The 57,671-nt window shown below is 37.0% G+C and carries 50 protein-coding genes, 2 pseudogenes and 1 other annotated feature (1 of these 53 running past the window's edge); of the genes and pseudogenes, 27 read left to right on the top strand and 25 right to left on the bottom strand.

What is annotated here, in order from left to right:
• The 11 genes from AMD01_RS05020 to AMD01_RS04970 form a co-directional block, all read right to left on the bottom strand.
• Nucleotides 1-1,091, bottom strand: partial view of a hypothetical protein gene (locus AMD01_RS05020; protein ID WP_053400321.1) — the 5' portion only. Its footprint begins 175 nt before the window's first position; the window shows 1,091 of its 1,266 coding nt (coding positions 1-1,091); the start codon lies at nucleotides 1,089-1,091; the stop codon falls past the left edge of the window.
• Between the two features lie 40 nt (nucleotides 1,092-1,131).
• Nucleotides 1,132-1,443: a DUF4258 domain-containing protein gene (locus AMD01_RS05015; RefSeq protein ID WP_053400320.1), complete on the bottom strand. Its 312-nt coding sequence runs from the start codon at nucleotides 1,441-1,443 to the stop codon at nucleotides 1,132-1,134.
• 186 nt (nucleotides 1,444-1,629) lie between these two features.
• Nucleotides 1,630-3,213, bottom strand: coding sequence for a CpaE/TadZ family protein (locus AMD01_RS05010; RefSeq protein WP_053400319.1), 1,584 nt, complete (start codon nucleotides 3,211-3,213; stop codon nucleotides 1,630-1,632).
• Between the two features lie 6 nt (nucleotides 3,214-3,219).
• Nucleotides 3,220-3,444 (bottom strand): helix-turn-helix domain-containing protein, encoded by a 225-nt coding sequence (locus tag AMD01_RS05005; RefSeq protein WP_083446425.1) that lies wholly within the window; start codon nucleotides 3,442-3,444, stop codon nucleotides 3,220-3,222.
• Nucleotides 3,445-3,712: 268 nt separating this feature from the next.
• The gene (locus tag AMD01_RS05000; RefSeq protein WP_053400317.1) at nucleotides 3,713-4,129 is read right to left on the bottom strand and encodes an SMI1/KNR4 family protein; all 417 of its coding nucleotides are present in this window, start codon (nucleotides 4,127-4,129) and stop codon (nucleotides 3,713-3,715) included.
• A gap of 17 nt (nucleotides 4,130-4,146) precedes the next feature.
• Entirely contained in the window at nucleotides 4,147-4,710 is a 564-nt protein-coding gene (locus tag AMD01_RS04995; RefSeq protein WP_053400316.1) for an HNH endonuclease, read from the bottom strand.
• On the bottom strand, nucleotides 4,710-7,796 hold the full coding sequence (locus tag AMD01_RS04990) for an ATP-binding protein (protein WP_053400315.1): 3,087 nt from the start codon (nucleotides 7,794-7,796) through the stop codon (nucleotides 4,710-4,712). The genes AMD01_RS04995 and AMD01_RS04990 overlap by 1 nt, the downstream gene beginning before the upstream one ends.
• An 18-nt stretch (nucleotides 7,797-7,814) precedes the next feature.
• On the bottom strand, nucleotides 7,815-8,105 hold the full coding sequence (locus AMD01_RS04985) for a hypothetical protein (RefSeq protein ID WP_053400314.1): 291 nt from the start codon (nucleotides 8,103-8,105) through the stop codon (nucleotides 7,815-7,817).
• Between the two features lie 71 nt (nucleotides 8,106-8,176).
• The gene (locus tag AMD01_RS04980; RefSeq protein ID WP_053400313.1) at nucleotides 8,177-8,653 is read right to left on the bottom strand and encodes a hypothetical protein; all 477 of its coding nucleotides are present in this window, start codon (nucleotides 8,651-8,653) and stop codon (nucleotides 8,177-8,179) included.
• The gene (locus AMD01_RS04975; protein ID WP_053400312.1) at nucleotides 8,650-10,905 is read right to left on the bottom strand and encodes a dynamin family protein; all 2,256 of its coding nucleotides are present in this window, start codon (nucleotides 10,903-10,905) and stop codon (nucleotides 8,650-8,652) included. The genes AMD01_RS04980 and AMD01_RS04975 overlap by 4 nt, the downstream gene beginning before the upstream one ends.
• 9 nt (nucleotides 10,906-10,914) lie before the next feature.
• Nucleotides 10,915-11,793, bottom strand: a complete 879-nt coding sequence (locus tag AMD01_RS04970; protein WP_053400311.1) for a dynamin family protein — start codon at nucleotides 11,791-11,793, stop codon at nucleotides 10,915-10,917.
• Nucleotides 11,794-12,317: 524 nt separating this feature from the next.
• Between AMD01_RS04970 and AMD01_RS04965 the strand changes: the two genes are divergently transcribed.
• On the top strand, nucleotides 12,318-12,794 hold the full coding sequence (locus AMD01_RS04965) for a hypothetical protein (protein ID WP_053400310.1): 477 nt from the start codon (nucleotides 12,318-12,320) through the stop codon (nucleotides 12,792-12,794).
• A 61-nt stretch (nucleotides 12,795-12,855) separates the two neighbouring features.
• Here the strand turns inward: AMD01_RS04965 and AMD01_RS04960 are convergent, their stop codons facing one another.
• From AMD01_RS04960 to AMD01_RS04940, 5 genes are all read right to left on the bottom strand, one after another.
• On the bottom strand, nucleotides 12,856-13,740 hold the full coding sequence (locus AMD01_RS04960; RefSeq protein ID WP_053400309.1) for a hypothetical protein: 885 nt from the start codon (nucleotides 13,738-13,740) through the stop codon (nucleotides 12,856-12,858).
• The gene (locus AMD01_RS04955; protein ID WP_053400308.1) at nucleotides 13,740-14,405 is read right to left on the bottom strand and encodes a hypothetical protein; all 666 of its coding nucleotides are present in this window, start codon (nucleotides 14,403-14,405) and stop codon (nucleotides 13,740-13,742) included. The genes AMD01_RS04960 and AMD01_RS04955 overlap by 1 nt, the downstream gene beginning before the upstream one ends.
• A 16-nt stretch (nucleotides 14,406-14,421) precedes the next feature.
• Complete coding sequence (locus AMD01_RS04950; protein ID WP_157052621.1) at nucleotides 14,422-14,991, bottom strand: hypothetical protein; 570 nt, start codon at nucleotides 14,989-14,991, stop codon at nucleotides 14,422-14,424.
• A 271-nt stretch (nucleotides 14,992-15,262) separates the two neighbouring features.
• Nucleotides 15,263-16,009 (bottom strand): type I methionyl aminopeptidase, encoded by a 747-nt coding sequence (gene map / locus AMD01_RS04945; RefSeq protein ID WP_053400306.1) that lies wholly within the window; start codon nucleotides 16,007-16,009, stop codon nucleotides 15,263-15,265.
• A gap of 80 nt (nucleotides 16,010-16,089) precedes the next feature.
• The gene (locus tag AMD01_RS04940; RefSeq protein ID WP_053400305.1) at nucleotides 16,090-16,329 is read right to left on the bottom strand and encodes a hypothetical protein; all 240 of its coding nucleotides are present in this window, start codon (nucleotides 16,327-16,329) and stop codon (nucleotides 16,090-16,092) included.
• A gap of 445 nt (nucleotides 16,330-16,774) precedes the next feature.
• On the opposite strand from AMD01_RS04940, the gene AMD01_RS04935 reads away from it, so the two are divergent.
• Both AMD01_RS04935 and AMD01_RS04930 read left to right on the top strand, forming a co-directional pair.
• Nucleotides 16,775-18,211 carry a hypothetical protein gene (locus AMD01_RS04935; protein ID WP_053400304.1) on the top strand — a complete coding sequence of 479 codons (1,437 nt, stop codon included), beginning with the start codon at nucleotides 16,775-16,777 and terminating at the stop codon, nucleotides 18,209-18,211.
• An 819-nt stretch (nucleotides 18,212-19,030) separates the two neighbouring features.
• On the top strand, nucleotides 19,031-20,158 hold the full coding sequence (locus AMD01_RS04930) for a hypothetical protein (protein WP_053400303.1): 1,128 nt from the start codon (nucleotides 19,031-19,033) through the stop codon (nucleotides 20,156-20,158).
• 740 nt (nucleotides 20,159-20,898) lie between these two features.
• Here the strand turns inward: AMD01_RS04930 and AMD01_RS04925 are convergent.
• The 3 genes from AMD01_RS04925 to AMD01_RS04915 form a co-directional block, all read right to left on the bottom strand.
• The gene (locus AMD01_RS04925; RefSeq protein ID WP_053400302.1) at nucleotides 20,899-22,155 is read right to left on the bottom strand and encodes an MFS transporter; all 1,257 of its coding nucleotides are present in this window, start codon (nucleotides 22,153-22,155) and stop codon (nucleotides 20,899-20,901) included.
• A 78-nt stretch (nucleotides 22,156-22,233) separates the two neighbouring features.
• Nucleotides 22,234-22,482 (bottom strand) — a binding site (T-box leader).
• Nucleotides 22,483-22,554: 72 nt separating this feature from the next.
• Entirely contained in the window at nucleotides 22,555-22,878 is a 324-nt protein-coding gene (locus tag AMD01_RS04920; protein WP_053400301.1) for a helix-turn-helix domain-containing protein, read from the bottom strand.
• A 527-nt stretch (nucleotides 22,879-23,405) separates the two neighbouring features.
• Complete coding sequence (locus AMD01_RS04915) at nucleotides 23,406-24,152, bottom strand: MerR family transcriptional regulator (RefSeq protein WP_053400300.1); 747 nt, start codon at nucleotides 24,150-24,152, stop codon at nucleotides 23,406-23,408.
• Nucleotides 24,153-24,713: 561 nt separating this feature from the next.
• Here AMD01_RS04915 and AMD01_RS04910 point away from each other — a divergent pair.
• Both AMD01_RS04910 and AMD01_RS04905 read left to right on the top strand, forming a co-directional pair.
• Nucleotides 24,714-25,922 carry a ParM/StbA family protein gene (locus AMD01_RS04910; RefSeq protein WP_053400299.1) on the top strand — a complete coding sequence of 403 codons (1,209 nt, stop codon included), beginning with the start codon at nucleotides 24,714-24,716 and terminating at the stop codon, nucleotides 25,920-25,922.
• A gap of 66 nt (nucleotides 25,923-25,988) precedes the next feature.
• Nucleotides 25,989-26,636 (top strand): hypothetical protein, encoded by a 648-nt coding sequence (locus tag AMD01_RS04905; RefSeq protein WP_053400298.1) that lies wholly within the window; start codon nucleotides 25,989-25,991, stop codon nucleotides 26,634-26,636.
• Between the two features lie 284 nt (nucleotides 26,637-26,920).
• On the opposite strand, the pseudogene AMD01_RS23365 reads toward AMD01_RS04905, so the two are convergent.
• Nucleotides 26,921-27,088, bottom strand: a pseudogene (locus AMD01_RS23365) (zinc ribbon domain-containing protein); the annotation flags it as partial.
• A 127-nt stretch (nucleotides 27,089-27,215) separates the two neighbouring features.
• On the opposite strand from AMD01_RS23365, the gene AMD01_RS04900 reads away from it, so the two are divergent.
• The 3 genes and pseudogenes from AMD01_RS04900 to AMD01_RS24645 form a co-directional block, all read left to right on the top strand.
• The gene (locus tag AMD01_RS04900; protein ID WP_053400297.1) at nucleotides 27,216-27,779 is read left to right on the top strand and encodes a MarR family winged helix-turn-helix transcriptional regulator; all 564 of its coding nucleotides are present in this window, start codon (nucleotides 27,216-27,218) and stop codon (nucleotides 27,777-27,779) included.
• A gap of 60 nt (nucleotides 27,780-27,839) precedes the next feature.
• Complete coding sequence (locus tag AMD01_RS04895; protein WP_245638887.1) at nucleotides 27,840-28,817, top strand: acyl-CoA thioesterase/bile acid-CoA:amino acid N-acyltransferase family protein; 978 nt, start codon at nucleotides 27,840-27,842, stop codon at nucleotides 28,815-28,817.
• Between the two features lie 15 nt (nucleotides 28,818-28,832).
• A pseudogene (locus AMD01_RS24645) lies at nucleotides 28,833-29,114 on the top strand (acyl-CoA thioester hydrolase/BAAT C-terminal domain-containing protein); the annotation flags it as partial.
• Between the two features lie 293 nt (nucleotides 29,115-29,407).
• On the opposite strand, the gene AMD01_RS04890 reads toward AMD01_RS24645, so the two are convergent.
• The gene (locus tag AMD01_RS04890) at nucleotides 29,408-30,031 is read right to left on the bottom strand and encodes a hypothetical protein (RefSeq protein ID WP_053400296.1); all 624 of its coding nucleotides are present in this window, start codon (nucleotides 30,029-30,031) and stop codon (nucleotides 29,408-29,410) included.
• Nucleotide 30,032: 1 nt separating this feature from the next.
• Complete coding sequence (locus tag AMD01_RS04885) at nucleotides 30,033-30,428, bottom strand: hypothetical protein (RefSeq protein WP_157052620.1); 396 nt, start codon at nucleotides 30,426-30,428, stop codon at nucleotides 30,033-30,035.
• A 981-nt stretch (nucleotides 30,429-31,409) separates the two neighbouring features.
• On the opposite strand from AMD01_RS04885, the gene AMD01_RS04880 reads away from it, so the two are divergent.
• From AMD01_RS04880 to AMD01_RS04860, 5 genes are all read left to right on the top strand, one after another.
• Nucleotides 31,410-32,714, top strand: coding sequence for a replication-relaxation family protein (locus AMD01_RS04880; protein WP_053400294.1), 1,305 nt, complete (start codon nucleotides 31,410-31,412; stop codon nucleotides 32,712-32,714).
• Nucleotides 32,698-35,511 (top strand): type IV secretory system conjugative DNA transfer family protein, encoded by a 2,814-nt coding sequence (locus AMD01_RS04875; RefSeq protein ID WP_053400293.1) that lies wholly within the window; start codon nucleotides 32,698-32,700, stop codon nucleotides 35,509-35,511. The genes AMD01_RS04880 and AMD01_RS04875 overlap by 17 nt, the downstream gene beginning before the upstream one ends.
• Nucleotides 35,512-35,729: 218 nt before the next feature.
• A complete protein-coding gene (locus tag AMD01_RS04870) occupies nucleotides 35,730-36,614 on the top strand; it encodes a hypothetical protein (RefSeq protein WP_053400292.1) in 885 nt (294 codons plus the stop codon).
• Nucleotides 36,614-37,570: a hypothetical protein gene (locus AMD01_RS04865; RefSeq protein WP_053400291.1), complete on the top strand. Its 957-nt coding sequence runs from the start codon at nucleotides 36,614-36,616 to the stop codon at nucleotides 37,568-37,570. The genes AMD01_RS04870 and AMD01_RS04865 overlap by 1 nt, the downstream gene beginning before the upstream one ends.
• Before the next feature lie 18 nt (nucleotides 37,571-37,588).
• Nucleotides 37,589-38,191, top strand: a complete 603-nt coding sequence (locus AMD01_RS04860) for an HD-GYP domain-containing protein (protein WP_053400290.1) — start codon at nucleotides 37,589-37,591, stop codon at nucleotides 38,189-38,191.
• Nucleotides 38,192-38,551: 360 nt separating this feature from the next.
• Here the strand turns inward: AMD01_RS04860 and AMD01_RS04855 are convergent, their stop codons facing one another.
• Together AMD01_RS04855 and AMD01_RS04850 are read right to left on the bottom strand one after the other, a co-directional pair.
• Entirely contained in the window at nucleotides 38,552-39,625 is a 1,074-nt protein-coding gene (locus AMD01_RS04855; protein ID WP_053400289.1) for a helix-turn-helix domain-containing protein, read from the bottom strand.
• A 15-nt stretch (nucleotides 39,626-39,640) separates the two neighbouring features.
• On the bottom strand, nucleotides 39,641-39,955 hold the full coding sequence (locus AMD01_RS04850) for a type II toxin-antitoxin system RelE/ParE family toxin (protein WP_053400288.1): 315 nt from the start codon (nucleotides 39,953-39,955) through the stop codon (nucleotides 39,641-39,643).
• Between the two features lie 119 nt (nucleotides 39,956-40,074).
• Here AMD01_RS04850 and AMD01_RS04845 point away from each other — a divergent pair, with 119 nt between their 5' ends.
• Nucleotides 40,075-40,884 carry a sce7726 family protein gene (locus AMD01_RS04845; protein WP_053400287.1) on the top strand — a complete coding sequence of 270 codons (810 nt, stop codon included), beginning with the start codon at nucleotides 40,075-40,077 and terminating at the stop codon, nucleotides 40,882-40,884.
• A gap of 10 nt (nucleotides 40,885-40,894) precedes the next feature.
• Here AMD01_RS04845 and AMD01_RS04840 read toward each other — a convergent pair whose 3' ends face one another.
• On the bottom strand, nucleotides 40,895-41,977 hold the full coding sequence (locus AMD01_RS04840; protein WP_157052619.1) for a beta family protein: 1,083 nt from the start codon (nucleotides 41,975-41,977) through the stop codon (nucleotides 40,895-40,897).
• A gap of 641 nt (nucleotides 41,978-42,618) precedes the next feature.
• Here AMD01_RS04840 and AMD01_RS04835 point away from each other — a divergent pair.
• The 13 genes from AMD01_RS04835 to AMD01_RS04775 all read left to right on the top strand — a co-directional run bounded on the left by AMD01_RS04835 (nucleotide 42,619) and on the right by AMD01_RS04775 (nucleotide 57,426).
• A complete protein-coding gene (locus AMD01_RS04835; protein ID WP_053400285.1) occupies nucleotides 42,619-44,097 on the top strand; it encodes a hypothetical protein in 1,479 nt (492 codons plus the stop codon).
• Nucleotides 44,098-44,180: 83 nt separating this feature from the next.
• The gene (locus AMD01_RS04830) at nucleotides 44,181-44,699 is read left to right on the top strand and encodes a hypothetical protein (protein WP_053400284.1); all 519 of its coding nucleotides are present in this window, start codon (nucleotides 44,181-44,183) and stop codon (nucleotides 44,697-44,699) included.
• Between the two features lie 16 nt (nucleotides 44,700-44,715).
• On the top strand, nucleotides 44,716-46,164 hold the full coding sequence (locus AMD01_RS04825) for an S-layer homology domain-containing protein (RefSeq protein ID WP_053400283.1): 1,449 nt from the start codon (nucleotides 44,716-44,718) through the stop codon (nucleotides 46,162-46,164).
• A gap of 16 nt (nucleotides 46,165-46,180) precedes the next feature.
• Nucleotides 46,181-49,162, top strand: a complete 2,982-nt coding sequence (locus AMD01_RS04820; RefSeq protein ID WP_053400282.1) for an Ig-like domain-containing protein — start codon at nucleotides 46,181-46,183, stop codon at nucleotides 49,160-49,162.
• A 74-nt stretch (nucleotides 49,163-49,236) separates the two neighbouring features.
• Complete coding sequence (locus AMD01_RS04815) at nucleotides 49,237-49,683, top strand: hypothetical protein (RefSeq protein ID WP_157052618.1); 447 nt, start codon at nucleotides 49,237-49,239, stop codon at nucleotides 49,681-49,683.
• A gap of 33 nt (nucleotides 49,684-49,716) precedes the next feature.
• Nucleotides 49,717-50,559, top strand: a complete 843-nt coding sequence (locus AMD01_RS04810) for an SAF domain-containing protein (protein ID WP_053400280.1) — start codon at nucleotides 49,717-49,719, stop codon at nucleotides 50,557-50,559.
• Nucleotides 50,556-51,380, top strand: a complete 825-nt coding sequence (locus tag AMD01_RS04805) for a P-loop NTPase family protein (protein WP_053400279.1) — start codon at nucleotides 50,556-50,558, stop codon at nucleotides 51,378-51,380. The genes AMD01_RS04810 and AMD01_RS04805 overlap by 4 nt, the downstream gene beginning before the upstream one ends.
• A gap of 13 nt (nucleotides 51,381-51,393) precedes the next feature.
• The gene (locus tag AMD01_RS04800) at nucleotides 51,394-52,851 is read left to right on the top strand and encodes an ATPase, T2SS/T4P/T4SS family (protein ID WP_053400278.1); all 1,458 of its coding nucleotides are present in this window, start codon (nucleotides 51,394-51,396) and stop codon (nucleotides 52,849-52,851) included.
• 17 nt (nucleotides 52,852-52,868) lie between these two features.
• Nucleotides 52,869-53,786, top strand: a complete 918-nt coding sequence (locus tag AMD01_RS04795; protein WP_053400277.1) for a type II secretion system F family protein — start codon at nucleotides 52,869-52,871, stop codon at nucleotides 53,784-53,786.
• The gene (locus tag AMD01_RS04790) at nucleotides 53,787-54,626 is read left to right on the top strand and encodes a hypothetical protein (RefSeq protein WP_053400276.1); all 840 of its coding nucleotides are present in this window, start codon (nucleotides 53,787-53,789) and stop codon (nucleotides 54,624-54,626) included.
• Nucleotides 54,627-54,649: 23 nt separating this feature from the next.
• A complete protein-coding gene (locus AMD01_RS04785) occupies nucleotides 54,650-55,036 on the top strand; it encodes a hypothetical protein (protein ID WP_053400275.1) in 387 nt (128 codons plus the stop codon).
• 352 nt (nucleotides 55,037-55,388) lie between these two features.
• Complete coding sequence (locus tag AMD01_RS04780; RefSeq protein ID WP_053400274.1) at nucleotides 55,389-56,135, top strand: hypothetical protein; 747 nt, start codon at nucleotides 55,389-55,391, stop codon at nucleotides 56,133-56,135.
• Between the two features lie 904 nt (nucleotides 56,136-57,039).
• Nucleotides 57,040-57,426, top strand: a complete 387-nt coding sequence (locus tag AMD01_RS04775) for a hypothetical protein (protein ID WP_053400273.1) — start codon at nucleotides 57,040-57,042, stop codon at nucleotides 57,424-57,426.
• Nucleotides 57,427-57,671 lie beyond the last annotated feature (245 nt).

The following is a 57,671-nucleotide window of genomic DNA, read 5'->3' as shown; positions in this document are numbered from 1 at the left end:
AGCGCTAGGTTGACATGCTCCACACCCATTTCTTTTAAGGTTGGAAGCATAATGCGCCATGAATTTGCACCAGGAACACTTAAAAACGTATCGCCTAATTCGTTTAGTTCTTCAGGTGTATATAATGTACCTAACAAATCTGACGAAATATCACCTTTAGTGGGCCCTTCGGTCACCCAAATCCTTTTCGTTTGCAGAGGGGTACCTGTATGCCATGTTTTTAAGCGCTCACTCGGAACAGAAATGTGTACAGGGGTTGGTTCTCCTGCTCCTGTCCCTTTATTCTTATTGGCAGAAGAAAGCCAATAATACCTCATGCCTTTGACCAGTGTAATCATGCCAAGAGAGACTTTTCCATTAATGGACATGACTTTTCCTTGTCCTAGCGTCAGTTCATACTCACCAATGATTTTCCCTTCATACGATACTTCGACTTTATTAGGTTGTTGAATAACCTTTGCGCTTAGTCCCTGTTGGTAAGCGTCTACTTTCACTTCATTAGGTGGTTGATCGATACGGTACTGACAGCCGACAATCTCATTTTTATGATTACGGAACGGAATGAGGATTCCTTTTCTCCCATTTAGGGTGAAATACGATCCACGCTCTGTTTGTTGTTCGTAAAAACCTGGGACACCTGTGAAATCTTCCATGTACAAGCTATCTCCTATTTCTTTTACGACATTCCATGGCTTTTCTGGAAAGCTTTTATATCCTCTTACGGCTATTTGCTCATCCGTTAATTGACGACTATCCGATGTTAAATGTTGATAATGACCTTCTTCTAGTGGTAATGCATGCAACAACGTTCGATAGACCTTGTTTAATTCGGCATCCGCTGCTTTCTTTTCACTTTGATACGATGGCCCATCATATTGAATTTTCGGTTTACGCTTATCCCCATTTAAGTAATGGAGATAAGAGGGTAAAGCCGAATTTTTACTAAAGATCGTCTCACTCTCGACCCGAATACACGCCACACGGTCGCCATCTTCATGAATCATGCAGCCACCATGATGGTTACAGATCGGGCAATTTTGGCGCATAAATTCAAACCAGCCTGTTAATTTCGTTTTTCGTAATGTTCTCATGTTTTCTACACCCTTTCAATTTACGTTCTCTTCTCTTGTGCTAAATACACCGATCAAAGCGATTCTTATCCAGTGGAGGCATGACGGTTACTACCTTAAATACATGTTGAGGTAGCCGTGCGACTACAATGACCATCGGATGACCATCTAAATCACTTCCAGCGATGACATATTTAAGCGTTTTGAATGTTTGATCGTATTGAACTTCCACGACGTTTCCATTGTAAATAACCCCTATAATGTCTCCTTTGACGTACCCACGATCGAGCAATCGTTTTTTTACATGGTGACCGATCACAAAATAACCGTTTCCACCCATTAACACCTTTTTAATCTCCTGTAAAATCTTCATTTCTTCCCTCACATCCTTTGATCAAAATAAAAAAAAGCGCTCTAAGGACGACAGATAGTCACACCTATGGTGTGAAGACGTCGATCCAAAGACCGCTTTTTTGATAAGAAACCGCTAACCAAAAATGGTTGCAAATAATAAGTACAAAAATAGATAGCTTTATCTTAGCATGGTCCTTCCTCTTAATCAACGTTTTTTAAACAATCTTTTCCATTTCCCTAACAATGAATATTTAGAACAGTGTTTCGTTAAATCTGCTGATCCCAATACGTGCGCGGCTAATTGCATGTACGGTTTTTCCAGCTTTTCAAAGACCGAATGATTGGCGAGGATCGGTGCATTTTCATACTGATTTTTTGCCCATTCTTGATACAAGGGTGGAAGTGCAGCCAGCAGTGGCAGTTCCAAATCCTCAGATAATGCCTCTTGTTGGCTAAAGGGCTCTACTTTATTGAAGATGAGGTAGCTAGGTAGATTGTATTCTTTGACCATTTGATCAATATATTGCTTCCATCCTTTAATTTGTAAATACGAATCATCCACTATAATCCATAATTCATCTAACTGTCCTAGAAGAGGACGATATATCTCTCCGATTTCGCCCGTTGGTAAATCAATCAGCACGAAGTCAAAGACACGCGTACTATTCACGTAGTGATAAAGGGCATCGGTGTTCCACTCTAACTCATGATCTCCTTCATCTAGTGGAATCCACTGTACGCCTTTGTAGATATAGTTGATGCTTGTGGCTGGAATGCTAGGATCAAATATAGCACGAGCAAAACTATTCCAGCCGTCAGGGATTGATTTATAGCGCTCCAATAGCTGTTTCAGATAATAGGCTTTGCTAGGCGCTTCTAAAACGCCTACTTGTGAGCGTTCATTCGCTAGAAACATCGCAAACGTCGCGATAAAAGAGGTGACTCCGATACGATGTAAAGGTGACCATACTCCAATCACTTTGTTTTCATCCCACGTTGCTTTTGTGAAGGCCTCTTTGCGAATTTCACTGGTTCGTTTAATTAACGTGTTAAGCTGATGATCTTGTGGCTTCTCTTCGGCTGTGTGAGTAAGAACCTCATTGTTTTGCAAGTCTCCCCTTTCATCTGTTGAAGAAGTTGGCTCGACAGAAGGACTCGTTCGGTTTTTTACAGCAGAGTTGAAACGAATGACTCTCTGTTCTTTTGGCACTTCATTCACGAGTGTCTGTGCTTCTTCTTCTTTTCGTTCTTCTGTAGGATCTACTTCTATTGATTGATCATCATCTGTTTTCATCTTTTCTTCCGTTTGTAATGGTTCATCGGCATTGTCCTTCTTCTCTACTGCTTCTATTTTTTCATGATTGGGTTCGGTTGTTTCAGTCGGTTCAATCGTTCTCATGACTTTACTTGAATCATGCTCAGAAATTTGTGCAGGAGGACTAGGTTCAAGTATTTCTTCTTCCTCTCCTTCATAAGGTGTGGATGCCGCTTCTTCCGTATAGATATAGGTTTTTACCGCAGCCAGTGTCGAATGAAAAACAACTTGATTCCTACTTTGTATATCTAATGTTTCACCTATAATGATGAGTGTTCCATGAACATCCACTTTATTTAAATCAAGCGACTTGGCAATATGGCTTGAAATGATGAAATAGCGAGGGTTTTTTTCTTCTAGTAATACTAAATAAGATTTTGGAGATCCAATTTCACATTTGTATAACGGGTGAAATGCAGACACAAGCTCCTCTTCTTGTTTGGGATCATTAAGCCAAATCAGCATATAGTCCATCAAGACTTACCTCCATAACATTTCTTCAAGGTACGTATCGAGTTTACGAATCATTTTTTTCGTTAGCGGATTGACGCGGTTTTCAATAGCGCCTAAGTAGTTTTCACTTACACCTATTGCATTTGCGAGCTCATATTGTCTTAAGTTATATCGTTTTCGTAATACCATGAGACGTTCAACATCATCATCAATTGTAATGTCACGAAATCTGATGTTTTGCTCTTGCATCATTTTTTCATCCTTTCTTCACAAAAAAACCGCTAATAGACCTCTTCTAAAAGAGGCTTATTAGCGGTTTTCGCTTTTATTTTCTATTTAATTCGTCGATTATTTGTTTATTATACCACGGATTTTTTTAAAAAATCCATATACGGAAAAATATCTTGCCTAATTGATATCTTGATCAAAGAAGGAGGTGCTACAAGTTTGTATTTATTGTTGAAATGATAGCTTACTATTATCAACTTGCCTTTCGGACATCTTTTGTACTAAAAGTTAATTACAACTCATAAAACACTGTTAAAAATTGTTCAAAAGTATCTGCTACCTTTTCGACTTTTTGGCTTTCAAGATCAAAGAGGATTATCGATGGACTATCTAATAATGGATCATAGTAAAAGCAAACATAATTTCCAAATTGATCAATCATAAACGGATAAGCATCTGCAGGTAATTGTTTTAATACAGCATCATATGTATGCCAAATATTTTCTAAATGATTTTTATTGAAGGATAAAAGAGCTTTTGCAATACGTTCTTTTGTTTGATCTGTATCAAATGTATTAGGTCTTGGACGCCCATAGTTGTAATTCGCTACAACTTCAATATAACTTTTTGGAAATTGGATGCTATTTTTTTCTTCAAATTCTTTCAGTAATTTCATGTTTTCTAATGGTTTGGCTAAAACCCACATCATTATGATTACCTCCTAGTTTAACGACTATCATTACCCCCACCCCAAATACTACGACCACCAGTATGACCAGTTTGAGCATGTATAGTTGAATCAACTAGTTGGAGAGTTCCCGCTTCCTCTGAGTGATGCCATACATAGCCTTCAGGTGTATCACCAGCTTCAATTTGCTCGATTTGCTCATCTGTAAATTGCCCTCTGATTCCGAGGTCATTTTCAATGGCATTTTTCAATTGACTATTTGCCCCCTTAAATTGTTTCGCGTCAGTTTCCTCATATTGTGATTCATCTAATTTTGCATCAAATAATGAGTCGAACTTAGGAAACACTCCTTCTATACGTGTTCCATCAGGTAATGCAACTTCTTTTTTTTCAAACTCAATACCTGTTATGGGATGTCGATCTCCTTCTAAAGATTCATTCCTACAAATAACATACCTCGTTTCACTTGAATCCGCTTGTATTTTAACTTCTTCAATATTTGAAGTAGGTAAATCATTCTGAGTTTCTACTTTAGGTACTTCTTTAATGACTTCAGTGTTTGCCTTAATAACTTCTACAAATGAACTGCCAATTATCGACATTAAATAATCACACCTCCCTGTTTATGCTCAAACCATTGCAAGTAATATTCTCTAAATGACGGATTTAACTTGCAATAATAAATCATTAAACATTCTTGAATGTGCTCTTTGAACTCATGATGACCAATATAAGTTGCGATTGCTTTGTTAAATTTATAATCAAAATCTTCAAATGTGTAACTTGTACTTGCAAATGCAATAATTTCTTCGGCAGAGATATAACTATTAAAAACCTCTCCTAACATTGCTTCATTACCCTTTTTTAATACACTCAATTGTGAGAAATTATTCGCTACTTCTTCTAATAATTGCATTTTCAACATTGTATTTAGCTTTGAATTTTCATTCAATGCCTCTATTAAAAGTTTTGAATTGTATTTTTTAGATAATAACGATGTTAATACAAATGAAGCCACTTCTCTACGCTCTCTTAATTGAGCTTTTATATCAGATGAGTAACTATAAGGCTTTGGGGATTTAAATTCATGAACATTACATAAAACTGAATCTAACCAGTTATTTTGGTATACTACCGAAACACCTGTTTGCAACTTTGCAATTTCATTTAACTGTTGTTCATTTAAGCCTGCAGCTCCTCCCACTAAAATACGATCAGTAGCATCTGGGAGACGTAGTATTATCTTCGTATTTGTATTACGAATAGCTGATGAATCTAAAAGGCTTGGAGATTGATCTACAATAATAAATCCTTCTCCATACGTACGCATTTCTGCAATACTATTCGTAATCATTTCTACCGATTTACCTTGCAAATTAGCACTTTCATTTGATTGTACATCCAATGTTCTTCGTAACAGATGATGTGCCTCTTCTAAGACTGTGACATGCTTCAATGGTACATTCATTGCTTCAGCAAAAGCCATTCGATGCTCTTGTAATCGCATAAAAATAATACCCATTACAAGTGATTTTGTTTCAGCAGAGCCAATTAAACTTAAATCAATAACACAATTTTCATCAAATAGCAGTCTATTATCTACTTCATCTCCTACAAATACATTACTTAATAAGCCCGTAGTTAAAGATTTTACACGTGTTACTAAAGCCCCAATGTAATTACTCTTTACTTCCTCAGAGTAACCTGATTTTTCAATTACCCTTGGAAGGACTTCAACCAATTGCTTCATAGTAGGATAATGTGCAACTCTATTAAAGTTCATCGAGGTTTCAAGTTGCCATCCACAACTGCGATACACTTCTTCAACTGCTTCTTTTAACACGGCAGGCATAGCAGCATACATCGGCCAACAAGCATTAAAAATTTCAATTAATCTTTCAATATGCTCTAATACATGAATTTTTTCAGGAAAATAGAATGGATTAATTTTTAGTAGCTTCGTATGCCTAATGTTAGTACCAAATACATTTACATTTTGATAACCACCAAATACATTTTTGTATTCGCCTTTTGCTGGTTCAATTACAAGGAATTTAATATTTACTTTCATTAATTCATCTAACATTCTATAAATTGTATTAGATTTTCCCGAACCTGTTGATCCGGTTACAAAGGTATGCATAGCTAGGCTATTAATATCAAGTTGAACAGGTGATTGTTCAGTTTCCCCCATATGATATATATATCCAAGATCCATTACGTGCATCTGTTTTTGTTCTGATAAGAGTGAAACACCTCGACCGAACTCAGCCATTTCTACAACAGGTAAACCTTTTATCGATTTTCTTGGTAAGCTACAGGCAATGGTAAGTTCATGCGTATTAACAAGTGTACTACCTGTCACTAAATCTAAACCAGCTTGATTAATGTGAAACTTTGGATGCTGTAATTGTTTTAAGGATTCACGAACAGGTAAGTTATTGATATGCTCAGAATTCCATACGTTTATTGCAGAACCCTCAATTGATGATTCTGTTCCTCTAATGATTGCTTGGTAATTTGTAGCAGCTACAGTAGCCGTTTGTTCATCATCTGCTAGGAAGTATGCAGCATAATGCCATAATCCTAAATCAGAAGCACTATTTAAGCGATCTAAATGTAAATCGATTTTTTCTAATAATTCAGTAATTCTCTTATCTTCGATATGAACTTGAAAGCTTTGGCTAGATCCCTCTGTCGTTGTAGAACTATTTGTAACGTTTTGTGCCGTTGTTTTGGAAGTGCCTGTTGTCTTAGTAGTACCCCCTGTATCTGAAAAGGTTTTAGAATGGTTTAAACCAAACGTTTCACTTTTATTATTTCCTGCATTACCACCAATACCTAATGGTGTAAATGACGCTCCTTTTGAAGAACCTTTAGTACTCGAATTATTTGTACCATCAGTCTGAGACTTTGTATAGCTTTGCGTTAAACCAATGCTATCATTTATTGAATCGGTAACTCCTTCACTAATTCCCTCAGCTAATGCGAGACTTTCGTTTTTGCCAGCAGTATACTCTACTTTTTGAAATTTTGATAAAGTGGAATACATATTTTCATACCCTTGCTTAATTTCAGAAACTTGATCTACTGAGACTGCATCAGCTATTAAAATTGCGGAAAACTTTTCACCATACATCGCATTGATTAACTTTTCAAGCCCCTGTACAAACGTTGTTTTTTCAGTATCTTTCATAGCAGGTATTCCCGATACACTTACAACTGTTCTTCTTAAACGTTCTTTATTTCCAGAAATAACATTATTTATGAGACTTGTATAATTACTATTTTTTAGTTTATTCAACTTTGTACCAGGAAAATTTCCTTTCATGCTTTTCTGCATGATTTCTTGTGCAATAGACACCTGACTTGAACGTGTACCTAAATAAAAATTCACTTCGCTACCATTACTATCAATAATTACAATTAATGAATTATTTAAATTTCCTAGAGCATTATATACATTTACTAATTTCTCATTAATATCTTCATTTTTATCATAGACAATTTTTTCTATTTGGAAGAGTCGAATATAGCGCCCTACATTCGACTCATTATAAATCATATCTTTTGCTACACTAACTATTTTATGATTACTCAATTCGTGTAAGTAAGATTTCCCCATGAACTTAGTGGCATTATTTAAAGCAGGTTCTACTTGCTGTTCAAGCGTCATTAAATTGTTCATTACATTTTTTCCTCCAAATTAATCGAACTCTACTATTCCACCAATGTCATTTTTAGTTCTATTTGCACTTTCATCAAATTTATTTTTAATATTATCGAATGACTCAGTAAATAATTGACGATTAGTTCTAACTTGTTCAAAATTCTCTTTTAAAAGCTCTAACTCTTTTTGGAGCGCTTCTTTCTGTGAACGTTCATGCTCTAACTCTGAAATTGTTTGATTCAATAATTTACTCTCAAGTTCAAACTTTTTAAGATCCTCATGACGAACAAATTCACCATCAGCCAGTTTACATATAAAACCAACCAATTTCTGCGATGGTTGCTTACCTATTGCTCTAAGTTCATCAAGATATTCAAAAAATTTATTTGCTGTGTATTTTAATTGTTCGAATTGATCATTTTGATAACTACGGCCATTAGAATAACGGCCCCCACTGCTACTGTTCCCCACAGGAGGGCTGATTTCTTTTTTCCACTGTCCGCCAGTTTAATGTAAGTTTTTTGAGCAGTTGGACGAGAAGCATGGTGTGTGACTGTGGCTAATTGTTTTGCTGGATTTGCGTATACTTTTTTTCCTACCTCTAGTATGTGTAAGAAACGCTCCTTTGAAAAATTCATTCGTAAATCCACTTGTAAATCCACAAAATAATCTTCATCCCAAGATTCTTTAGAGGATGTATGCAATATTTTCCCGTCATGATGTTGCCATATATCAATCCCGTTTACTTGGATTTTTTGAAGACTCTCTTTGACCGTTTCGTTAGAGTCTGTAGGATCACCAGTTAAATAGGCCTTTAATAAATTTTGTAATCGGACTATGTTCTTTTCTGTAATTGCTTGATCTAATTTACTCATAATTTTATAACTTCCCTTTCTTTGAGTTCTAAAATATTATTTAGTTTTTCCATAAATTGATCTAACCATTTTTGTTTCTCTCGATTTTCTTCTAATTGTTCTTCTAGTTGTTCACGCTGATTTGCTAGTCTACTAATTTCATCAACTCGTTCTTTTAAAATTCCCTCTAAACGATCAATTTCAGCAATAAAGAATTGTTGTAATCGTTTTAACTCTGCCTGCGTAAATTTAATTGCATTATGGATATTATTTGTTACTTGTTCTTCAATTGGTAATAAAAATTCTTCAGATAAATTTTTCATACTCACATATTCGACATTTTCATAAACATTGCGCTCTACATATTTCGGTCTCCAGAACGTATACCACTTTTTTTCTGGGTTAAGTACAGTTTTCGTACCAACAACTACTTCCTCTTTGTAACTGAAGCGCCCCATTAAGTCATCAACGTCTACACTATCGGCTGTTAATGCCTTATCCCAACTATTTAATTTAATTTTATTTGATTCAAATCTCGTGATTCCTTGAATATATGTACGATACTCATTCACATAGCGTTCAGCAGTTGAATGTAGAACATTGCTGATTGTTTTTTCTAAATCCGTCACTAAATCATCTTGCAACATCAAGACTTCTTTTTGTGCTTTAGCTAAAAGAATTTCAGCTTCGTATTTTTTTATTTTGTCATTGCTTCGAAGCTTTTTACTAATATCAGACAATAGTTTAAACACCTTTTTATTTGTAGGTGCAAAAAATTCATCAGCTTTTAACTCCACATTTTGAATTTTCGTTTTAAACTCTTGCGCTTTACTACCACTATTTAATTCTTTTTTTATTGTTTTCATAATACGTGCAATTTCTTCACGTTGTTCTGAGTCTTCTAGAATAGCTTGTTTAAGTTTGTTATTCATATCTTCTTGTTCAACAATGCGTTGGAATGTATTAACGGCGTTCGTAATTTTAGATGTAACAGCATACTTCTCTAAATATTCATTAACAGACGCTTCAATACTTGTAATTCCTGAATAATGAACAACCATATCATCTTTATCATTTGATCTCAAAATTTGATTCTCAATACTATTTTTCAAGGACGGGCTTAGTGGTGCATATTGATTTAAATGCATCGTTGGTTCTTCGAGGAATAGATCTTTCGCAAAGTAATCTCCATTTTCAGATCGAGTTAAATTTAAACCGTTCTTTTTCTTACGAATTACTTTCGCAATTTGAGCCGAAACTGGATATATGTTTGGGTTTTCAATACCTTGTTGTTCTAAGTATTCTTTTACACCAATCATAGCGCCACTAATGCTTTCTCCTTTTTCTGGATCAAACTCATCAGATTTATTCATTGCAAAAATAAATCTGTCCTTAGATTGCTTACCACCAACCGCCATTGCATCTGCTACTGTTCGCAGTAATGCCAGATCATCATCTGTCCGTAACTGCGTAGCATTTAATACATATAGCACCATTGGTTTGTCATCACTTTTAATAACTGATAATGTATGTTGCCTATGTGATCCGTCCATTGAGTTATTTGGCCCTGGTGTATCTACTAATATCAAATTCATTTTTCCAGATTTTACAGAAGGAATATTTCCTTCAATTTCTATTAATTGAATTGCAGGGTCATCATTAAATAGAGTGAAATCTTCGACTGTTGCATTTGTAATAGTTTTTAGTATCTTACCATTTTCGCTATAAGCCACTGCTGAATAATTTTCTATATTAGGATTATTTTTTATACGCGAAACTTTTGCCGTACATGCCTCATTTTTAGATGGCATTAGTTCTTGACCTAGAATGGCATTTATTAATGTCGACTTACCTGAACTCATCGTTGCGATAACAGCAATTTCAAATTCACTATTTAAGGCTTTTTGAAAATTCAATTCAATTTTTTCATCTTTCAATTGTTCAAATGGACCTTCTTTCATCATTTGAACAAGCGCTTCTAGTTGTGTAAATTTGTCATTAACTTCTTCAACTGGGATATGCTCTAATTCAATATTTGGATAAAAGACTTTCACTTGCCGTATATCTTCAAAATCCGGCAGTGTACCGATAAACTCCATTATAAATGTATCATCATTTAACTCATCTACTAGCATCGGGAATAGTCTCTCTACCCAAACTTGTAGTCGATCATGCTTAAAAGCACCCAATTTAGTTGTTTCCATTAAGTTTTCGTTATTAAACCAAAGCTGTGTTTCAACTTTATAGGGATTATATTTCATTAAAATATTCATTTTTTCACCTCAAAGTATATTCAATATCTCAGGAATTCCTGAACGTATCCATAAAAGGTCTTCAAAACTTGCTGCTTTTGTTTTAGAGGAACTTCTGTTAGTAACATTTAAGTTATATTCTGAAAGTTTTTTATCTAACAGCATTATTAATCGCTGATAATCCCTAGATTCTTTTCTAGTAATCTCTATATTATTAGTTACCTTCATGGCTAGTAACCCAGCTAATGAGGAAACAAAGTAAATCTTCGGCACTTTAAAGCCATTTTGAGTTAAATATTTCTCCACACTTTTGGATATAAGTGTAAGATTTTCCTCCTGCGTATCATCAATTACATCTGACTTATTAACAACAAACAATACCTTTTTTTCACCACAATTTTCTTTGATAAAATGTAACAATCGTTGATCATCTTCTGTCCCTAGCTGACTAGCATTCAAAATGTAGAAAACCTTTTTATAGTTACTTTTTTGAATTGCTCTTTCCATTGCTACTTCATGATTTTTATCCATCGAATTATTTGGTCCCGGTGTATCTATCACACAAAAATGTGTTCCCTGATTTGTGTTTATTGGACCTTCAATTATAACTTCTTTTATCTTTTCATCTTTATTCCACTTATCTAGATGAGAAGTATCTAACTTTTTTCTAAGCGATGGTTTTTTAGCATTATTTTTTAAATATAGAAAACTTTTCATATCAGGGTTAGCAAAATATGAAATAACTTTTGAGGTGCATGCCTCATTTTTAGATGGAAAAATTTCAAGACCTATTAGACTATTTAAAAAAGTCGACTTTCCAGCGCTCATTGTACCCACGACTAAATAACTATAAACATTAGCTTTATTCAGAATATTAGGTTTCCATTTAACTAAATCTTCTTCAGGCATTTAATCACATCCTAATTAAAATTCACCAATACTATTGTATCAAATTTCCCAATTAATAGTTCTAAAGACGCAAAAAAAATCCTAAAACACCCTTCTTTTTTCATAACCCAAGAATATTCTCTTTAATCTTTCAACAGTTACTTTTGGTTTTTTGCAATGAATATTTCTTGAATATTTCCAAAAACCATAAATCACTATTTATCCCACTATCATTTATGGTGAAAGTACCTACATAGTTATCTGGACAGTTTTTCAAAGCCCCCAAGTTACCCACCAGATCTTTTGTATGCAAAAAGTGGGAAAGTACGTCCTTAATGACCCTAATGTTGTCGGGAAAAACCTAAACAATCAATTGTTTCTTCCGAAAGACGTGGCCTTGAAGAAAGCAGATGTATTAGCTAGAAACTTGAAGCGCTTATAAGCTTCAAGTTTCTAGCTATTCATTTGAACATGTAGAAAGTGTTGATACCCTTGAAACACTCTTTTATAAGGAATACTTAGAAGCAGCTTCAGGACGATTCTACTTGCCTATTCTCATTTCAAACGTTGAAAACAATTATAGCCGAGCGATCTTTCATCAATTTTTTGAAGAGCATGAAGGAGACTTATTATATATTGATGTAGGGAATGAAGCGGTTGCGATACCAGAAGGAAACCCTATAAAGGAAACATGGAGTAAAGAAGAAAAAGAGACATATGACAAAAGCAGTTATACAGGTCAATTAGTTTGTGGATTGAAAATTGGCCAAAAAGTCATCTGTGAACCCATTGCATCCGTTTATCCGAATATCTTGGAGGACAACGATGAAATTGCCCCTTCTCAACTGTCTTGTTCCGCTTTACTAGCGTCTGAACCACAGCGCTTAATCACCAATCGATATGCAGCCATGTGCGTAAGTACGGTTTTGAATGAGGTTTTGCTTACAGGCAAACTTTCCACTCACAAAATGGTATTCCATGCGTTACGTGGTCATATGCGAAGTGAAGGGATTTACTTATGACCAAAAAAGAGGTTACATGCTCATGGCACGTAACCTCTTTTCTATTTGTCTTTTATCATCTTTATTCTGTTACGCTTACGGCATTACTAGTTAGCAAATAGAAATCCTCAATGATGGCAATGTCCACCATAAAGTGCTCCTGCCCAAGATTCAAACGTTGTGACAGCTGGTATAAAACATGTTCGACGATCTTCATTCGTTCATTGTCATGGATGGTGCTCTTTAAATAGAGACGGATATTTACCGCACTGTCTGCATCAATGATACGACGGTTAATGATCATGAGTTCCCCAACCTTACTGACGAGTGCTTCAATCGCAGACCATGTGTGTAAGCTCCATATTTCCATTTCAGCGCTTTTTTGATCGGGCGCAAAGTATTTCTGTGGATCAACAAAATAAAAGTCATCTAGGCGATGTAACGCCCCTCTTACGATCTCTTGTTCTTCCATCACTTCGACTTGTCTCTCAAACATTTCATCTCGAAACGCTTGCTCCGCTCCTAAGCAGACAATTTCCCAATAGGCTTGATTGATGATGGGACGAATGTCCTCAAATTCCTGAATCGCCCATGACAAAATACGTTGAGAAAGAGTCGTTTTCATTTGTTCATCAAATTCCCCGCCAAGCGCTCGTTTGATAAACCCTGGAATCTGTTCTTTAATCGTCCCGCTTGGTTGTTGGAACCATTCATTTGGCATCACGGTTTCCTCATGGTGAAGAATTTCAGTGGCAATAAAATAGCCATTAAAGAATTGGGAATCAAAGGCTTCAAGGAATCGTTCTACAAATCGATTACGATCATGTTCCGATGTAATAAGATCCCAGAACTTTGCGATATAAAAGCCCTTGTATTGATCTAACTGTTGGCGAAAGCTCTCATCATGACGATAAAGGGCTTCTAAACGGTTCGTCGTATGGGTAAATGCATCAAATTTTTGTTTCATTATTTCGTCTCCTCTTTTTCAACGAATGCTGGACTTGGTTCGTCCATATCAAATGTCCAATACCTATCCTCTTTTCGGATAGTGGTGACATTGTAAATTTCTTTTCGATCCTCTGTGATTTGCTTGCGGTAGAAGTAAGCTTCATTCCCGGTATCATCGAACTCTAAATCGGTTAATACATAGCTCTCAACGATCTGTTTAGCTTTCTTTCGTTCCTTCACGATGGTATGAAAGATTTTCTTCGAATTGGCTTCGTTGGAGAAAATAAACTCTTTTCGATCCTTTGAGCCGTAATTTTGGTAGAACTTTAGCATGTCTTTATCCGATATGGTTCCGTTATAGAAATTTTGGAGGTATTCTCCTACAAAGTATTGAAAGTCCATGGCATTCGTATAATGATCCGCTGGAACAATTTTATAGGCCTTCGGATCTTTGGTTTGTACTTCATCCGTTGCCGCTTCTTTGTTTACCTCATCCATTGGGCGCTTACGCACTTCATAAAACGCTTCAATGGCTTTGTCCTCATTCATGTCACTTTTTTTCTCACTGGATTGTTTTCTAGCCGCCACTTTTTCAGCTTTATTCGCTTCCTGTGAAACCGCATCTCCCCCGCAGCCTGCAAGGAAAATCGAAAATGCGAGAATACTCATCACTTTTCCTTTCATTTGTCTCCCCCCTTTCTCACGCTCTTAATTTTTTTCGGTCATGCACAGATAAGAAGCGAAATAAATAAAAACTGTCCATTACGGTTAATTGATTAATATGTTCGCCGAATAACTGAACGACATTAAAAATTTTTATTTCTCTTTGACCAGGTACAATTGACACGTCTCCGATATGATAACGAAGAATATGAGTCAGCATAGGTAGCTTCTCTTTTTGAATAGAGGTTTTAAGGTGAAGGGACTCATACTTCCTTACGCCAAATAAATTAAGCGATAAAATAATAGCTTGGAAGGTCATATTTTTGGGATTCATCCGATTACTAAAGATTTTAAAGCCGCCTTGATACCAACTAGCATAGATTGCTTCCATATCATTGCTTGTAATCTTTACTTGTCCACGTTTCGCGCTCATTTTTGTACTTTCACCTAAGTCATACTCACTTATATAAGTTTCTAAATAAGACAACACATTGCACTTCATCTCAACACTTAGAGTTAGTTCTCCATCCATTCCTCTTTCTATTTCTCCCTCTGCAAGTAAACAAGCTAAAATGAGGTCCCGCAGGCGTTCTTTTTTGATTTCCATTCGATACTGCACGGGCAAATCATCCTTTCTCAGTGTGATAAACGGCAAAAAGACCCCAACAAACTAAGCAAGATATCTTGCCAGCTCATTGGGGTCTTCCCATTTTGGTTTAAATTCAATTACTGTTAGTATACTATAAACTAGTTAATTTCACCATATTATTTCTTTACTTCATCCCTAAAAGCTAGTCATGTGTCTGCATACTATACAGATATAAGCACTCAACGGAATAAGTATAATATCCATGTGGATCAACATCAAAAAACAACTTTTAAGCCACTGTTGTAATGATCGGTTGGTCCTTTGTGATAATTATTGTATGTTCATATTGGGCACAAAGACTATTATTAGGCGTATATAAGGTCCATCCGTCCAAACCTTCAATGGTATATTCTGCTCCAGTTGATAAAAAAGGTTCAATGGTAATTACCATACCTTCTTTTAACACACGTTTATCATGCTTATCGTAAATAGGAAGAATACTTTCAGGCGTTTCGTGTAGAGCCCTTCCAATACCATGACTACATAGGTTCGAAATGACCTTATAACCACCTTTTCGCGCTTCATTTTGAATAATTCTTCCGACTTCGTTCAATTTCACTCCGTGTTTGAGTGAAGAAATAACCTTCATCATAGTGGCATGTGTATATTCACAAAGACGCGTTACAGAAGGAGTATACAAAGGGATCTGAAAAGACTGACCCGAATCGGCAAAGTAACCATTTAACTCTGCAGAGACATCAATATTTATTAAGTCACCTTCTTTAATCTTGCGATTTCCTGGTAATCCGTGAGCAACTTCATTGTTAATACTAATACATGTGTTTCCAGGAAAATTATACGTTATTTTCGGTGCAGAAGTGGCACCGTGATTTCTTAAAAACCTTCCCCCGATTTCATCCAATTCCCTAGTCGTCATTCCAACACGTATCTTCTTTTTCATTTCATTGATGGTTAAAGCAACGATCCTACCAATTTCCTTTAACCCTTCAATATCTTCCTTACCTCCAACTGTCATATATGATTCCTCCAATTTTCTTTATATTGTGATTTCGTTAGAGATAACCATTGCACAGCCTAACATAAACATTGAAGTTCCTATATCATTCGCATTTCTATTTTACGGATTCCTTTCGCCTTCTTTGTTTCTCCAAGGAACTTCCATACACCTTTATTTATTTGTTCAAATTTCAGTACCGCTTGCTCTTTGCGAAACAGTGTTCCGTTATAAAAACCACCCATAGCAAGGATACTGGATGATTCACCATCAACAAATTGACCAAATAACGCAAAAGTTCCATCTTCTAATTCCACAGTGTACCTTTCAACATAGCTCATACACACACCTCTAACCCTTATACTATTTATTCATTTCAATTCTTACGTATACTTTCTTCTCTTTTCAATATTGACCTACACAAACACGAACTCATGTTCTTATTTTCCTTATTGTACCAAATTGCAAATATTTTTCAATACCCTCTCATGTAAAAAAGAACGATTCATTTTCAACTTACGAACTAACCCCGGTCCTTTATCGCTCCCTGAGATGGGGAGTATTTTCGGTCAAGGTTAGAAAATCAGTGGGAATTTCCCACTTTTACTTGTACATTTTATTTACAATTTAGAAGACACCCTTCACAATTTAGAAAGAGAAAATAAAGAATTGTTCTGAAATACAGTAAGTAAACGTTGTATAATACACATACAACGGACCAATAATGAGTAGTATTTCTCGAATGATTTAGTGGTCATTTCGCACGTTAAAGGGAGGTTATAAAACATGGAGTTCTCTTCATTATTAGTAAGAGAGGTTATTGATCGAATATCAAAGTTACGTCTCTTAACTGTATACCAGGAGACTTTGAAAAGTGATTTGGAAAGCATTATCCTTCCTCTGTATGAACAACATTACGAAAACAAAGACGTACAGGAATCCTTACGTGCACTGAAAAAGGATTTCTTACGTCGAACAAAAAGAAGATGGTTAGATAATGCCGTTCGGGATTTTCAAAGGAAAGATCCTAAAAAGAATAGAGAACTAATAGGCGAATATAAAGCATTGCTGCCGTATTACGAGACAAATGGAGAAGAATTGTTTCGTAATCAATTTAAAGAAGACGTCTCTTCACCAGAGGAATTGATTAATAGCCGCATAAAGGTTTTAGAAGCATGGTGTGAAGACGATTCAAAGCTAATTACAGATTATGCTTATATTACGCAAAAGACGAAAAAGCAAAGGGAAAAAGCCATTTCGACTGACATTTCAATCATCATTGGTTTAACTTTGCTTGATCCGTCATTCCAAAACAATCAGCATCAAAACATTATTGAAAGCCCCTTTTCGACAGTAGAAAATCCGTTTTTCTCAAATTCAAGGGCTAAATTAATCGTTGAACAACCATTACTCAAAAAAGAAGGAAAAGAATACTTTTCAAGCTTGTACAACTCAGAAGATGGGACAGATTATGAATTGCTTATAGAAAAAGAATATGCAGAAGAAACAGGTAACAAAGTAAGTGATTTGGATCGCTTCGATTACAAAGTCTTTTTAGAAATTATGAGTAAGCGAGACGAACTGTTTGCTACTCAAAAAGTGATCCATATTAAAATTGGGGATTTAGTTAAATCTCTATACGATACAGATAGCCAGCGCAATTATAAGAGTATTGAAGAACGTATAACCAAAATGAAACACTACAGTATGACTAAAATACAAGAAGATAAAAAGCTTGCCTATGGGATTTTTGACTTTGTAGACATTACAACAATGCCTAACGGAACAAGAATTGCAGAGATTCACGTGAATGAAGTCATTTATCGTGATTACATCCAGCGTCAGACTGTCCGAATTTATAAGAACAAAGTAGAAAAATTAAGCTTAGATGCTGCCTATCACTTATTATTCATTATGCAAAAGGAAAGATTGATCTGCTACGAAACGAACTCTTCCTACACAGTAGCTCGTGACTATCTTTACTTTTCAACAAAGGTACGCTTTAGAAAACGCCGTAAAAACGAAAATTTAATTGAGATTGAGAAAGCTTTAGATGAACTAGTCGAACAAAAATTAGCGGTACAATCCTATAAAAGAAATGGCCAAGTTTTTCAAATCTCCTTTATTCCAGTTGGAGAAAGCGAAGTTCAAGACTTGTTGTCTGGTGATTATGAATATGCGCCATTATCGTTTTATCAAACTGTACAAGGCAGCCTTGTATAGCTAAATGCACATAATATAGGGCCTTATCCTATTCAAAGTTGCGTTAATCCTTATCTATGTCACGAGGATAGCGCAACTTTTTTTGTCCTTCTTTCATAAAGTAGAGACATTTGTGACAAGAACTTAATTTTTTGTACCAAATCTCCGTGCAAAAGTGTCACTTTCAGCCTAAATCCCTCTCTACGAACATTTGGAACACTTTTTAGCTACTTAAACCCCTCAATTGTGAACATCATGTGACAAAAAGTATGATTTTCCACTATTTTTGTGCAGGTTTTCCGTGCAAAAGTGTTTTTTGCTCCATTTCTCCGTGCAAAAGTGTCACTTTTAATATAAATCCCCTCTTTTTGCTGTTTTTAGACAAAATCACAGCTATTTTTCGCTTTTAATTGTGAATTTTTTTAGTAGAAAACCGCCTTTTTTTCACCTTTTTGTACCGTTTCTCCGTGCAAAAGTGTCACTTTTGTGTGGTTTTCCACACTTTTGCGCTTTTTTGTACCATTTTTTCCGTGCAAAAGTGTCACTTTGCTATAAAAAAAGTTTGATATTTTTCCTTTATATTACATTAAAGGTCAATTAAGGTTCAGATTTCTATTCTAAAAGCCTAATACATCAACGTTTTGGCCTAATAAATCTATTTTTTGTACCAAATCTCCGTGCAAAAGTGTCATCCTAATTGTGTCCGACTTAACCCCTTGGTACGTAAGGGTTCGTGAAAAAATTGCTCCATTTCTCCGTGCAAAAGTGTCATTTTACAGATGGCTATACTGTACCTATACTGTAAAAGAAGAAATGTACGGAAAGGAGGAGCATTGCATCATGAATAGCTTAGTTTTAAAAAGACATACACTAATTGCTAACAAACTATTAGTCGCACTAAGTGGCGTGAGCAGATTGACTAAACGAGACAATACATATTATTACGAGCAGCATGCTATGGGGATCGCTAAGAATTTTTTAAACATTAAGTGGACAAAATCCTTAATCAAACAAGTTCTTGCTTACATGGCTAAATGCGACAGCCAGGGCCGAATTACGTTAATGTCCGAAGAAGAACTAGCAGCTACAATTGATTGCTCCGTTCGAACAGTACAAAATAACAATAAAACCCTAGAAGAACACGATATTATCCAATGGGATCGCTTATGGGGAGAATACATACAAGTTTCATTTATTGAATACCTAGAAAACTGTTTAGACTTACATAAAAAGAACCAAGAGGAACTACCAATGGATGCAACAGCTTCTATTGAATCCGTTTTGGACAAGTACACATCTAAAAGCGGGTACACTTCTGTGTCAGATGAAGTTATTTATGAGCTGCTTAAAGTAGAGAACATTAATATGCTTCGTATTGCTCTTCGTGCTTTATATGCTTATGAATCCGAAGTAAACGTTAAACAAGATACAGAGGCATTGTTATCTTATACAGAGGTAAAGTATGTACTTCCCTCTTACATAGGTTATAAAGCAGCGATTAAAAACATGGTGAACAAATTGCAATCTATTTTCCATGTGAGTGTGCTGGAGAAAGACGATTGTGTAAAAGCATTATTTGAAGAAAAACAACCAAGAAAATCCGTCCTTGAAAAGATTAAAGATGGATTCATTCTTAGCTTTAACTTGGTTGGGCCATTTAATAGTAAACGCCAGAAAGAGCTAGAAAAAGTACAAGCCGAGCGCTTATTTGGAGAGTTCAAATCATTCTTTAAGCAATTCGGCCAGTTCTCCATTAAACAAACGGATATTCATGCATTAGCTCATGAATTCGGTGCTGATCTGCTTGAACGTACCATTCGTTCTTCTACTGAATTCTTAAAAGAATCTTTTTTACATGAAGATCCTTCTTCATTCAGAAAGCTTGTCCATGAAATGGAGTCTAACTTATTTATGTATATGAAAAAAATTGCCAATGGGTATTACCAGGCAAAAATTAACGCTTTATAATACCCTTTTTTGTTATGCCTTTTTTTATTTAAACCTCTTTTATGCTTTGTAATTTTAATCTTTCTATTTGTTTAATCATCTAGGTTAACTTAATAAATACAATAAATGATAATGAAAATCAATTTCACGAAAAAAATCAAATATAGAGAGAAAAAAATAAAATTTTTATTGTAAGTAATCAAAAATTATATAAATAAATAGAATACTTTTAAAAAAAAGCTAGTGGATAACTATAATTATTCCTGTTGAAAAACTAACTAAATTAATCAACAAAAATACGTGTGAATGTTGGTACATAAGGCTTTTTTAATGAATTCATTTTTACAATATCTTTAATGACGTTAATATCTTTTTAATTCCTTTATAATATCTATAAATGATATTTAAAACGCACAACGTAATAAATAGGATCAATGTATGTATTAGTATATGTACACAAAAAAATATTAGAAGAAATAGAGAACTATAATATAACCGTGCTAATAAAGCGATCATTAAACATTGACTATAAAGAATTACAAAGAGCTATAGACATGACCGAATAAAAAAGTGTTCGATACTCACCTTAAATTGTTCCAATTGATTTAATGAAACACAAAAATAAGCCAGAGAGTTATATCTCTGACTTGAATAAGTTTTCTTTTACCAAGTAGTTTATTTTATCTGGCCCTACCCTTTACTATGCTAAACCTGTGACGTTTCTAGATAGAGTTTTTCACTGTCTTGGAGAATACCCTACTTTAAAGGTTCCCCCCCAGCTCGGATGGATTGGAATAGAACTTAGCTTTTGATGGTTTAATACTACTAATAAATAGTGTGAAAGACACTAAAAACATTATAGATGCTCCTGAAACTACAGCAAATCGTATAGATATAAGTTCAGAAGAAATTCCAAAGATTGCAGTAGCAATAATAATGAGAAAAGCCTCAATAAACCCATAAATACTTACAACTCTACCCATTATATCAACAGGTATATTGTTTTGATAGAAAGTATAAAAACCAGTGTTAGAATATGCAGTAGCAAATGATGAGACAAAAAAGCCTATAGATGCTATAAAAAAAGTATTAGATGATGTAAAGACCATATAACCTATTGCAGTTGTTAAAGACCCTGAACCAATAAGCCATGAGGTAGGAATTTTTTTAATCATGAATGTATTGGATAAAGATCCTGTTAATACTCCTGCTCCAGCGATACTGACTAAGATGCCATATTCACCTTCAGATAAAGAAAGTGTCTTAGTTGCGAAAGCAGCTTCCAATGAATCTGTAGCTGTCATCATGACAATCATCGTACTAAACAAAAGATAAATCATCATGATATAGAGGTATTTGTGGCTAAATCTAATGACTAGCTTCCAATCGTCTTTTAATACTTGAAAAGATAATTTTGGTGTCTCTGATATATTTTCTACTCGTGCATCGTTTTCAACATTAGGCATTCGTAATGTAACTAATGCAGAGCAGAACAGAGCTATAGCGTTAATATAAATAGCCATATTAGGTGTACCAATTGTAAACATTAGTCCTGCTATGGCTGGACCAGTTAAAAAAGCCCCAGAATCAAGTAAGCTACGCAAAGAATTAAAACGTTTTCTTTGTCCTATTGGTATTAACTTTGTTATATAAGTTACTGATGTCGAGTGATACATAGTGCTGGCTATTGTAATAAGAAAAACCATAGTATATATGAACCCTAAAGAAGAAAAGAAGGGTAATAATGCAATTAGTAAAGCTTGAAGAATATCTAAAATTATCATGAGAACCTTTTTATTTAAACGATCTATGAGGCTCCCTGACCATATGTTAGTAAAAGACTTTGATAGCGCTCTAACGATATATAAACCGGTAACAGCAATAGCGGAACCTGTTATGTTAAGAACGATGAGATTTAACGCAATAAAATAAACCCAACTTCCAATACTTGAAACACCAATGCTAAATAATAAGATAGATGGATACCGCCAAGTTTCCAATGTTTTTTTGAATATCAATGGAATTCCTCCTAAAAGATAATGAGATAGAGTTCAATATTTAAAACAAAAAAAATCCCACCCCCAAGACTAATGTGTCTTGGGGACGAGATTATAGATCGCGGTACCACCCCAGTTTGTTAATATGTCACCATATTAACCTTATCAGGTACAAAAAAAGATTATACCCTAGCTCTTTAACGGGAGCACCCGTCACACTATCCCCATAGTCGGTTCCAATGTGCTGCTCGGAGTCTTGGTTCAATAACAAAATTCTCCCCCTTTTTCAGCTACCAGGGTTCTCTGTTTAGAATTTACATTACCTACTCTTCTCTTCATCGCGTTTAATTTCATACATATTAGCATTATTGGATATATCTTGTAAATACATTTTTTCACCTTATAATTCTTAAATGCATTTTAAAAATGATCTAAGACCATAGAGACTAACGCATATAACATTCCGAATATAGGGAAGATAATCCACCAGGGCCATTTATAATACTTTTCTCCAGATTCTTTTATGATAATTTTTTCTTGCAAGGACTTGTCCCCTTTAATTAATTCATCTAACGAAATCTTGTATAAATCACTTAATTTAATCAAATTATCCAAATCAGGATAACAATTTCCGTTCTCCCATTTAGAAATGGATTGTCTAGAGATATTTAAGACTTTTGCTACATCTTCTTGAGAAAAATGATGTTCCTCTCTTTTTGCTTTCAAATTATAAGATAAATCCATGAATCAGCCCACCTAATAAGTTTTATAGTCTAAATATATTTGAAATACTGCGAATTAACGAGCATACGTTGGTTTCCAAGGACGCAACCATCAGTTGCACTTCAGAAAATATAAGTGTAATACTAGTTATAGCCTTAAAATCACAGATTATGATTAGCGTCTACAGACGATGAAAAAGTATGTTACTTATTCAAATATTCAAACGTGACTATAAACTATCACATCATATTATTGCTATGTTCAGGAGACAATAAGGGAGAAATATCAGTTGAATACAAATGAAAAAACACTCTTAGAGGATTGCTCTAAAAGCGTTCTTTTCATTCGTATAAAAAGCACTTAGTCTGTAGTAGTTACATATGTGTGTAGAAAGCTAGTCCAGCTGCTACGACGATTCCTAAACATAATAACCCATTAACAGCTTTATCAACCTTAGTCACGTTTTCCTTTTTCATTGGAAGAAACATATTGATCACCCCAGAATATTGTCTTTTGGGGTATTATAACATATATTGCATTTTTTGTTACTATTTATTCGAATATTTTTTTAATTCGTCTTCATAATGTTCTTCTACGTATTCCTCTACGAACAGATCGCGTTTCGTTATATCTTCTTCTTTTCGAAAGATCCCCACTTTTACATAGCGCTCATTTTGAGGTTTTTCTAACCAAAGGCGAAGTGCCTTCTGTCGTAACTTGCTTTCAACTCTTCTAGCTACAGCTCGATCATTAATTCTCTTTTCTCTAGCTATAATTTCTTGCTCTTTTGTTGGAGCTACTTCTTCTATTCCAGTTAATAAGTTTTGATTTGCTACTTCAATTGTTTTAAGCTGCTGGATCATCGATGTCAATTGCTCTTGATGAGGCTCCATTGCGCTTTTAATGATTTGTGGAATCTCCTCTTTAAGTAATAAGGATTCTTCTTGCACAATTTCTTTAGCCATTTCCGTAAATAACATTTTGACAGCATCAATATCTACAATTTCATTTGAGGCCATATTTTCGAGTTCTTCTATAGGAAACGGTCTCAGATCAAATCGTTCTGCTAATTGGTCTTGTATCACACGCATAGGCAGCCCTTCTTCACGTCCCCTACGTATGAAATTGCCAATTTGAAGGTCTAAATCGTCATATACCTTCTCACCAGTTGCGTCCCTCATAATATAATGGATCTTTTTAGCTTCTAATTGCTTAAACCAATTATCTGTTGTGGTAAAGTGTTTCCCTAATTGCTTAGAGAACTCGGAGATTTTCCAAAAATTATTACCTTCCAAAGGTACCCCTCCTCTTATTTGTGGTAAATTATCGATATATATGTAAACTACAGTCTACTATTAATTCTAATTACTATTATCTTATATGTTATAGATGGATTGCAATTACTTCATATGTATTAGTTTGATTTATTTTTTGATGGAGCGGATATGCGTTATCTTTTTCTTAATTGTATATCAGTAATATATTATTGTTAATCTATCAGCTATCTATTTTTGATTATGACTAAAATAACGTTATCACTAGTTTAGTTTTGAGTAATTGTTTGTAATTTATAGGTGGTATAGGCGTTATCAGTGGATTAGCGTTTTGTAGATTATTTCACTTTATCGCTAAGTTAACATTACCGCTAGTTTAGTTTCGTTCTACTCAATATAAATTCAATATATAATTAATATAAAATGAATATATATTTTAAATTATATTGAATAAATTATCTATTGATATTCAATATAATTTAAATAATTTATGAATGATGTTGAATATAGACAAAATATTCCTCTTGTGGTATATTACTTTTATGAAATCAAACTTATTTGTGGAAGTAGGGGGATTATTATATGAAATTACAAGCTAAAGTAACAAACGATAATGGGAATAGTGAACAAGCACTTATTATTAATGATGAGTTGATTCGTCAACCTAATACATACGCGTTGGAACTTGCTTACAAACGAGTAGGGGACAAATCTATTGAAGAATTAGTAGAAAATTTATATGAAAATCTATTTGTTTCAATTCAATCACCAGCTCTAGATTTTCCTGGTCAATACTACATCGGAAAAGCAGCGATTGATAAAGGAACTACTAAACAAAATATGAATGCTGGTAAAGAATATAAAGCAGACTCGGCTATTCCGGTTGTTAATACGATTGGAAATATTGCAGCATGGGCGGTTAAAACGAGCTTTAACAAGAAGGGTAAACTAGCAAAAGATCTTGAGGTTACGGTTGATATGACAACAGCGTTGCCTGTCACTGAATATAAACTTGGGTCTAAGCACAACAAAGAGTTTGAAAACAAATTCATGGAGGGGACACATACGGCGGTTGTTTTCTTAGGAGAAGAAAAAGTAAATGTCAAGATCAACTTTGACTTTGTTAAGGTTCTACCTGAGGGCACCGCAGTCCTTTTTTATCTTAACCACCTTAGTAAGAACCATGAAGTATTGCAAGACTTTGCGAAGAAATATGATATTAAAGCAATCGATGGGAAGTATTTTCAAGATAAGCGTTTATTACATGTAGATATCGGAGACGGTACAACAGAGCTTCCTATTACGCGTCATATGGCATTTGATGAAGATAAAGCAGAAGGGTTAAATATGGGTATTGCTCACGCTATCGTGCAAGCAATGAACCTATTTACATCTCAAGAAACAGGATATGCAGGCTTGAATCGCCAAAAGTTTAGTGAATACCTTAAAGACGCTGAAAATCATTCATACGAAGCACCTAAAGCTCACAGTTATATGCAAATTGCCTTACAACCTGTTATTTCTGAAATTATTAACAAAATTAAAGAGCAACTTGATAAGGCGTACAATGAAATCGATGTTGTCGTTGTCTACGGTGGTGGATCTATTTTAATGAAAGACTTAATGGAACCGTTACTTGAAAAAGAACTTGGACGACGAAAAGGTGGACAGATCAAGTTATTCTGGGTACCAAAAGCATATGCACCATTAATGAACGTAGAGGGTATGGATGCATTCATGAAACTAGGCATGTTTGATCGTGTAAAAGAAGCGGTGTTGGCATCTAACTAATCATATTGAAAGAAGTCGTGCCAAGTCCCGCACGACTTCTGACTATGTAGAGGAGGCGATGGATAAGTGGCAAGGAAACCTCAGAAGAAAAATGCAGGCAGTCAGGTTATTTTTACACTAGATGATAACCAAGTTGTATTAGATTATATCAATGGACAATCAAATATTTCAGAAGGTATACGTTTTGCGATTGAATATTTTGTGCAACAACAGGGTTCGTTTGATATTCAGAGCCGCGTTCCCATGAGAAGGGATATAAGCAACCCAGCACAATATTTAGGTGCTAAAGAGGCAGTTACTCCTAGCGGACATAGTAATGTGAATCAACTCAGACCACATTCTCCGGAAGAGTATGAACAAAAGGATACTTTTGAAAAAGCTTATTTACAAAGTAAACCAATGGCAAAAGCAGAATCGTTAACAACTATTCCTGAACGTAACGTATCACGTAATATTGAACAAAGTAGTCAACATGAAAACCCAGTAGTTGATGAAGATAAGAAAGAGGATGTTGACATAGAGGAAGTTGTTGCAGAAGAACCAGATGAAGTTGTAATTGGTTCACGGCAGCATTCAGTTGAGAAACCAAAGATCGTTCCTCATAAAGATATTGAAGATGAAAAGGAACGCGAAGATAGTGTAATTGGCAATCGTAATAAAACTAGTGAGAAGAGTAAAGATGATCTCGGAGATGCAGGATGGCTTCTCGGTTAATAAAAAAAGGATGCAACTTGTTTAATCACAAGTTGCATCTTTTTTCACCTTTACAGCGATTAGTAACAGTACTAATTCTAATAAAACATAGATTTGGTTGGCTTACAGGTAACTTTAAGTTGACTTCTTTTGACACTCCCACCGCTAAAGCCGCAAGTCCTACACCTTGAGGTGAAACGGATGGGATTCTTGAATAACTGGGCGTACGCAATTCATTTCCGCTTTGTACAGCTTTCAAGATGAGGGTGTGCCATCACCCCTCATAGGGCAGAACCTATAGTTCCCTATGCTGATTGACTATGACCATCAATCACAGGTGCATATCGAATGTTCATTGCACCCACTCTATCTCGATGAGTACAAAAGCCATATTGACAGTGATACGATCGATCCTTTGCATTGTTTCGTTCGGAACAAGCAGGACACGTCTGAGACGTGTAGGCAGGAGGTATATTCGACTTTATCAGAAACAATTAGTGATTCCCTTTTTCAATTTAGTCAATATATTGACTAAATTGAAAAAGGGTGTTACTCTAATTATTGTCAGCATGCTGACAATAATTGAGAGAAGGTATTTTTATGAACTATTCTAAAGCTCTTAAGGAGCTTCATCTGATGCAACAGAATTATGCAGCTTTCTTTTCAGTCACAAATAAGTTGCAAGCGCAGGGGGATAGCTATTTCGAAAAATTAACATCGCGACAATACATGATTATGTTGGCTGTAGCGCACTTGCCAGAGGATGATACAACACTTATTAATATAGCTAAAGAGTTAGGGACTAGTAAACAAAGTGCACAAACCCTGATAACAAATCTTGAGAAGAAAGGGTATTTTATCACAGGTGCCAGTAAACGAGATAAGCGTGCAATTAACGTTAAAATTACAGACTTAGGCAAACAGATTATGGTGCAGTGCGGAGAAAAAGTAGTAACCTTGATGAGTGATATTTTTAATAACTTTACAACCGAGGATTTAGAGACATTATGGCGTTTATTAAAAAAACTAGATGGTGGGAAAAGTGAAGAACAAGTAGGTTTTGAAGAAAATGTGAACTATAAATTTGAAGATCAAAAAGGCTTTCAAGAAGCACAAATCCGGGCCTTAAATCATTTTGTCTCGAAAAGAAATATTTCCGAATAACAATGATTAGGAGATGCAACATTATATTCATCTTCTATATAATTATGGAGGCTTAACAATATGGAAATACATATAAAACCCACTGTTGCCCTTATTGACGAGAAGGTTGACATTACTATTACAGAGCTATTACCCGGAGAGAAAGTAAAGATTACTGCCTCTATGCATTTTCCATGGGCAGTGAGTGAAAAATATGAATCATTTGCATGGTTTACTGCAGATTCCAAGGGGCAAGTCGATTTATCAAAGCAGAAACCTACTTGTGGAACGTATGACTACATAGACAGCATGGGACTTATTGCATCTTTAACAAAGGTTAGGAGTGAGGGAGAAAATATTGCTTCTAATCTTTCAATAGATAATAGCATATTTATAGATTTTGTATGTGAATATAAAGATGAGAAAAAGTGTGTAAAGATTGAGCGTATGTTAAAGTTACCTATAGTGAAAAGACAGAAAATTACTGAAGAATTTAAAGGAGAGTTATTTTACTCCGAAAAGTCGCTCAGAAAAACGATTATTCTATTAGGGGGATCTGATGGGTCGCGAAGTGGGCTTTCATTTTTAGCAGGACCTCTGGCATCTAGAGGATTTAATGTTTTAGTTGTGGGGTATTTTAATGAAGATGGATTACCAGAAAAGCTTAAAGAAATTCCTCTGGAATACTTTGAACAAGTATTTTCTTGGATTAAAGAAAACCCATTAACGTATGATGACAAAATATATATACATGGTACCTCTAAAGGTGGAGAATTAGCATTACTTTTATCTTCAAAATACAATATTATTTCTAAAGTGGTAGTCTCTGCACCACATGCGTATTGCTTTCAGGCACTAAATGGTCTTATGAGTGGAGCGAATGTTTCCTCATGGTCTTACAAAGGAAAGTCGTTACCTTTTATACCTGTTGATAATAATATATTTTATGAGCATCAGCGTCATTGTATAGAAAGGAATATCCCTTTTGGGTTTACTACTACGTATAAGAAAAGTGTAGAGAGAGAAAAGAGAAAAGAAGAAGCCCGAATAAAAATATAAAATGCTCACGCGGATTTATTACTAATTGCAGGTCAGAAAGATAATGTTTGGAATACTTATGAGGCATGCCTTGAAATAATGGACAATTTGAAAAAAAATAACTACAAGTACAATTACACTCTTTTAGACTATGAAGAACTAGGTCATTCTTTACCCATACCATATGTTATACCTCTAAGTGAGACATTAAATGTGGAAATGGGGAAAGGATCTTTCACTTGTGGTGGTACATTAAAAGGAAATTCATATGGTCAATTAGATTCATGGAACAAAACATTAGAGTTTTTCATGGCCTAGTTTTGATAAATACCAATTAAAACTACAAAGAATATTTTAAGTGTATACCGCACACAACTTTAGTTACCATAATGTCTCTTTAGAAACTAGACAGTAAAAGAACCCTTATATATCAAGGGTTCTTTTACTGTCTTGATTTATCGTTTGTACAACTTTTGATACATCCTTGAACTGATAAGACATTGGTCTTAAATTCCAAAACAGTTTCTGAATAAAAATATACCTGTTTATAGTGTGGAAAAAACATCATACTGGAAATAATCCTATCCATAATTGTCATCTGTATGTTTAAATTACTCATCCAAGTAGTTTAAAATATTAACAACAGCATCCTGCAACTCACCACGTCTAAATTTCTCCACAAAGTCTATATAAATGATTTCTAAGACTTTTTCCAATGTAAAAGGATGATCAGGATATATCTCTGCTAGATCCGCTAACACGACTTCTCCTCTTAATGCATATTTCTTAGAAAGGTACACTTTTAAAGTCACATAATCATCATCCTCTAGATCATACGTAGAAGTGCCTCTCTGATCATTTATAATCAGCTTTTCAGGTGTATTGTATGGGATGATTTCGAGACGTCTAGGCTTTTGAACATTATAAATACGATCATAGCGTTCCAGAAGCAACTGATAGACCCGTTTTAAGTCTGGCTTCTTCATGATGTACATAACAAAGTCGTGATATAAAATCTTGATCAAATCCCCATTGGTAAACTTTTCACCACTTAACTCTTGAATATCATCACAAAAGGTTTCACCGCGTAGATAAACGGAATAAGGGATATCAATACGGAAACGCACATCGAATTTTTGAGAGAGAAGGTTAACTGCTTTAATAAATGTACCAGTATTTCCGCTATTAGAATGAAAAGAAGACCCCAATAAATTAGCTTTGCTATAAGACCTCATTTTAAACCCCCTCAGCTTTTAACATACCCATTAGGATTCTATGTGTGGCTTGGCGTATGCTGCGCTGATTCCATTCTAGCTGCTTATCAAATATAAGTTTATAGACCTCTTGTGAAACCTTCACATGAACCACATCATCGTAATTAATGTAATGACTTGGTGGAAACTCAACACCTGCTTTAAGGCCTTTTTCAACTAAATGAGTACAGTACTGGGTAATGGAATCATATTCGAACGATCCCGACTTTATATAAGACTTAATAGCGTCTGATACAGGCACACGAATATCATGTTTCTTATCATTTCTTCTTTTTCTTGGTTGATCTATTTTGGCTGTTTTCCGAACATTGTTAGTGGATTGTTGATTGGTGGAAGAAGACTTCTGCTTCTGGAACATCGGATTAATACTTTTCATAATGATCCTCTCTTTCTTCTTTTTTGTGAAAATATGAGATTAAGTTTGGGTCAGTTGGTTAGTTGGTTAAGATAATACAAGATATGTGAGAAGGAGGGAGGTTATGTGTATAAATGTCGTGAAAAGTGGACACAATTGCAAATACATATATTTAGTACGTAAGGAGGTAAAATTGTTATGAAAAAAGAGAATAGCAAAAAGGAAAATGTGATCTCTAAAAAAGATGCTTTGAACTTAATCTTAAAATCCAAGAAGATAAAGGGTATAAAAGTCCAATGAAATGCCAACATTAGGTTGGTATTTTTTATTTTCTTATTACTTTTAATTAATTGTGATAGTAAATAAATATATATTGAATATAATTTTAATATAAATTGGAACATTTTAATATAAAATGATGAATATATATATTAATATGTATTTAAATTAATATTTAAACTTATATTGAAAAGTAATTCAGATGAATATTTAAGTAAAATAATCAAAAATCCATTTGGAGATTAACTCGTTTATTGTTTCTTAGAGGGACGTATAACCACCGTTTTCTATAGATAATTCTCCATATGTGCATGGTCAAGTGGCAATATTCAATCGTCAATAGTCAAGTGTGCAGGGTAACTTTGCGCATATGACTATTGACATCGATGACATAATTCAAAAGCAGCTGAATTAAGGAATAGAAGCATGCAAAAAAGCCCGACTATCATGAGAAATAGAATCTGTTTTCCCCCATTTTCCAATACGAAAAATAGCTAGCCTAAATCCGTGAAAACAATCTAATTTCACCCTCGAAAAATGAGTTAATTTAAGATGACTTTATTCATTTATTTTCTGTACAAGAAAAATATGGTATAGTACAACTACAATTAAATTTAAACGAAATGGGACACCCCAAAATCAAAAGAAGGTTTTTCGACCTCTCTTTGGTTTTGGGGTTTTTTCTGTTTCAAAGGAGTGAATAAAATGTTGAAAGTGGAAAGGAAGTATTTTAGTACAGGTGATAATCGGAAGGGTGTCCAGATTACGGATGGAGAAATTCAGACCTTACTCTTACTCTATAATCAGCGGATCTTAACGCATCCCCAAATGTACGAGTATTTAAAGCAGATTGAACCAGCAACCAAGAGTGAAACCTATCGTCGGCGTGTTTCTCAAAAATTCACCAAATATGGAATTGTCATTGCTGAACCATACTCATTAGGTCAAAAGGGGTTTTACTTTAACTATTATCGAATTGGTCCGAAAGGCCTTGATATTTTAATCCAAGAAGGATTAATTTCAAAACAAGTCTCTCGTAACTTACCTAGCCGTATAGCAAATATTAAAAATCTAGATCATTACTTATCCATACAGCAAGTTGTCATAAGTACCCTAAGTAAAGGACTAAGCCAAGGTGAAAATTTTACGTCTGTTGCTCCATACGATTTTATAGGAACGGATCAAATGTTTGAAAATGAGCGCATTGTATCCGATTGGGTAATTTCTCATGACGATCAACATGTGCTGGTTGAATTGGACATGGGAACAGAGGCGCTCAATCGATTAGAAGATAAGGTGAAGAGGTACCGAGCTACGTCATTAGACAACCCTGATAGACATTATAGTGTCTTGTTTGTGGAAATCGACTCGTCTATGAATTTGAGATACGGGAGCCCTAATAGAGAAAGACGTATCGGGAATATCAAAAAGCGCTTGCTGTACTCAAAGGGATTAGAACTCGAAAATCTAGACGTCTATGTCATCACCCTAGAGCGCGCTGCGGCATTAGCCACTGATTTACTAGTAGGAAAGCGCCCATATACAAGTCAATTTATTGAGCAAGATACACAACTGCTTATGAAGAACTTATCCATGAACAGTAAGTTTGGCTTTACACTTCATCCAATCTTAGATGAGTTTGTATATATTCAATCCGAGAACTATCCAACAAAAGCTGATATGGTTTGTGAGTTGATTAATGATGCGGGATATAAGGTAGAAACCGTCATGCTTGTTTTTCTTGAAGAAGGCAACCTTAAAAGTTTGGCAAGAGTAGATACCTTAAACGAATATGTAAAAAAAGGATTAACGCAAATTACTATCCAGCGCATTATCGCCTTCTATGAGAACCGCGAAGAGTTAGAAAATGACATTATCGGCATCGACTATAAAAATGTGTATTTTGGTGACGGTTCTAGTTACGGGTATACAGGGGAAGAACCAGCATTCTATAAGTTAGTGACTCCTTACCGTATGGAAGGGAGGGCTTTGCTTGACTGGAAGTATTAAAAAGCATCTTCCTATTGGTATTAGTCATTTATCACTCGTAGCTAGTGTGTTCTTCCTTATCAAGTACGCAGCCAATTACTTTTTTGTGTTGCTTAACCAAATTAAACAAGAGGATTTATCGTTTCCCTTACTAGGTGATCCCGTTCATCCGACCTTGCTTGGTATGGCGCTTACGACTGTCTTTATGATTGGATCGTGGTTGTTTTCCACAAAGGTAGCCTTTTATAAGAAGACGTCTCCGAAAGCCATCTATTTCTTAACGGTCTTCATGGCGGTTGCCTTTCACTTCTTGTGGTATGCGACGGCACCTGTCTATCGCACGGTGATTCCATACTTGGAGGATCTAGCGAGTAAAGCATCCATTGGTAAGTTATCGTTTGAGGCGGTGTTGCTACAGAATACCGATCAGCTCATGACGATTCTTATCCTCTTACCTGGTATCATCGGTGCTTTCATTCTGCTATGGATGGGTGGATTAGTGACACGTGATCAAAAAGAGATTATGGAGCGCTTTGCGGAGTATGAATTTGTCTCTGCTAAACTGCAAAAATTCGTGAAAGTGGAATCTCAAGCCGATCAACTGCCAGATGTGGTATTGGGGCCTGACTCGAAGACGAAGGAACAAGTCATTATCCCAGGGCAAGATCGAACATTAAATGGGATTATTGTAGGGAGTATCGGGACAGGTAAAACAGCGGCGCTAGTTTTACCTCTTATTAATCAGGATTTACACTGGATGGCTAAATTCATCAATGATTACCCGGAGCTATCCAAGAGAGAGGATTTTCACACGGAAGAGGTAAAGGGACGTTATTTGAATGGAATTACTGTCATAGAACCATCGAATGACCTTTGCCAAAAGGCATACAAGCTTGTACAGGCTCATAACATCCCAACTGAGAGTGTGTTCTATATTGATCCAACGAATAAAGACACCCCCTGTATTAATCCATTAGAGGGACCGGTTGAAAGGGTAGCTGAATCCCTTGCGATGGTGGTAGAAGGGTTAGGGGACGGAGCGCGTGACTTCTTCGGTCAATCACAACGTAACCATTTGAAGTATTACGTGTATCTCTTGAAGCTGTATGACCCAGAAAACGAACCAACCTTCGATATGTTGATCGACATGTATAACGATGCACAACTAGTTCGACACATGCACGTTCAATTAAAAGCGCTGATTCCTGCTGATTGGGAAACGTACACAGATCGTGACGAGCGCAACCACTGGCACATCGTAAAAGGCGTGGATGACTGGTTTGAAATGAATCATTTACCGCAGGCAGATCGCGCTGGTAATGTAGAGAAAATTAAAGACGGGAAGTATCGTGGAGAAGTGAAGTACTACGATGCGGAAGCGGAGTATGTAAAAGGACTACGTAACATTCTGAATGACCTTGCAGCCAATAAGTTGATTCGCCGTGTGTTATTTGGGAAATCGAACTTTAGCATGGATGCTCACTTAGAGAATGGGGGAGTACTCCTTGTAAATACAGCAAAAGGGGAAATGCAGAACCTTAGTAATGTATTTGGGAAGATTGTTTTATTATCTGTACAAAATGCAGTCTTTCGCCGTACACCAGCGTCCTCGACGTACCATGCGATCTACTGCGATGAGTTCCCCGATTATGTCTATCAGTCGTTTCGTGAGTTCCCAGCGCAAAGCCGTAAGTATAAGGCTATTATTACCGTGGTTACACAGACCATTGCACAGCTCGCGGATCATTATGGCGAGTACTACATGCATACTCTTTTAACCACCTTACGTAACAAAATGGTTTACGCAGACGTCTCAGAATTTGATGCGAATGTATTTTCGCGCTTATTCCATGAGAATAGTCGCTTTGAGGAATCAACGTCGGAACAATCTGTATCACCAATGCAGGATAACCCGATGACACGTATGGGTAGCTCTTATAAGCAAACAAGAGAAGCGATCATGAGTCCAGATGATATTTTAGCTCAACGCGAGTTCCAATGTGCCGTCAAGATCGTGAAGAAGAATCGATCGATGCCTGTTAAACAGATTGATGCGAACTTTGTACCGAAAGAAGAATTTAAGAAAGCGATTATCCAAGTCGATGATGAACGAGCCGTCTACTGGCTAGAACGACGTCGTGAGCTCTTACAGCATGGTACGGTGGAATTAGTTGGGGAAACAGTGGAAGAGTCAACGGAGCGTGAACAAGCGCTTCTGGAGCAGTTCCAAGAAGAACGTAAATTAACTCTACAGCAGGCAGGGCTTGATCCTGTTATTGTGGAAGCAAATACGTCGCGTGAACCAGCGAAGCAGCCGAGAAAGGAAATCCGCTTCAAGCCTATTTCTCGACCAGTTGAAAAGCGTGTTGAAACGGCCGCTCCTTCCATTCCATCATCGAGAGACGTCTTGGAGAGCAAACGAGACGTCCCACCTGTGGGAGTAGTAAATACGACAACACAGCAGAAGCAACATCGTGACCATGATCAAGCACAAACGATAGAGAAAGCGCGAGTTGTTCCTAAATTGGTTGAAGAACAGGAAAAAGAGGTAGTTCCACCAGTAGTATCACCAACCACTGAGAGTCATGATTTACAAGGAGACGTCTCGACCGATCCTGTTATACCAGACGTCTTAGAAATAAATGATGATCTGCTATGGGAGGAGTCTATTAAGACATCGGTCATCGAGAATACTAGCCCAGTACCTGAAGCTGTGACAACAAAAAATGAACCTACTTCAAAAGAAAAGCAAGACTCTACATCTATTACAAAGGATCAAGAAGATTTACTAGAAGAGTTAATGACAGAATTGAAATAAGGTTTTAATTAGGTAAAAGGTCACGTTTAATTAGTGTTTTTTGCGTTTTTTTATTAATTAAATGGTTGTATTATCATAGTAATTCGGATAAAATGACAATTAAGGTAATCTATGTAAAATAAATTTAATACAAATTAAATGGGACACCCCAAATAGACGTATAGGCAACCCCTATGCTCTGTTTGGGGTGTTTTTTATTTTCTAAGGGGGATTTTCGCATGGAAAAGACATGGAATGAAGACAATTTACAATCGTTAGCCGAGGCGAGACGTACCAATCAAATTTTAACAGCGGTAGTCTATGGGGTTCAGACGATGAAGCTACCCATCAACGAAGATGGGAAAGTAGTCAGTCGTGAAGTAGAAACAGCTATCTTCATGTTACCCGGTGGTGTAACAGCTTACTGCCCAGTCAACGAGTTTTCAGATTATGAATATCGAAGTCTAGCGGGTTTTGCAGGGACTAAGCAACAGGTCATCATTGACCGCTTAGACTTGGATCATCAAATTGCCATGGTATCGGTTAAAAAAGCGGATGAACTCCTTGCGCAGAAGCTATGGAATGAAATGAAGTATCTACAAGATAATGAGCAGCTGAGTACGAAAGTGTATGATGCGACCATTGTTGGATTTAATGAGAAGAACGAACATATTCACTTAAAAATGAACGGAGCACGTGCTTTCATGGTTCGTAATGACTGGGATCATGGCCGTGTGCGTGACTTAGGGGAACAATTCGACCGCGGGGAACATGTTGAAGTAAAAGTCGTGCGCTTTGATGAAGAGCGTCAAATGATTCAAGTGTCACGTAAAGCAACGATTGATGATCCGTTTGCCAAGTTAGATGAATTAGCGAAGATGGATACGATTGCAGGAGTGATTGATTCGGTGCATCCGATTCATGGGATTTTCGTCAAACTAAGTAATGGTCTTGTGGTTAAAGGGATGAAGCCTCGTGATTTAGCAGAGCCAACGGTGGGGGAAGTCGTAACATGTAAAGTACGTGAGATTAACCGAGAACAACGAAGAGCCAAAGTCGTTATTGTGGCGTACCCTCGTGGTAAAAAGAAGCGCAAGGATATCACTGATTTCCTTTTTAGCTAATGATGAATGAATCAACGGTTTTAAACGAAGAACAGTTATCTCACGGCAGCCTAACGGGAGAGGTTCCATTTTGGGACCATCCTTTCGTGAAAGGCTACATGAAACGACCCACCAACTATCAATTCTTTACCACAGTGGAACAATCATTAGCGCTTTATAAGAGACAGCGTATTGATGATAAAGATATTATGTTGTTAAAAGTGCTGGGTGACGCGATATGTGCTAATGAAGACCAATTAAGGCGCTATCTTTCGTCTCAGATGTCTCGTTCAGAGGTATCGAAAAGACTGGATAAATTTCGTCAGTTATCCCTAGCAGATCGTTGGCATGTACGATTGAAGGATGATGAACATGAGGATATTAAACCGCCAGCCCCTTATACGTTGGGGATTGCAGGAAATAAACTATTAAAGTACTTTTATCCCGAAGAATTCTATCTTGACCCGAATCAATGGGACAAACTAGGTGTATACGGCATACAGCGCTATGTAGCGGTCAACGAGCTTCGTTGTTCCTTAATGGAGAGTCGTGTAGTAAAAGAGTGGAAGTTCAAAGCCGAAATTAAAGGATTCTCACGAGCTAAGAGACCATTTGCGGTTGCCAATGTACATTCTCCTAAAGGGCTTCTTACTTTTATTGTGGAGCGTATTCACAGAGGTCAAGACTTTCTTTCCTACCTTAAAGAGCGACTAAATGAATGGAAAGTCCTTTTTGAAAAGACGAATCAGTTGCGGTTTTATGAGATGGAAGAAGGTGTGCCCATTGTCGTGTTAAACGTATCCACGTATAGTTTAGCCGAGCATTTGCAATACGAGCTGATGCTTGATACCTTCCCCTTTACCATTTGGCTTTGCGTGGATGAATTCATGCCAGAGGGAATCGAACGTAGCTTTGTCATTCCGCGGAGTGATGGGTTACATCGAACCGCGCTAAACTTCTTAAAGAAAAATGACTAGGAGAGGAGGAAAGAACGCTTGAGAAGCTATTTAGAAGATGTGAGTTATGAGGACTTGTCCGGTTTAGCTTTGCTTCAACGTTATCGTCCTCTCTTAGAATTACTTAAGCACGATACAGCGACGTTTGCACATTCTGTACGTGTGGCAGAACAGTTAAAGCGTTTAGGAATGAAACTAGGAATGCACCAGGTGCAACAGCAGGAGCTATTTGATTTAGGGTTATTGCATGATGTAGGGAAACTACTGATTTCGCCTACAATTCTCAATAAGACTGCCTCTTTAAGCGATGGTGAATGGGTACAGGTCAAGGATCATCCTCTCAATGGGTATCGTATCTTGCAAAATGGCTCATACAGTACCGCTATTCGTATGGCCATTCTGCAACATCACGAGAATTTAGATGGTTCTGGCTATCCAGCAGGGGTGAAAGGGAACATGATTACGCATTATGCCCGTATGCTTCGTATTGTAGACAGTTACGATGCGATGACGACTATCCGAACATACAAAGAAGTATTGAGCGAGGAAGAAGCGCTTGGGGAACTGGAACACAAAGCGGGTGTCTATTTCGATCAAGATCTTGTAGAGACTTTTAAACTCATAATTAAAGATAGCTTATAACTTTAAGCTATCTTTTTTATTTAGGGCTATATTAAAAAGATGTTGGAAAAAAGAAGTAGTTAGTCCTTTAGTTCTTGCTAGATCTATTGCCTGGAAGAATATAATATTCATTATATTGATCCGTCCGTAATAACAATCCCAGTAGCTTTAATTGTTAATTTGTTTTGGATACTAAATTCTAAGCTTTAAATAAAAATTCATTACCCATTCTTCTAGAGCAGATGTAGGATAAAATAATAGGGATATATGACTCATCTCATCTAATTACCTAAGGAAAGTTTGGGTTTTTTTCGACAAAAAAGAACATGCCCAAATATTGGGCATGTTGAACAAGATTTAATTTATTTTTGTAAAAGGATACTATTTATTTTTTAAGTAGTTTAACATGTCGAAACTAATGTATCCGTCATGTTGTAATCTTGCTACAACGATACCTGGAAGTATATTTTGTGATTTTGCGAATTCTTCAATACTTTTCTGATTAAAAACCTTTGACTCGATAAATTTTTTATAGGTAGACCTATCTATAAAAAAATCTCTTGCAAAGGCATTAGCCTCTTCTTCTTTCGGAGTATTATTGGTAATGTCTAATTCTAAGTCTGATTCCAGTGTGACAATTGGTTCATTTGGTTCATAATGTTTAATTAAGTGACCTATTTCATGCATTAAGGCAAACCAGACGTGATCATGTGTTTTAAACCTTCCACTTAAATAAATAGCTGGATTTTTCTTATAAGTTGTTAAAGCTCCTCTAACTTTACTATTTACAACTGCATCACAGAACACTAAATAGACTCCTAAACGATTTAATAATTTTCTAGCACTTTGTAGTGAGCTTTTATAATCGTTATTCAATGCAATTTTTTTGAATTTATCCAATGAATTAATTAAATTTGTTACGTCATACTTTTTGCTTGATAAGTCACGATTTTGAATTTCTACTTCTTCTCTTGCTAAGTTTAACCAAATCGCAATTGATTCTTTTTCTCCTCCATCTTCCATAAAATCGACACGGAGATTTGAGTATACATCATCAAATTGACTAAAACTACTTATTCTTAAGAGTTTAAGCATTTCGTTTGCTTGTTTTCTTAAATCCCAATTAAGTCCTCCAAAAATTGTGGAGAATTTAAATCTATTATCAAGTTCATTTAACTCATCATCATTAAAGGCTTCACTGTTTATTTCTTCTCTTTTAAGGTATTCTCTGTATTTACTTTCATAATTTAGCCAATAAGAGGCAGGAACATTATGAAAGATTTTTTCAAATTTAATAGCAACATCTTCAGTTAGTCTACTCTTTCCGTTTAACAAATTTGAAAAATGTTTTTCACTAATTCCTAATCTTTTAGCACATTCTTTTTGACTCATCCCTATTTCATCAAGATATTCCTTTATAATGGAACCTGTATGAACAATGAAATTTTTGCCCATATTTAATCCTCCTTCCTAATGATAATCTTCAATTTTCAAGATTTCTATAGCGCTGATTAATTTCGCGTCCATTTCATCAACATTTTCCACGGGTCTTAGTATAATACGGTAATTTTTAGAGACATCTATTCCCCAGCAATTTGCATATTCTCCACTTAATTTATGCCGACGAGGTGGTGGATCATGAGGGATTTCATTTAAATTATTTGCTGCCCTCAATTCAGACATCCTGTTAATGACCTTTTGGTAAAATGATGTATATTCTCTTTTTATTAAACGTTCATTTGTTAAGATTTTTTCTAACTTATTCGAGGCGTATAAAATATCCATGTCGGTCCCCCTTATGCATTAAGATGAAAGTATCATAAATTAACCTATTAGGTCAATTTTGTGGATGTGGACTTGCCACAAAAATAAAGTTATAATGTTTTTGTATAGGAGTGCATATAATGCAAAAGAATAATGATTATTTTGAATATGCAAGGGTGTTATCCAACCAGTATAATACCTTTCTTAGTAATGAAGCTATTGAACAAGAGGTATTAAAGACTTTTGGTGGAGAACTCCCTTTTGACAAGCCTAATAATAAATTTGTATCAAGGGAATTTGTGAATCATTTCCTTTTAAGTTACTACCCAAATGAAACTTCTGTAAAATCAACATTCATAAACAATGTTTTATTTAAAACATGCAATCATGTATCAATTTTTGAATTAAACGTGGGAAAAAGTAGACTAGACTTGTGCAAAGTAAACGGCAATAGTACAGCTTTTGAAATTAAAACGGATTTAGATACACCAGTGCGGTTAAGGCAACAAATGAACGACTATTTTCTCGTTTTTGAAAAGGTTTATTTGATTTGTTCTGTACAGAATCATGATTCTATGTTGCCGTATATTCCAGATGAATGTGGTATTTACACTTACTACATTACAAAGACAGGCAGGTATGTTTTTAAAAAGAAGCGAAAAGCAATGGTTTCAAATAGGATTTCTTCAGTGGCTCAATTGTCAGTCTTAACAAAAAAAGACTTGAACACATTCTTTAATTGTCCAAATCTTGATAACAAAGAAGCTATGATAGATTTTATTACTGGTACAAAAACCAAACAAGAAATTAACAAAACCTTCAAATTTGCACTGAAAGAGAAATATATAAATAAATGGAATTTTCTCGTTGTAAATAGGGAGCATATTTTAGAAATTGATTATCAATGGTTTTTTAGAAACTTATTACCCCCTGAAATAGTGTACCTTTAAAGGAGGTACACTATTTATTTTTTGCTTGTTGTTGAATATACCTTGTCAATGTAAGGTTGTTCCAAGTTCCCCAGTTTCCAAAAGTTTTATCCATCTCTTTTATTCTTCTTATTGCAGTACAACTACCATCTACATCAAGTAATTGTAATCTTTTTAATATTTCACTCCTAACATACTCAAAGCCTTTTACGCCCAAAATAGTTTGATTATTTACTACAGAGAAGAAAGCATTTTTCTCTTTTGAAAAAATTAACCCTAAAGCTGCTCCCATTCCATTACTTCCACCTTCTTCTGGCAAAACGTCTTTTAAACCTCCAAAGTCCCCAAAACCATCTAAATCATAATCTTTATATATGACCGCTACTTTATTATCGATTTTTTTGGTAAATAATAAATTTTCAAAGTCCCCATTTTTATGGTTTCGTGATCTTGGAGAGTTAAGGAGGATTTTTTTTGCATCGGTCTCTAAATCCTGTAGTTCTTCTATTTCAAGGAATTTCGAATCAACATGTTTGTCTCTAATATCCAGCAATATGTAATCTTCCGGAGTTAAATGATCCTCTAAAACTTCGTAATAATCTTCAAGGTAATTGTCTGTGATTCTTATAGCGATAGAAGTGTTGTGTTTTCGTAGCTCGTTTATAAGATTAATTAAGTCATACTTACTTATTGCGAAGCCTTCTTTGATTGAAATTACTGGGATAAAGTTTTGAAAATCTTTAATTTCAAGCATTCTCTTTTTATAAAATCCATAATCCCTACTCAATCTAATTGCTAATTCAATATTTTTAAATGTTTTATTATCATATTCTCTTTCATTAAATCTAAAAAAATCAACAAACGCTTTTTTACCATTAAGTCTTTCACTAATTTTATTAAGGGTGATTATGTCATCGTCAGTTGTCGGCAACTTCACTTTTGATCTTCGTTTTTTTCCTTGCTTTTTCTCATAAATATATTCACCAGTTTCGGCATTTTTTTCGAACTTAATGTCGTATTCTTCCCTAATAATTTCTATTAAAGGAATCATTGAATCACTAAAATAATTATTCATTTTGCTTATTACGTTTAATTCTTCAGCTCGGGTTTTCATGATAGGTACATACACTTTTTAGTTTCTCCTCCTTGCCAATAAAGTGACGCTATTTATGACTTATAATAATTTTATTTAACTCACATTACCTAGTGGTGAATGGTCTGTATATAGTCAGTCTTAATAACGTATAGTTCTTTATACTTGAGTTCCGTGGCAATAATTTGAATATTTGTATATTGATTGTACTATAAATGTGATGTAATGGGCAGACAAAATATCAAGGATTCTAGAATTAGACCAATTCGGACAGGAGGGCGTTTCGTTCTAAAGATCCGTAATATAGTGACATTCCTTTAAAAGGAAGTAATAACTAACCAAAGCATAAAACAACATTTCAGTTTAGTTATAAAGAGAGAGTCATAAGATTTTAAATAGGAATTCTTTGAAAACATTGGCTTGTTAATTTTTTAAATACCATTGACTGAAATCGTCATATTTGGTATTATTTACTTACCCAAAAGGTGTTTTATCGGAAAATAAGACACCCTTTCAAAAAAGTTTGATAGAGTGCGCTCTAGTAGCGTGCTCGCTACCTAAAATTATATATAACCTAAACGGGAATGCCCCGAATACAAACAGGTCGGTCTGACTGATGCTGTTTTATTCGGGGTTTTTTGTTTTTCCAAAGGAGTGAATGGATGAAGAAAATCCTAATCGCCGTAGGGGACGAGAAGTATACCCGTATCTTGCGGGATGAATTAAGTCCGGTGGAAGGGTTTAAGCTCTGTAAGAATGACGTGCATCACATGCGCTACTTACATGAACTCATTGAAGATGAGGCACCGGATATTGTCATTGTTCATGAGAAGTATCTAGAAAGTGCTATTAAGGGCAAAGTGGAACGGGAGACCGAGTGGCTACAAACATTCAAGGTTCTCCGTTCGCGCTATGAAGATGGGTTACGAATCGTCTTTCTTTGTGAAAGGCCGCGTGGCGATCATTTTCTAAGTGAACTCGTAAAGGTGAATGTACTCGATATCTTTAACGAAAATGCTATTGAGATGCAGTCCTTTACCGAACAGCTTCTAGATCGACCACGTTTCGCCCGTGTAAACAAGTTTGTACTATCGGATCGGGAGCTAGAGGATTTACAGCTGGCAGATAAACCACCCGAAGAACCTATGGAACAGCCTGTTTCAACCAAGCAGAGCGTAGATCAAACCGTTGTAACACCTGCTAAACCAACCAAGCAGCCGATTGTGAAACAAAAAATCGTCGAAAAGAAGATTGTTGAGAAACAAGTCGTAAAGCGTGAGATTAAGTTTGAGGTGAAACCCCAAACGACCGCTTTTGTCGGCGTTCCAGTCGGGAGTAAGCTCATTCTGGTGGGAGGAAACGGAAAGCGCACAGGCGCTACCTTCTTCTCACACCAACTAGCGTTTAAGCTGGCAGACTATCAACTGTCTGTCTCGTACATTGAAAATCCATTTGCCTATGCCTACACGTATGATCGTTATTACGGACAAGACGAAGCGCCTGACTATGTGAGTCCTTTCTACACAGAAGTAGAGGGAGCGTTGCCCATGTGGGCACAGAGCCAGTCTTGGAAGCTGAATAACGTCAACATGGTCATTCAGAACCCCTTACGAGAAGAGGTATACGGGGAGGAGTTAACAACCGATAAGTTGTTACGAATCATTATGGCCCAGCGCACCACGTTCACAATTGTGGACATTGGGGACGCGTGGGATCACCCCGTTATTCAACCGCTTTTCGGAATGGCAGACCAGATCGTGCTCATGATTGATTCCGATGTGATTCAGACGCAAATCTTAATGGAGAAGCAGCCATACAAGATGTTGTTTGATCACACAGGGTTAAAAGAGCACATTCGAGTGGTCATGAATAAGGCAAGCAGAGAGATGGCTAGTCACGAACTGTTTGAGAGTACCTACGATTACGTAGAGACGATTCCCATGCTCGATCGTGACGAAGTCTTCAAAAGTGAAATGAAACGTCGCCCTCTAAGCGAAAACAAGGTGCTTGATCCGATGATTGACGAAGCGCTACAGCCGTTTATTGAAGAACTGGTTCCGAAGGAACTACAAAAGACGGCGAAAAAGAAAGCATCGTTTCTTAAATTTCCAAAACTCTCAATTAAAACCAATAGGCAGTGAATAAAAAAGTTGCAAAACGTACTTTTGTGTAGCATGCTTAACTTTAAGGTAAAATATAGAAATTAAGAAAAAGGGAGTGATTTATGGATACGTTATTTTTACTTGCCTTTTATCTCTGTATGAATATCATCACGGATGTGAAAGAGCTCAAAACCTATAACTATATGCATCTCGGATTCTTCCTTCTTAATCTGTACTTCATCCATTTATTCCAGTTAAGTTACCAATCGTACTTTCTTGTCATTGGAACGGCATTGCTGTTAGGGATCATCCTAGAAGGGGCACGGAAGCTGTCACCAGGGGACACCAAAATGTTTATGGTGGTTAGTGGCTACCTTTTTGTGGGATTTCCTTTCATTTCATCCCTCTTTATTCCGATAATCTTTGTAGGAACCTATCTGATCTGTTCAGCGCTTATTAGCTTGATCTTATTGGGGCTTGCTTATCTCAAAAAGATAAGAGGGCAGGAGTTCATTGAAATACATATCGGTACCTTTCATCTTGAATGGAAAAAAAGAGCGGGTGGACAGAATACATGGTCGGTTCCTGCAAGTCCAGCAATCTTGTTGGCAACGATTTTATTTATTGCACTAAGTGTATAAAAAAGGAGAGATTTTGATGAAAAAGCAATTCGTTAGCACAGCATTAGGGGTTATGTTACTCGCAAGCCAAGCACAAGGGATTCATGCAGCGGAGAAGGTAAAATTCAAAGACGTTTCAACCAGCTCATATGCGTATCAAAGCATTACGGATCTCATTGAACGTGAAGTGGTATTCGGTTATCAAGGTGGTTTATTCAAGCCAAACCAAAAGGTCACACGTGGACAATTTGCTTCCATGATTGCAAGAGCGCTGAACCTACCAGCAGGTACAAGTAACTTTAAAGACTTACCGAAGTCAAAAGCGCTTTACAACGATGTAAGTCGTGCGGCACAAGCAGGCATTATCAAAGGGGCGAATGGTTATGTGTACCCAGATAAGCCGGTCACACGAGCAGACGTTGCGGTCATGGTGGAACGTGCCATGAACATGAAAGGGAACTTCACTGAATCGGTAACAAACGGCTTCTATGATCAAAAGGATATTCCGGCTTATGCGAAAACATCCGTTGAACGTATGTATCGTTACGGAGTGATCAAGGGAGTAAACAATAAGTTTAACCCAATGAACTCCGCAGATCGCGCTGAATCAAGTTCATTCGTGGATCGTGCGCTTCTATTAATGGAAGGAAAGACTCCGGTTCCTGCAAAACCAACGGCTCCAAAGCCACCAGTGAACAAAGCCGATAAGGATATGACGTTAGCTGAATTAAAAGCGGCTTATCCTCAGCATAACCACATTATTGTGCATCGTGTACAGAAACCGGAGCAGAAGATTATTACGACAGATTTGTTGAAAATGTATTATGACTATCTAAGAGAGCCGGGAAGAACATATTTTAAGCCAATCGATGAGTATATTGGTTTTTACTACAATGGTTACAAAGAAGGCATGTCAAGTTACTACAGCTTTCCTTATGTAGAAACCATTGCATACAATGGCGTTGCATATAAAGATTCAGTCTTTATGTCAGAAAAGTTTAAAATCTCAGAGGCTAGCTATTATGCTACAATGCCATATCAACCAAAGGAAGCCGGTAAATTTATTATCGACATTCACTACCATGATGATGACTTTGTAGTTTACAGACATGAAGATATCAAATGGGATGTACTAGGAAAGAATCCTGAACGAATTGACTATGCTTATCCAAAAGGTGATGAGTACATCGTTGACCTAAGCAAGGCACTCAAGTACGCTACAGGAGTTTCTATTGCAAAAGGTGGGTTAGAGCTAGCATATCAAGGAGATAAGATCATCCTTAAAAATGGAAGCACAAGCGCTACAGTCAATGGAAAAGCCATTACTCTAAGTAAGCCAGTAAAAGTGGATGGCGGAGTAGCTTACGGTCCAATCCGTGAAATTGTTAAGTATATTGGGCTGGATTCAAGAGAAGTAAATTATGAAAAAAGAATTGAAATTGCTAACTTCCCATTGGAAGAGAAGGCAGGTCAATGGTTGAAGTAAGTGTAGGAGGCACTATATGAAAAAAACAATCATAAAAGGGAAGAAAGTGAGAAAGCGCGTAAGCAAAGCTTTCTTCCTGATGATTGTCATCGCATTTATTGCAACAATTTTAGTTCCAAATCCCTCACAAGCATTACAAAGAGTAGAAGACTTTGATCATCCGAAGTCAACAGAATTATATGAAGATGATCATCCAGAAATCTCCCGTGCAGATCACTTATATACAGGCACAGCAATAGCTGAGGTTAGAGGAGTTAAATCTGGAACTCTGGATGCTCCCATCGTATTTCGACAAAAAGGGGATTCTAAAATAGGATATACATTTTATAAGCCTAGTCAGATAAAGACTATTGCCTCGGCTATTAATGGAAATCCAGATCACGTTTATAACACCGTAAGGAGAGTCACACTAAGTAAACCAAATGCACCATCCACACCTGAGTTATGGAGTTGGACAAGGGAGATTGGACGTGAATCGGGGGCTACAGTTGATTTGGAATCCGCCCCAGGTAAGGACGAGAGTGGACAGCCTAAACTACGAGTAGTGTTCTTCGCTACCAAATATCCAACAGGTGCGATAACAGCACCTAAAACGGTAAAAGTAGGGGAACGATTCTTCATCGAGTTTGATGGACAAGAGTATGATCCTTACGATGAAAAAATTAAATGGGACATATCGACAGATGGTCCGAACGCAACTATCACATCCGGTGAGGGGAGAGCCAACGGGTTTACCAATAAATCTGTCAGCTATGCTTACTCCACACCAGGATTAAAAACCGTCACGTACAGACTTACTGATCGTATTAATCGAACAACGGAATACAAGATCAATATTATGGTGGTGGATGCTGGCAAGCCATTGCTTGAGATTACCCCACCAGTTGCTACCATCTATGAAGGAGAAACGCAGCCATATCGTGCGTATTATACGGATGAAAATGGTAAGCGCACCGAAGTGACCAAAGCACCAACGGTAAACTGGACAACAGGGACACCGTCAGTTGGAACCATCGGAAACAAAACAGGGGTTGCGACAGGGGTTAAACAAGGTCAAACATCGGTGGTCGTGCAGTACAATGGCTTAAAAGCGACAGCGAAGTTAAACGTTTTAGCACCTGATGAACCGCCGCCAACCGAAGAACCACCGCCCGAAGAACCGCCACCTGTATCAGATGGAAGTTCAGGGTGTGAAACACCACGAGATGTACCGAAGCGCTATGAATATGAAATGGATCTCTCCGTTTCACGAATTGATGCGCGGACAGTCGATGAAGGTAGCGACACGGTGACAGATGTATACGTCAAACGTGCGAACTTCTCGTCTAGTCGTGATCAAGCAAAAGATGAATTTGCGACCTATATTCACGAATTAGAGTCAATGAAAGCGACATGTGAGTCGAAGAAGGCCGCTTATGAAGCGCAAAAGAAACAAGGCGAAGCGGAAAAGGCACAAGCTGAAAGTCAAAAGAGTGCTTCCGAAAGCCAACTCGCAAGCTTACAAAGTGGATATAGTTCATGTCTGGCGATCCCCGCAGACAAAGATGGACACTATCCTGATTGCTCAAGCTATAGCACAAGCATTGCAAATACTCAAAGCGCGATTGCAACCGCTACGGAGAATATCGCCAAAGCCGAGCAGAAAATTAAAGAAAATGAAGCGAAGATTAAAGACGCCGAAGGATTTATCGCTCTGTATGACGAGCGGATTAACCTAGCGAATGTGGAAGTCGAGTACATCAAGGCGAATGAAACGCAGTATTACACCGTTCAACCCACGGTTAAATTGCGATATGGACAGAACATCGTTGGTACCATTGCCGTTTCATTAAAAGAAGGAGAAGGGCCAAAGCGCTACTCGTTCCCGAAATGGACATTAACAGGCGATGGAACAATTATGGCTCAGATCAACGAGACAGGTCCATACGACGAATTTTATTATGACCCACTTGAAACTCGAAACGAAATTTCATTAGGTTATAACCACCGAGTAGGGAACTTGCTTTATTCCGATACTCGATCAAACAACTGGAAGTCTACACCGATCTACGTGGCGTCCTATGCAACAGCAATCTGCCCAGCACCTACGCAGTACTTCAATACGTCAAGCGTTGAGGGCATTGTTCGAACAGTCAATGATGAAGGAACAAAGCGTGTCTTGAAGGAACGTGTCACCACAAGTTTTAGCTTGTTGCCACGTAAAGAAATGCGCGCAGGATACGGATTCGAGTACCGCATGAAGAGTGTCTATCAAAACTTCGATACCGAGCCTAATCCAGCAGATGCCACAGGCATGAAGCGAATGGAAGCGTACTTCCCAACGTTGGTGAACTACTTACCTTATCAAAAGGAAAGTGAAGGCTACAAAGTCCCGATGCAAACATCGGATGCAGCCGTTCCACGAATGGAGATAAGGGAATGGAAGTTACCGCCTGTTGCGGTGGAAGAGTTCTCTGGAAATACGTTTGCGATGAACAATAATGACTATTTGCATCATCCTGAGCGAGATCCGAACGAAAAAGTCATTACCAAAGACGAAAAGGGCAATAGCTTAAATCGTTGGTACGTGGATTTCAAACAACCGGATGGCGATTATGTGTTCAAGGTAAAAGGATTAGACGCAGGCGTGAATCATTTGAATACTTGTCATGTCGGAAACGTAGTAGTAAAGGGATCTCCGATGGGTGATCCAAACGACAATGATGATTTCGTTTATCGGAGTGTTGACCCAAATAAGCCGTTCCCAGCGGGAACAGGGTGGAACTGGACGAATCAAACGGCTGTGTTCTCTACTTTAACAAACTGGTGGAACAATTGGCCGTATCCGAATCCAGATACGATTCCTGCAGGATTCCATGAATATAGTCAGACGTTAACACCTGAAATCATGGAGAAAATACGACAATATAATAAAGCGCATCGCACCATCATACGGGATCATGTGTACCAAGATGAGTACACGCTCGATGGGAGCTTTGAACATTACATGGGTTGGTAGTTTTTAAGGTTTTTGGGTTACTAGAGAGGCATTTCTAGTGACCCTTTTATTCAGTAGAAAGGGGAGTGGGCTAGTTGTCTATACCAAAGATGGGTATTTTGGCGATGGGGTTGTTTGCGATTTTACTCTTCGTCGTCTCACTTGGACAAACAAGCACGGCTGACCAAGACGTGGATATTTCATTAAAACAAGCAACTAAAACCGCAATGGACGCAGGCATTAATAAAGGAACATTACGCGTGACGGAAGAGGTGACGATTAACCCGACTGTCACAAAAAATGCGCTGTATAAAGTGTATGCGGATCAAGACAACTTTAAAGATGGACAAAAGAAAGTCATCATTCATTCGATTCAATCAAGACCCGCAATGATTTCGACCGAAGCGTACAACAAATTCGATGTTCCGATTTACAAATACGCAACGGATTGGGACAAGAAGAAACGAGATTCTTCTTCCATGGTAAGAGAGCAAGAAACGAGCCTTTTTGAAGCGAAAGATCTAGTCAAAACGATTAAATAAGTGAAAACCATTAAATAATTGGGGGAACTACACATGAAAAAATCAAAGAAAATTGCCTTTTCCGCAGGAATTGCCTTAGCTATCGGCGTGATTAACTATACAGGGATTCATTATTACATCAACAGCAAAGTAGATCCCGTCACGGTTGCGTACGCAAAAGACGATATTCCACCGAATACGAAGATCACGAAAGAAATGGTCATTGAGCGCAGTGTTCCATCGTCCTCTTTACCGCCAGAAGCCATGGTAGCGCCATCTAGTGTCATTGGTAAATATACGGCTAATAACTTCGGTATTTCCAAACACAGTCTGTTCTATAAAGGAAAGGTCATGGCAGCCGAAAAGATGCCGAATTCATCCGTCCTGAAGCTCAAAAGTGGGGAGCTTGCGTTCCCTTTGCTCGTTGACCTTGAAACCTCATTAGGAAACAGTATCTTACCTGATACAAAAGTGGACTTGTTCTTCCGTGGGAAAGTTGAGACGGTTGAAAAAGTCAATGGTTCAACCATTACGGTTGAAAAACCAATCTATGGCCGCATTGCGAAGGGTGTTCGCGTAACAAGTGTAAAAGATACAGACGCAACGAACGTGTTTAGCGATACAAAGAAAAAGCAAAATGGTGGGTTTGCAAGTCCGACAACAGGTGAGGGCAAAACAGCCCTAGCGAAGATTTATACGTTTGCCGTTGATGAGCAAATTAACGAAGTGCTTAATAAAGCCACACTGTTAGGAGAAATTCGCCCAGTGGCAACAGGTAGTGATGAAATCGACACGACGATGTCAGACGATGACATTGTAAGCTGGATCGAAGGGCAATCGTTTCAATCGGCTTCACCCAATGACTTAGTAACGAAAAAGGATGGGGATCAAGAATGAAACTAGTCGGATTTTATGCAGATGCATCCAATGTGGGGAAACGTACCGTTTCCCAAGCGCTCGCAAAAGTAGCAGCCGAACATAAATATAAAACACTTTACGTGGAATTGGACTACTTACGTCCATCTTTTTACACGACGACAGGCATTACACACACGTACAAGAATGCGTTCATGTACTTAGATAAAGTCATAAATAAGGGGCAGTTTGAAGTCGAGCCGAACATTTTAACGCGTGATGAAATTGACATTAGCAATAAAATCTTATCGGATCAAATTCGCCGCTTACCAGGAAGCTTGGATTACCTTGTTTTTCACAACGAATACATCGTGGAGAACTTCCCAAGCATTGAGGATCGCCCAGACCCTGCCATCTATGCCAAGGAGCTGTGTGAGAAGTTTGCCCAGCATCTACGTTTCTTATCATATGATTTAGTGGTCATTAGCTTACCTACACCAATTGACAACATGTTTACGCTCCCAATGATGTTACAGCTTGATCATGTGGTTCATCTTGTGACACCAAATTTAACAAGAATAAGAGAGTTCCAAAATTCTGAACAGATTTTAGCGAATCTCACCAACCAAGATCATATTCGCGTGTTGAATATGTTGCCACAGGGCATGGAAGAAGAAATCTTCTCGGATCAGCTTCCAAATCTTGATTTAGCGATTTCATACGATGAAAAACTATTGCCGGAGCAGCTTGAATTAAAAATCGGCAGTGAGAAGATCGACCGTGAGGTCATTAAACTCTTGAATCGCATGGACGTTCATATTGCGGACGCGAAAAAATCCAAACGAATCTTCTCATTAAGATAAGGAGGGCGAATGTATGACTCATAACGTCATTGATATCACAAAACTAGTACCGATTCCCAAGACACCAGCTCCTCCGACCAATCAAATTGAGCTAGATCGTCTCATTTATACACTCAAGTTTGGGGATCATCATCCTTTGCGGGATGAAGCACAACTGAACCAAACGTTGCTTCAAGAAGTACAAGATTTTCTCATTGAAGAACATGCGACGCTCGTTCGAGAGTCCTTCGGAAATCGCGTGAAGAAAAAGATACTTCAAAAGATCATTACACAGTATCTCTCACAAAATGCTAAGAACAATATGAACGGATATGATTTAGGACAGCTTTCGAAACAAATGGTGAATGAAATCTCAGGGCTTGGCGTGTTTGACGTCATTCTGGAGAGTGGGGATGTAACTGACGTTGCCTTTAACGGAACGGAAATATGGATAAAAGATAACCAAAAAGGCAAATACAAAAGCGACTATTCCATTACAAGTGACGAAGTGGAGAAGATCGCGACAAAGATTGCGAGGGCAACAGGGCGCACCTGGAACTACACTAAGCCAGAACTCGACGCAGAGCTTGGCGCGCTTCGTATTAATGCGATGGATAAAGACATCGCCACGTACGGCGTAACGTTGGCCATTCGTAAAGCATCGGAAGACCTTCGCGTAACGGAACAAAACTTTGTCAAAAGTGAGTTAGGAAGTGAACTCATTCGAGACTTTTTGAAAGCCTGCATCGCAGCCAACTGTAACATCTTAATCACAGGGGAAACGGGGACAGGGAAAACAGAGCTTTTGAAATACCTGTTAGGATTCACCAACGATAAAGATCGTATTAACTTACTTGAAGATACACGCGAAATGAATTTAAAGAAGCATTATCCGAATAAGGATATCATGGCATGGCGGACACGAATTACAGAAGACATGACAAAGTCCATTGGCTATGAACGCTTATTACGTTCTTCTTTACGAAGTGACCCTGAATGGATTGTGGTATCAGAAACAAGGGGTGGAGAAGCGCTTGATATGATCAAAGCCGGTATGACGGGACATCGAATTGGGACTTCTCTTCACTCCAAGTCAGCCAAATTAGCGCCTAATCGTCTAATTACGTTGGCACAAGAAAAGCAACAGATGGATAACGAAACGTTAGGCACAATGATTACCGATGTATTTGATCTAGGTATTCACATCGAACGAGACCAAGAAGACGGAACACGTCGCATTGTGGAACTTGTTGAATTTAAAGGGTTTTTACAAGGCAAAACGTTGTCGAATACCATCTTTGAGTACGCAATCACAGGGACAGAAAAAGTGAATGTGGATGGTCAAATGAAGTTTCGTTCGATTAAAGCACATACCTTTGTAGATCGAATCAGTGAGGACTTAGGTAAGAAACTATTAGAATCCAATGAGCTAACTGAAACATTAATACCATTGCTTCCTGAAAAGTGGGCAAAAGAAGTAAACATTTTGTAGAAAAGAGGGAAGCAAACATGTTATGGATGGTGCTGTTAAACATAGCGGGGGTACTGGCGATATTATTTATCGCCACCTACCGCAAGAAATATAGACATTTACGGGTGAATGCCCGCCAAATCGTAATTCGAAGTAAGTTTTTAAATAGCCCTTACGGAAAGTGGATGAACCCCCTTCAAGTCATTGAGGGAGGGAAGAAAGCCCGCTGGAACATCGACTTCCGTAAATACTGGTTTTTAGTGATTATCGGATCGGCCGTAGCAATTGTACTGTTATATATTTTCTTCCGAGCGGTGATGATTGTTCCATTAGGCTTACTGGGAGGGTTTGCGCTGCCGAACGTTCTTTTGTATTACCGCAAGCGAAAATATGATGATATGCTCTATACGCAATTGAGCGCCTATGTAAATACGTTAGCGAACTTAGTCTCTACATACGATAACAACGTGTTCCGAGCGTTAAGTGAGGTCGCTGGCTTTATGGATGATCCTGTCAAACAGGACATTATTCAAATGGTTCGTAAAATTGAACACAACATTCCCATGAAAAAAGCCTTTGATGACTTTTATCAAACGTATCCAATCGAACAAGTTAAGATGCTTCATGATATGTTGCTTCTGATTGAAGATTACGGAGGAGAAAACAGCGACGTTCTCTTTAGCATCGCAGAAAACTTCGACCGCGCCTTGATTAATCGTAAGAAGGTTCGGGATGCGAAAGCACCAAACCGTAAAGCGTTCTACTCCTTAATGACATACTTAATCGGAATGCCTTTTGCCCTTATGATCTTTAGTTATGACTACTATCTTACGTTTGTTCAATCGATGGTAGGCAAGGGGATCTTCATTGTTGTCATCATTGTGGGTGCGTTTTCAGCCATTAAGATCGAGCGCATTTATGATAACGATAAGATCCTACAGCAAGGAGGCAATTAAATGAATACGGTACTGTTTATCTTTTCATTAGTCGTAGCGGCACTTGCGCTCGTGTTTATGTTTATCGTACTCGATATCAGCAATCAGAACTTCCTCACGAGGGAATTGAACGGGAAGAAGCGTAAATCAAGTGGCGTTAAATACATTCGATTGCCACAAAAGCGACAGGCAGAGTTACAAGCCGATTTAAAAGAAGTGAATCAAGAAATTTCACCAGAAGAGTTTGTGTATAAAAAGGTCCTGAAATCACTTATTGTGTTTATTATCATGGCCGTGGTGACAGTAGTATTTGTCAAAGACCCGTTGATGTGGGTACTGGTTCTCGTGGTGACAGCCTATACGTACATTCAACCGAATCGTTCATTAAAGCGTGTGAAGCGTCTAAAAGCGGCTCAGAAGAAGCTAGAGTTTCCGCGCTACATCAAGAGCTTAACCACGCTGATGCGCAGCCAAACGGCTTTTGAAGCGTTAAAGAAATCGGTTGAGTACGCACCGGCGAATATTCGGCCGTTAGTGGTGATGTTGATTAATGAGATGACTTTATATCCTAAGAACATTGAGCCCTTTATGAATTTCTCGGATCGTCTTGGGATTGTGGAATCAAAACAATACATGTTGTTACTGTATCAAGCAATGGAATTAAGCGAAGAGAACAGCCGTGAGTACATCGAAAAGCTGTCTCGCATGAACGAACAAATGGAAGCCGAAGCCGTTAATCTACTCGTCGATTCTGAGCCGTCTAGCATGTCCAAATACGTGTTTGCGATGTTAACGGCTATGATTCTATTACCGATGAGTATCGCGCTTCTTACGATGTTTAATATGTTCTCAGATATGTAGTCAAGGAAGAGGGAGGAAGGAAGATGTCTGAAGGTGTAAGTGTAGCGATTTTTGCTATCTTTTTATGGGCACTTGCCATGTTTAGCCCAGAGTTTGCCGCTCATGCGACACGCGCTGTCCAAGCTAATGAGTTGAAAGAATATGCGATACAGCAAACGGCTAAATACGGAGGGTATACAAGCGAAGTGCAAGCAAAGGTTGAAAAGCGAATGAAAGAGTTCAACATGTCTTCTGCTGATTGGGAAGTGATCCACCCAGCGAATGCGGTGAACATGGACCAAACCTTTGAAATTGAAGTGCGAGGAAAATACGAATACCGGGTCTTTAACTTGTTAGGAACGGGTGCGGGACACAAGGATGTTCCTGTGAAAGCGGTGGGATCTGGATTGGGGCAAGTTTTGTACAGATAAATTCAGGATTTCTAAAAATGAATTAGAGATAAAGAGGCTAGTTATGTCCTAGCCTCTTTGTGGTTTTTCCACATTTCTTCTGTGATTTATTATATAGGTATAAAATACCAAAAATGCAAAAAGGTATTCAGTCTACTAATATAATCTTGTGGATTCTAATTTCCTTATAGACAAAGGTTTTTCAATTGTTTTTATACGTCGTCTAAGGATAATTTTAATAAGTTTTTTAACACAACAGTAAAATAGTAATAAAATACCAAAAATGTAAAATAGTATTTAAAACGTGAACATAATCATTTAGTATGTAATTTGGATAATGATTCCATATATTTTGTTAAGGGGTGCTCATATTATGAAAAAGAAACTTATTGTATCTGCATTGTCTCTATCTATGTTAGGAACTCCTTTTGCGGCTAATTTTGCAAAAGCTTCAGAAATATCTCCTGTTCAGGAAAATGTTAATTATATTACAAATCAAGATGAACAATTTGAATATGAAGGGGTAACTTACACAGTAAAAGATAATCAAAACTATCGTACAGTTACAGCGGAAAACTCTGATGGTATACAAATATTTACTACTAATAAAATTACAAATCATATTACTGTTACTAGTGATTATTTAAACGAAGCTGAAAGAGTAGAAATTGAAAAACAAGTTAATGGAATTAAAGTAGAGATCGGAACTGATGATAATGAGGTAACTGACGAAGCTCTTCCTAACTTATTGAAGCAGTCTGTTATTAAAAACCAATTTGGTAAAAATACAATTAGTACTCAGTCAGTTGTGGGATCATGGGTATGGTCGAGCTGGAGCAATTATAAAATCACAGTGTCTGGAAAATTTACTGTTCAAACTATTACAGCCGCTCTTTTAAGTTATATTCCTTACGTGGGACCAATTGCAGGAGGGTTGGCTGCAGTAATGCTTCAATATGGTATAAAAACTGGATATTATAGATCACGCGGAGCCTCAGCGGCTGATACAGATCCCAATTATCTATGGTCCAAGAGACAAGTCAACCTTTACAAAGATAGTGCCCACAAAACTTTGCTTTCATCTAAAACTACTGATCCAATGAAGGTAAGGATGTATTAATAAAAAAGAACCCCTCCTATTAGGAGAGGTTCTTTTTAATTCTCACGGGTCCTTTTTTTTAGCAATAACGAAAATTGATATATGCTAAATAAAATGGTCACCCCGATTAAAGCATAAATACCATATTCATGTGGAACTATAAAATAAACCATTATTAGGGCTAAAAGAAATATCAAATAGCCAGAATAAAATGCTTTTTTGGTCATTTTTACCCCTCCCCTTTGTTAAATTATACCATGGTTAATCTGATAAATTAACAGGTATTTAGTGCTAAAAAAAACCAATCACTATCCTAATATACAGTATAGTTAGTTTATGTGAATTTATTCTAGATATCTTAAATGTACTAAATCTAAGGAATGATAATGAGAGGAATCCTCTTATCATTCAAATTGTTTTAGTGTGTTGAAATTTTAATTTGAGAACACATAATGTCTAAGGTATGTATTAAGTTATTAAAAGATTCTTCTTTCATAGTTTCTTTTTAACAACTAAATACACAATTCAATGTCTTTATGAATCAACCTATCTCCCAACTCAACGTTTAAGAACGAGTACTTTTGGACGCAGCTTTGAATTTTTGAGCCGTTTTGTATTTCAAAATAAATAACGCCTCTTTTGGGTTCATCTCGGTAAAGAGTGAGGCACTCCTAGAACTCTTCACCAGATAGAACTTGTAAGACATATACACTTTGCAACAAGGTCTCGTTGTTTGATAAGGAAGTGAAAGACTAGGCTTATTTGTGTCCATATAAGGATCTGCCATGTAGCAACTGCTCACAAAAGTATACAAATCGCTGTTTGCGATGTTAACGGCTATGATTCTGTTACCGATGAGCATTGCGCTTCTCACGATGTTCAATATGTTCTCAGATATGTAGTCAAGGAAGAGGGAGGAAGGAAAATGTCTGAAGGTGTAAGTGTAGCGATTTTTGCCATCTTTTTATGGGCACTCGCCATGTTTAGCCCCGAGTTCGCCGCTCATGCGACACGAGCTGTCCAAGCCAATGAGCTGAAAGAATATGCGATCCAGCAAACGGCTAAATACGGAGGCTATACAAGTGAAGTGCAAGCAAAGATTGAAAAGCGTATGAAAGAGTTCAACATGTCACCTAGTGATTGGAAAGTGATTTACCCAGCAAATGCCGTGAACATGGACCAAACCTTTGAAATTGAAGTGCGAGGTAAGTATGAATATCGTGTCTTTAATTTGTTAGGGACGGGTGTGGGACATAAGGATGTTCCTGTGAAAGCGGTTGGATCTGGATTGGGGCAGGTTCTGTATAGATAGAAGTTGAAACTAAAAATTTTGTTTATTTATGATTGTCGGTTCGACTGCGACCACGGGTATGAGTTTTTGTATAAAAGATAGTAAAATAAAGTCTTCAACATCTATGTTAAAGACTTTATTTTGCTTTACTTATGATATTTTTTAATCTCTACTATACAAATTTAATACTAAAAAACAGTTATCTAACCCTATCTAGTTGTATAAGTCACTGAAGCATAATAAAATTTTTTAGCATTCGTTTCATC

Source organism: Priestia koreensis (genome assembly GCF_001274935.1).
Lineage (GTDB): Bacteria > Bacillota > Bacilli > Bacillales > Bacillaceae_H > Bacillus_AG > Bacillus_AG koreensis.
This window is presented reverse-complemented; position numbering and strand designations above follow the sequence as displayed.

What these genes read in the sequence shown, in the direction of transcription:
- AMD01_RS04975 (WP_053400312.1), bottom strand. Translation starts at nt 10,905, where the DNA reads ATGAATATTTTAATGAAATATAATCCCTATAAAGTTGAAACACAGCTT.
- AMD01_RS04855 (WP_053400289.1), bottom strand. Translation starts at nt 39,625, where the DNA reads ATGGGCAAAAATTTCATTGTTCATACAGGTTCCATTATAAAGGAATAT.
- AMD01_RS04800 (WP_053400278.1), top strand. Translation starts at nt 51,394, where the DNA reads ATGACTCATAACGTCATTGATATCACAAAACTAGTACCGATTCCCAAG.
- AMD01_RS04990 (WP_053400315.1), bottom strand. Translation starts at nt 7,796, where the DNA reads ATGAACAATTTAATGACGCTTGAACAGCAAGTAGAACCTGCTTTAAAT.
- AMD01_RS04825 (WP_053400283.1), top strand. Translation starts at nt 44,716, where the DNA reads ATGAAAAAGCAATTCGTTAGCACAGCATTAGGGGTTATGTTACTCGCA.
- AMD01_RS04955 (WP_053400308.1), bottom strand. Translation starts at nt 14,405, where the DNA reads ATGAAAGGAAAAGTGATGAGTATTCTCGCATTTTCGATTTTCCTTGCA.
- AMD01_RS04785 (WP_053400275.1), top strand. Translation starts at nt 54,650, where the DNA reads ATGTCTGAAGGTGTAAGTGTAGCGATTTTTGCTATCTTTTTATGGGCA.
- AMD01_RS04795 (WP_053400277.1), top strand. Translation starts at nt 52,869, where the DNA reads ATGTTATGGATGGTGCTGTTAAACATAGCGGGGGTACTGGCGATATTA.
- AMD01_RS04960 (WP_053400309.1), bottom strand. Translation starts at nt 13,740, where the DNA reads ATGAAACAAAAATTTGATGCATTTACCCATACGACGAACCGTTTAGAA.
- AMD01_RS04790 (WP_053400276.1), top strand. Translation starts at nt 53,787, where the DNA reads ATGAATACGGTACTGTTTATCTTTTCATTAGTCGTAGCGGCACTTGCG.
- AMD01_RS04900 (WP_053400297.1), top strand. Translation starts at nt 27,216, where the DNA reads ATGAACTATTCTAAAGCTCTTAAGGAGCTTCATCTGATGCAACAGAAT.
- map (WP_053400306.1), bottom strand. Translation starts at nt 16,009, where the DNA reads ATGACAGTTGGAGGTAAGGAAGATATTGAAGGGTTAAAGGAAATTGGT.
- AMD01_RS04845 (WP_053400287.1), top strand. Translation starts at nt 40,075, where the DNA reads ATGCAAAAGAATAATGATTATTTTGAATATGCAAGGGTGTTATCCAAC.
- AMD01_RS05005 (WP_083446425.1), bottom strand. Translation starts at nt 3,444, where the DNA reads ATGATGCAAGAGCAAAACATCAGATTTCGTGACATTACAATTGATGAT.
- AMD01_RS04835 (WP_053400285.1), top strand. Translation starts at nt 42,619, where the DNA reads ATGAAGAAAATCCTAATCGCCGTAGGGGACGAGAAGTATACCCGTATC.
- AMD01_RS05010 (WP_053400319.1), bottom strand. Translation starts at nt 3,213, where the DNA reads ATGGACTATATGCTGATTTGGCTTAATGATCCCAAACAAGAAGAGGAG.
- AMD01_RS04895 (WP_245638887.1), top strand. Translation starts at nt 27,840, where the DNA reads ATGGAAATACATATAAAACCCACTGTTGCCCTTATTGACGAGAAGGTT.
- AMD01_RS04910 (WP_053400299.1), top strand. Translation starts at nt 24,714, where the DNA reads ATGAAATTACAAGCTAAAGTAACAAACGATAATGGGAATAGTGAACAA.
- AMD01_RS04920 (WP_053400301.1), bottom strand. Translation starts at nt 22,878, where the DNA reads ATGGATTTATCTTATAATTTGAAAGCAAAAAGAGAGGAACATCATTTT.
- AMD01_RS04980 (WP_053400313.1), bottom strand. Translation starts at nt 8,653, where the DNA reads ATGAGTAAATTAGATCAAGCAATTACAGAAAAGAACATAGTCCGATTA.
- AMD01_RS05000 (WP_053400317.1), bottom strand. Translation starts at nt 4,129, where the DNA reads ATGATGTGGGTTTTAGCCAAACCATTAGAAAACATGAAATTACTGAAA.
- AMD01_RS04870 (WP_053400292.1), top strand. Translation starts at nt 35,730, where the DNA reads ATGGAAAAGACATGGAATGAAGACAATTTACAATCGTTAGCCGAGGCG.
- AMD01_RS04865 (WP_053400291.1), top strand. Translation starts at nt 36,614, where the DNA reads ATGATGAATGAATCAACGGTTTTAAACGAAGAACAGTTATCTCACGGC.
- AMD01_RS04810 (WP_053400280.1), top strand. Translation starts at nt 49,717, where the DNA reads ATGAAAAAATCAAAGAAAATTGCCTTTTCCGCAGGAATTGCCTTAGCT.
- AMD01_RS04850 (WP_053400288.1), bottom strand. Translation starts at nt 39,955, where the DNA reads ATGGATATTTTATACGCCTCGAATAAGTTAGAAAAAATCTTAACAAAT.
- AMD01_RS04775 (WP_053400273.1), top strand. Translation starts at nt 57,040, where the DNA reads ATGTCTGAAGGTGTAAGTGTAGCGATTTTTGCCATCTTTTTATGGGCA.
- AMD01_RS04885 (WP_157052620.1), bottom strand. Translation starts at nt 30,428, where the DNA reads ATGTTCCAGAAGCAGAAGTCTTCTTCCACCAATCAACAATCCACTAAC.
- AMD01_RS04880 (WP_053400294.1), top strand. Translation starts at nt 31,410, where the DNA reads ATGTTGAAAGTGGAAAGGAAGTATTTTAGTACAGGTGATAATCGGAAG.
- AMD01_RS04995 (WP_053400316.1), bottom strand. Translation starts at nt 4,710, where the DNA reads ATGTCGATAATTGGCAGTTCATTTGTAGAAGTTATTAAGGCAAACACT.
- AMD01_RS04890 (WP_053400296.1), bottom strand. Translation starts at nt 30,031, where the DNA reads ATGAGGTCTTATAGCAAAGCTAATTTATTGGGGTCTTCTTTTCATTCT.
- AMD01_RS04820 (WP_053400282.1), top strand. Translation starts at nt 46,181, where the DNA reads ATGAAAAAAACAATCATAAAAGGGAAGAAAGTGAGAAAGCGCGTAAGC.
- AMD01_RS04970 (WP_053400311.1), bottom strand. Translation starts at nt 11,793, where the DNA reads ATGCCTGAAGAAGATTTAGTTAAATGGAAACCTAATATTCTGAATAAA.
- AMD01_RS04950 (WP_157052621.1), bottom strand. Translation starts at nt 14,991, where the DNA reads ATGGAAATCAAAAAAGAACGCCTGCGGGACCTCATTTTAGCTTGTTTA.
- AMD01_RS04840 (WP_157052619.1), bottom strand. Translation starts at nt 41,977, where the DNA reads ATGAAAACCCGAGCTGAAGAATTAAACGTAATAAGCAAAATGAATAAT.
- AMD01_RS05015 (WP_053400320.1), bottom strand. Translation starts at nt 1,443, where the DNA reads ATGAAGATTTTACAGGAGATTAAAAAGGTGTTAATGGGTGGAAACGGT.
- AMD01_RS04940 (WP_053400305.1), bottom strand. Translation starts at nt 16,329, where the DNA reads ATGAGCTATGTTGAAAGGTACACTGTGGAATTAGAAGATGGAACTTTT.
- AMD01_RS04805 (WP_053400279.1), top strand. Translation starts at nt 50,556, where the DNA reads ATGAAACTAGTCGGATTTTATGCAGATGCATCCAATGTGGGGAAACGT.
- AMD01_RS04935 (WP_053400304.1), top strand. Translation starts at nt 16,775, where the DNA reads ATGGAGTTCTCTTCATTATTAGTAAGAGAGGTTATTGATCGAATATCA.
- AMD01_RS04930 (WP_053400303.1), top strand. Translation starts at nt 19,031, where the DNA reads ATGAATAGCTTAGTTTTAAAAAGACATACACTAATTGCTAACAAACTA.
- AMD01_RS04830 (WP_053400284.1), top strand. Translation starts at nt 44,181, where the DNA reads ATGGATACGTTATTTTTACTTGCCTTTTATCTCTGTATGAATATCATC.
- AMD01_RS04780 (WP_053400274.1), top strand. Translation starts at nt 55,389, where the DNA reads ATGAAAAAGAAACTTATTGTATCTGCATTGTCTCTATCTATGTTAGGA.